Annotated in this window: 60 protein-coding genes, 1 tRNA gene and 1 pseudogene (1 of these 62 only partly in view); 31 read left to right on the forward strand and 31 right to left on the reverse strand. The window is 72.4% G+C overall.

Annotated elements, in window-relative coordinates; all coding sequences use genetic code 11:
* Positions 1-275 (forward strand): annotated as a pseudogene (locus N912_RS64760) (IS481 family transposase); the annotation flags it as partial.
* Between the two features lie 111 nt (positions 276-386).
* Complete coding sequence (locus N912_RS0140990) at positions 387-929, forward strand: DUF4352 domain-containing protein (RefSeq protein WP_245645796.1); 543 nt, start codon at positions 387-389, stop codon at positions 927-929.
* Here N912_RS0140990 and N912_RS0140995 read toward each other — a convergent pair.
* Positions 926-1,690 carry a TetR/AcrR family transcriptional regulator gene (locus N912_RS0140995; protein ID WP_028927004.1) on the reverse strand — a complete coding sequence of 255 codons (765 nt, stop codon included), beginning with the start codon at positions 1,688-1,690 and terminating at the stop codon, positions 926-928. The genes N912_RS0140990 and N912_RS0140995 overlap by 4 nt on opposite strands.
* Positions 1,691-1,769: 79 nt before the next feature.
* On the opposite strand from N912_RS0140995, the gene N912_RS0141000 reads away from it, so the two are divergent.
* Positions 1,770-2,162: a VOC family protein gene (locus tag N912_RS0141000; RefSeq protein ID WP_028927005.1), complete on the forward strand. Its 393-nt coding sequence runs from the start codon at positions 1,770-1,772 to the stop codon at positions 2,160-2,162.
* Here N912_RS0141000 and N912_RS57815 read toward each other — a convergent pair.
* From N912_RS57815 to N912_RS0141030, 6 genes are all read right to left on the reverse strand, one after another.
* Complete coding sequence (locus tag N912_RS57815) at positions 2,159-2,908, reverse strand: ABC transporter ATP-binding protein (protein WP_037069242.1); 750 nt, start codon at positions 2,906-2,908, stop codon at positions 2,159-2,161. The two genes, N912_RS0141000 and N912_RS57815, sit on opposite strands and share 4 nt — an antisense overlap.
* Positions 2,898-3,638, reverse strand: a complete 741-nt coding sequence (locus N912_RS0141010; RefSeq protein ID WP_156994345.1) for an ABC transporter ATP-binding protein — start codon at positions 3,636-3,638, stop codon at positions 2,898-2,900. The genes N912_RS57815 and N912_RS0141010 overlap by 11 nt, the downstream gene beginning before the upstream one ends.
* A gap of 32 nt (positions 3,639-3,670) precedes the next feature.
* Positions 3,671-4,750: an ABC transporter permease subunit gene (locus N912_RS57820; RefSeq protein WP_051581531.1), complete on the reverse strand. Its 1,080-nt coding sequence runs from the start codon at positions 4,748-4,750 to the stop codon at positions 3,671-3,673.
* A gap of 47 nt (positions 4,751-4,797) precedes the next feature.
* Positions 4,798-5,760 carry a branched-chain amino acid ABC transporter permease gene (locus tag N912_RS0141020; protein ID WP_028927007.1) on the reverse strand — a complete coding sequence of 321 codons (963 nt, stop codon included), beginning with the start codon at positions 5,758-5,760 and terminating at the stop codon, positions 4,798-4,800.
* 115 nt (positions 5,761-5,875) lie between these two features.
* Positions 5,876-7,066: a branched-chain amino acid ABC transporter substrate-binding protein gene (locus N912_RS0141025; protein ID WP_245645798.1), complete on the reverse strand. Its 1,191-nt coding sequence runs from the start codon at positions 7,064-7,066 to the stop codon at positions 5,876-5,878.
* A gap of 236 nt (positions 7,067-7,302) precedes the next feature.
* Positions 7,303-7,929 carry an ANTAR domain-containing response regulator gene (locus N912_RS0141030; RefSeq protein ID WP_028927009.1) on the reverse strand — a complete coding sequence of 209 codons (627 nt, stop codon included), beginning with the start codon at positions 7,927-7,929 and terminating at the stop codon, positions 7,303-7,305.
* Positions 7,930-8,033: 104 nt separating this feature from the next.
* On the opposite strand from N912_RS0141030, the gene N912_RS0141035 reads away from it, so the two are divergent.
* The 5 genes from N912_RS0141035 (at position 8,034) to N912_RS0141055 (ending at position 11,841) form a co-directional block, all read left to right on the forward strand.
* Positions 8,034-8,107, forward strand: a tRNA-Leu gene (locus N912_RS0141035).
* A 27-nt stretch (positions 8,108-8,134) separates the two neighbouring features.
* Positions 8,135-8,527: an ester cyclase gene (locus tag N912_RS0141040; RefSeq protein WP_028927010.1), complete on the forward strand. Its 393-nt coding sequence runs from the start codon at positions 8,135-8,137 to the stop codon at positions 8,525-8,527.
* A gap of 18 nt (positions 8,528-8,545) precedes the next feature.
* Positions 8,546-9,532 (forward strand): helix-turn-helix transcriptional regulator, encoded by a 987-nt coding sequence (locus N912_RS0141045; protein WP_028927011.1) that lies wholly within the window; start codon positions 8,546-8,548, stop codon positions 9,530-9,532.
* A gap of 210 nt (positions 9,533-9,742) precedes the next feature.
* Positions 9,743-10,606, forward strand: coding sequence for an ABC transporter substrate-binding protein (locus N912_RS0141050; RefSeq protein ID WP_028927012.1), 864 nt, complete (start codon positions 9,743-9,745; stop codon positions 10,604-10,606).
* Complete coding sequence (locus tag N912_RS0141055; RefSeq protein WP_028927013.1) at positions 10,603-11,841, forward strand: multidrug effflux MFS transporter; 1,239 nt, start codon at positions 10,603-10,605, stop codon at positions 11,839-11,841. The genes N912_RS0141050 and N912_RS0141055 overlap by 4 nt, the downstream gene beginning before the upstream one ends.
* On the opposite strand, the gene N912_RS0141060 is transcribed toward N912_RS0141055, so the two are convergent.
* Genes N912_RS0141060 through N912_RS0141080 form a run of 5 tightly spaced genes read right to left on the reverse strand, consistent with a single transcriptional unit; the run spans position 11,814 to position 15,419 of the window.
* The gene (locus N912_RS0141060) at positions 11,814-12,611 is read right to left on the reverse strand and encodes an SAM-dependent methyltransferase (protein ID WP_028927014.1); all 798 of its coding nucleotides are present in this window, start codon (positions 12,609-12,611) and stop codon (positions 11,814-11,816) included. The genes N912_RS0141055 and N912_RS0141060 overlap by 28 nt on opposite strands.
* A 37-nt stretch (positions 12,612-12,648) precedes the next feature.
* Positions 12,649-13,113 (reverse strand): NUDIX domain-containing protein, encoded by a 465-nt coding sequence (locus tag N912_RS57825; protein ID WP_037069246.1) that lies wholly within the window; start codon positions 13,111-13,113, stop codon positions 12,649-12,651.
* Positions 13,114-13,131: 18 nt separating this feature from the next.
* Positions 13,132-13,731 carry a dihydrofolate reductase family protein gene (locus N912_RS0141070; RefSeq protein WP_028927015.1) on the reverse strand — a complete coding sequence of 200 codons (600 nt, stop codon included), beginning with the start codon at positions 13,729-13,731 and terminating at the stop codon, positions 13,132-13,134.
* A complete protein-coding gene (locus tag N912_RS0141075; protein WP_028927016.1) occupies positions 13,728-14,543 on the reverse strand; it encodes a metalloregulator ArsR/SmtB family transcription factor in 816 nt (271 codons plus the stop codon). Before N912_RS0141075 ends, N912_RS0141070 begins: the two co-directional genes overlap by 4 nt.
* A gap of 45 nt (positions 14,544-14,588) precedes the next feature.
* Positions 14,589-15,419, reverse strand: a complete 831-nt coding sequence (locus tag N912_RS0141080; protein WP_028927017.1) for a helix-turn-helix domain-containing protein — start codon at positions 15,417-15,419, stop codon at positions 14,589-14,591.
* A gap of 104 nt (positions 15,420-15,523) precedes the next feature.
* Here N912_RS0141080 and N912_RS57830 point away from each other — a divergent pair, with 104 nt between their 5' ends.
* Positions 15,524-16,690 carry an MFS transporter gene (locus N912_RS57830; protein WP_051581507.1) on the forward strand — a complete coding sequence of 389 codons (1,167 nt, stop codon included), beginning with the start codon at positions 15,524-15,526 and terminating at the stop codon, positions 16,688-16,690.
* A gap of 2 nt (positions 16,691-16,692) precedes the next feature.
* Here N912_RS57830 and N912_RS64145 read toward each other — a convergent pair whose 3' ends face one another.
* Positions 16,693-16,851: an SHOCT domain-containing protein gene (locus N912_RS64145; RefSeq protein WP_211261577.1), complete on the reverse strand. Its 159-nt coding sequence runs from the start codon at positions 16,849-16,851 to the stop codon at positions 16,693-16,695.
* 72 nt (positions 16,852-16,923) lie between these two features.
* Between N912_RS64145 and N912_RS0141095 the strand changes: the two genes are divergently transcribed.
* The gene (locus N912_RS0141095) at positions 16,924-17,463 is read left to right on the forward strand and encodes an RNA 2'-phosphotransferase (RefSeq protein ID WP_028927018.1); all 540 of its coding nucleotides are present in this window, start codon (positions 16,924-16,926) and stop codon (positions 17,461-17,463) included.
* A 9-nt stretch (positions 17,464-17,472) separates the two neighbouring features.
* Here the strand turns inward: N912_RS0141095 and N912_RS0141100 are convergent, their stop codons facing one another.
* The gene (locus N912_RS0141100; RefSeq protein WP_028927019.1) at positions 17,473-17,670 is read right to left on the reverse strand and encodes a hypothetical protein; all 198 of its coding nucleotides are present in this window, start codon (positions 17,668-17,670) and stop codon (positions 17,473-17,475) included.
* 48 nt (positions 17,671-17,718) lie between these two features.
* Between N912_RS0141100 and N912_RS0141105 the strand changes: the two genes are divergently transcribed.
* Together N912_RS0141105 and N912_RS0141110 are read left to right on the forward strand one after the other, a co-directional pair.
* Positions 17,719-18,192, forward strand: a complete 474-nt coding sequence (locus tag N912_RS0141105; protein WP_037069252.1) for a DinB family protein — start codon at positions 17,719-17,721, stop codon at positions 18,190-18,192.
* A gap of 131 nt (positions 18,193-18,323) precedes the next feature.
* Positions 18,324-20,384, forward strand: a complete 2,061-nt coding sequence (locus N912_RS0141110; protein WP_028927021.1) for a heavy metal translocating P-type ATPase — start codon at positions 18,324-18,326, stop codon at positions 20,382-20,384.
* Here the strand turns inward: N912_RS0141110 and N912_RS0141115 are convergent.
* From N912_RS0141115 to N912_RS57845, 6 genes are all read right to left on the reverse strand, one after another.
* Positions 20,368-21,165 carry an iron-sulfur cluster-binding protein gene (locus N912_RS0141115; protein ID WP_028927022.1) on the reverse strand — a complete coding sequence of 266 codons (798 nt, stop codon included), beginning with the start codon at positions 21,163-21,165 and terminating at the stop codon, positions 20,368-20,370. The genes N912_RS0141110 and N912_RS0141115 overlap by 17 nt on opposite strands.
* Positions 21,162-22,409, reverse strand: coding sequence for a Zn-dependent hydrolase (locus tag N912_RS0141120; RefSeq protein WP_051581508.1), 1,248 nt, complete (start codon positions 22,407-22,409; stop codon positions 21,162-21,164). The genes N912_RS0141115 and N912_RS0141120 overlap by 4 nt, the downstream gene beginning before the upstream one ends.
* Positions 22,406-22,873: a hypothetical protein gene (locus N912_RS0141125; RefSeq protein WP_028927024.1), complete on the reverse strand. Its 468-nt coding sequence runs from the start codon at positions 22,871-22,873 to the stop codon at positions 22,406-22,408. The genes N912_RS0141120 and N912_RS0141125 overlap by 4 nt, the downstream gene beginning before the upstream one ends.
* 14 nt (positions 22,874-22,887) lie before the next feature.
* Positions 22,888-24,144, reverse strand: coding sequence for an MFS transporter (locus N912_RS57835; protein ID WP_037069255.1), 1,257 nt, complete (start codon positions 24,142-24,144; stop codon positions 22,888-22,890).
* Positions 24,145-24,152: 8 nt separating this feature from the next.
* Entirely contained in the window at positions 24,153-25,073 is a 921-nt protein-coding gene (locus N912_RS57840; RefSeq protein WP_245645799.1) for a dihydroorotate dehydrogenase, read from the reverse strand.
* Positions 25,074-25,196: 123 nt separating this feature from the next.
* Complete coding sequence (locus N912_RS57845; protein ID WP_051581510.1) at positions 25,197-26,603, reverse strand: dihydroorotase; 1,407 nt, start codon at positions 26,601-26,603, stop codon at positions 25,197-25,199.
* Positions 26,604-26,694: 91 nt separating this feature from the next.
* Here N912_RS57845 and N912_RS0141145 point away from each other — a divergent pair, with 91 nt between their 5' ends.
* The 7 genes from N912_RS0141145 (at position 26,695) to N912_RS0141175 (ending at position 32,140) form a co-directional block, all read left to right on the forward strand.
* Positions 26,695-27,480, forward strand: coding sequence for an IclR family transcriptional regulator (locus tag N912_RS0141145; protein WP_028927025.1), 786 nt, complete (start codon positions 26,695-26,697; stop codon positions 27,478-27,480).
* Between the two features lie 142 nt (positions 27,481-27,622).
* Positions 27,623-28,342 (forward strand): TetR/AcrR family transcriptional regulator, encoded by a 720-nt coding sequence (locus N912_RS57850; protein ID WP_037069258.1) that lies wholly within the window; start codon positions 27,623-27,625, stop codon positions 28,340-28,342.
* 24 nt (positions 28,343-28,366) lie between these two features.
* Entirely contained in the window at positions 28,367-30,382 is a 2,016-nt protein-coding gene (locus N912_RS57855; protein WP_084211720.1) for an ATP-dependent Clp protease ATP-binding subunit, read from the forward strand.
* Positions 30,383-30,406: 24 nt separating this feature from the next.
* Complete coding sequence (locus tag N912_RS0141160) at positions 30,407-30,688, forward strand: hypothetical protein (RefSeq protein WP_028927026.1); 282 nt, start codon at positions 30,407-30,409, stop codon at positions 30,686-30,688.
* Positions 30,689-30,790: 102 nt separating this feature from the next.
* On the forward strand, positions 30,791-31,066 hold the full coding sequence (locus N912_RS0141165) for a YggT family protein (RefSeq protein ID WP_028927027.1): 276 nt from the start codon (positions 30,791-30,793) through the stop codon (positions 31,064-31,066).
* Positions 31,067-31,101: 35 nt separating this feature from the next.
* The gene (locus tag N912_RS57860; RefSeq protein ID WP_037069261.1) at positions 31,102-31,767 is read left to right on the forward strand and encodes a protein-L-isoaspartate(D-aspartate) O-methyltransferase; all 666 of its coding nucleotides are present in this window, start codon (positions 31,102-31,104) and stop codon (positions 31,765-31,767) included.
* A gap of 7 nt (positions 31,768-31,774) precedes the next feature.
* A complete protein-coding gene (locus tag N912_RS0141175) occupies positions 31,775-32,140 on the forward strand; it encodes an RNA-binding S4 domain-containing protein (protein WP_028927028.1) in 366 nt (121 codons plus the stop codon).
* Here N912_RS0141175 and N912_RS0141180 read toward each other — a convergent pair whose 3' ends face one another.
* The gene (locus N912_RS0141180) at positions 32,141-33,148 is read right to left on the reverse strand and encodes a cytochrome d ubiquinol oxidase subunit II (protein WP_028927029.1); all 1,008 of its coding nucleotides are present in this window, start codon (positions 33,146-33,148) and stop codon (positions 32,141-32,143) included.
* Complete coding sequence (locus N912_RS57865; protein WP_051581512.1) at positions 33,145-34,518, reverse strand: cytochrome ubiquinol oxidase subunit I; 1,374 nt, start codon at positions 34,516-34,518, stop codon at positions 33,145-33,147. The genes N912_RS0141180 and N912_RS57865 overlap by 4 nt, the downstream gene beginning before the upstream one ends.
* 129 nt (positions 34,519-34,647) lie before the next feature.
* On the opposite strand from N912_RS57865, the gene N912_RS0141190 reads away from it, so the two are divergent.
* Genes N912_RS0141190 through N912_RS0141200 form a run of 3 tightly spaced genes read left to right on the forward strand, consistent with a single transcriptional unit; the run spans position 34,648 to position 36,049 of the window.
* Complete coding sequence (locus N912_RS0141190) at positions 34,648-35,475, forward strand: MBL fold metallo-hydrolase (protein WP_028927030.1); 828 nt, start codon at positions 34,648-34,650, stop codon at positions 35,473-35,475.
* A gap of 57 nt (positions 35,476-35,532) precedes the next feature.
* Positions 35,533-35,766: a hypothetical protein gene (locus N912_RS0141195; protein WP_028927031.1), complete on the forward strand. Its 234-nt coding sequence runs from the start codon at positions 35,533-35,535 to the stop codon at positions 35,764-35,766.
* Positions 35,753-36,049 (forward strand): hypothetical protein, encoded by a 297-nt coding sequence (locus tag N912_RS0141200; RefSeq protein ID WP_028927032.1) that lies wholly within the window; start codon positions 35,753-35,755, stop codon positions 36,047-36,049. The genes N912_RS0141195 and N912_RS0141200 overlap by 14 nt, the downstream gene beginning before the upstream one ends.
* A 52-nt stretch (positions 36,050-36,101) precedes the next feature.
* On the opposite strand, the gene N912_RS0141205 is transcribed toward N912_RS0141200, so the two are convergent.
* On the reverse strand, positions 36,102-36,641 hold the full coding sequence (locus tag N912_RS0141205; RefSeq protein ID WP_028927033.1) for a MarR family winged helix-turn-helix transcriptional regulator: 540 nt from the start codon (positions 36,639-36,641) through the stop codon (positions 36,102-36,104).
* 95 nt (positions 36,642-36,736) lie between these two features.
* On the opposite strand from N912_RS0141205, the gene N912_RS0141210 reads away from it, so the two are divergent.
* Genes N912_RS0141210 through fahA form a run of 4 tightly spaced genes read left to right on the forward strand, consistent with a single transcriptional unit; the run spans position 36,737 to position 41,360 of the window.
* Positions 36,737-37,699: an MBL fold metallo-hydrolase gene (locus N912_RS0141210; protein WP_028927034.1), complete on the forward strand. Its 963-nt coding sequence runs from the start codon at positions 36,737-36,739 to the stop codon at positions 37,697-37,699.
* Positions 37,700-37,703: 4 nt separating this feature from the next.
* The gene (locus N912_RS57870) at positions 37,704-39,335 is read left to right on the forward strand and encodes an FAD-dependent monooxygenase (RefSeq protein WP_037069264.1); all 1,632 of its coding nucleotides are present in this window, start codon (positions 37,704-37,706) and stop codon (positions 39,333-39,335) included.
* A complete protein-coding gene (locus N912_RS0141220; protein WP_028927035.1) occupies positions 39,310-40,173 on the forward strand; it encodes a hypothetical protein in 864 nt (287 codons plus the stop codon). Before N912_RS57870 ends, N912_RS0141220 begins: the two co-directional genes overlap by 26 nt.
* Positions 40,170-41,360, forward strand: coding sequence for a fumarylacetoacetase (gene fahA / locus N912_RS0141225; protein WP_028927036.1), 1,191 nt, complete (start codon positions 40,170-40,172; stop codon positions 41,358-41,360). The genes N912_RS0141220 and fahA overlap by 4 nt, the downstream gene beginning before the upstream one ends.
* Here fahA and N912_RS57875 read toward each other — a convergent pair.
* Positions 41,329-41,886 carry a TetR/AcrR family transcriptional regulator gene (locus N912_RS57875; RefSeq protein ID WP_051581514.1) on the reverse strand — a complete coding sequence of 186 codons (558 nt, stop codon included), beginning with the start codon at positions 41,884-41,886 and terminating at the stop codon, positions 41,329-41,331. The genes fahA and N912_RS57875 overlap by 32 nt on opposite strands.
* A gap of 156 nt (positions 41,887-42,042) precedes the next feature.
* Between N912_RS57875 and N912_RS0141235 the strand changes: the two genes are divergently transcribed.
* Positions 42,043-42,981, forward strand: coding sequence for an alpha/beta fold hydrolase (locus N912_RS0141235; RefSeq protein WP_051581533.1), 939 nt, complete (start codon positions 42,043-42,045; stop codon positions 42,979-42,981).
* On the opposite strand, the gene N912_RS0141240 is transcribed toward N912_RS0141235, so the two are convergent.
* Positions 42,962-44,191, reverse strand: coding sequence for a DUF1501 domain-containing protein (locus tag N912_RS0141240; RefSeq protein WP_028927038.1), 1,230 nt, complete (start codon positions 44,189-44,191; stop codon positions 42,962-42,964). The two genes, N912_RS0141235 and N912_RS0141240, sit on opposite strands and share 20 nt — an antisense overlap.
* The gene (locus N912_RS0141245; protein ID WP_245645801.1) at positions 44,191-45,522 is read right to left on the reverse strand and encodes a DUF1800 domain-containing protein; all 1,332 of its coding nucleotides are present in this window, start codon (positions 45,520-45,522) and stop codon (positions 44,191-44,193) included. The genes N912_RS0141240 and N912_RS0141245 overlap by 1 nt, the downstream gene beginning before the upstream one ends.
* A 109-nt stretch (positions 45,523-45,631) precedes the next feature.
* On the opposite strand from N912_RS0141245, the gene N912_RS0141250 reads away from it, so the two are divergent.
* Together N912_RS0141250 and N912_RS0141255 are read left to right on the forward strand one after the other, a co-directional pair.
* On the forward strand, positions 45,632-46,309 hold the full coding sequence (locus N912_RS0141250; RefSeq protein ID WP_425415375.1) for a response regulator transcription factor: 678 nt from the start codon (positions 45,632-45,634) through the stop codon (positions 46,307-46,309).
* A complete protein-coding gene (locus tag N912_RS0141255) occupies positions 46,306-47,682 on the forward strand; it encodes a sensor histidine kinase (RefSeq protein WP_028927041.1) in 1,377 nt (458 codons plus the stop codon). The genes N912_RS0141250 and N912_RS0141255 overlap by 4 nt, the downstream gene beginning before the upstream one ends.
* A 20-nt stretch (positions 47,683-47,702) precedes the next feature.
* Here the strand turns inward: N912_RS0141255 and N912_RS0141260 are convergent, their stop codons facing one another.
* Complete coding sequence (locus N912_RS0141260; protein ID WP_037069273.1) at positions 47,703-48,032, reverse strand: hypothetical protein; 330 nt, start codon at positions 48,030-48,032, stop codon at positions 47,703-47,705.
* Between the two features lie 165 nt (positions 48,033-48,197).
* On the opposite strand from N912_RS0141260, the gene N912_RS0141265 reads away from it, so the two are divergent.
* Positions 48,198-49,457: an NsdA family TPR-like regulatory protein gene (locus tag N912_RS0141265; protein WP_245645803.1), complete on the forward strand. Its 1,260-nt coding sequence runs from the start codon at positions 48,198-48,200 to the stop codon at positions 49,455-49,457.
* Entirely contained in the window at positions 49,454-49,930 is a 477-nt protein-coding gene (locus N912_RS0141270) for a hypothetical protein (RefSeq protein WP_028927044.1), read from the forward strand. Before N912_RS0141265 ends, N912_RS0141270 begins: the two co-directional genes overlap by 4 nt.
* A 4-nt stretch (positions 49,931-49,934) precedes the next feature.
* Here N912_RS0141270 and pip read toward each other — a convergent pair whose 3' ends face one another.
* The 4 genes from pip to N912_RS0141290 form a co-directional block, all read right to left on the reverse strand.
* Complete coding sequence (gene pip, locus N912_RS0141275; RefSeq protein WP_028927045.1) at positions 49,935-50,894, reverse strand: prolyl aminopeptidase; 960 nt, start codon at positions 50,892-50,894, stop codon at positions 49,935-49,937.
* A 6-nt stretch (positions 50,895-50,900) separates the two neighbouring features.
* Positions 50,901-52,289, reverse strand: a complete 1,389-nt coding sequence (locus N912_RS0141280) for a sugar porter family MFS transporter (protein WP_028927046.1) — start codon at positions 52,287-52,289, stop codon at positions 50,901-50,903.
* A gap of 110 nt (positions 52,290-52,399) precedes the next feature.
* On the reverse strand, positions 52,400-53,581 hold the full coding sequence (locus tag N912_RS0141285; protein WP_028927047.1) for a hypothetical protein: 1,182 nt from the start codon (positions 53,579-53,581) through the stop codon (positions 52,400-52,402).
* 5 nt (positions 53,582-53,586) lie between these two features.
* Positions 53,587-54,606, reverse strand: partial view of a glucarate dehydratase family protein gene (locus N912_RS0141290; protein ID WP_028927048.1) — the 3' portion only. The gene runs 237 nt beyond the window's last position; 1,020 of the gene's 1,257 nt are visible here — the last part of the coding sequence; its start codon lies beyond the right edge, outside the window; its stop codon occupies positions 53,587-53,589.

Below are 54,606 nucleotides of genomic sequence, written 5' to 3' on the forward strand. Positions count from 1 at the left end.
AGGCCTGGCAACGCGCCGCCGCCCACGGCGGACCAGCCGACCTGCCCCGCCAAACCGACGCCACCGTCCACGTGCTGACCGTGGTCGCCAACGGCACCGTCGCCCTCGGCAACCACATCCTGTCCATCGGCCGCACCCACGCCGGCACCACCGTCACCCTGCTACGCCATGGTGACCACATCACCGCCTACGCCCCCCAAGGCGAACCCCTGGGCCAACTCATGATCAACCCCACACGCCGCTACCAAGGCACACTCCGCACCCCAGCAGTCTGACCAACAAGATCACAAACAGCGTCACATGTCCCGAGACAAACCCCTGACAGATCAGCTGAGACATGACAGTCGCTATGGCGGCCCTAGCCACTCACGGCTTAGGCTCACGCGGTGCGCCAGGCAGCAGCGTTGCTTGCCATCAGCGGGCTCGCCGCCGTGCTGGTGACCGGTTGTGCGAACCCCTCGCCGCCGGCACCGCCGGCCGCCCCACACTACGCACTCCCCGACCGCCCGGTCCGGCCCAGCGAGAAGCCGCTCACGCTGCCGCCCCGGACCGAGGGCGACACCCAGTTCACCCTGATCGGCCTGACCACGCTGAACTCCATCCTCGGCAGCCACGCCGAGATGGAGCCCAAGGGCCAGTACGTCCGGATCCGGCTGGTCGTGGTCAACACCGGGCGCTCCGGCGTGGACTTCGACACCAAACGCCAGCAGCTCGTGACCGCCGACGGCGTGGCGCACGACGTGGACCCGCAGGCGATGCTGATCAAGCGCCAACCCTCGGAGTTCGACCTCGGCGCGAACGTGCGTGTCGAGTTCGACCTGTACTACGACGTGCCGCGCGAGGCCCGCCCGGTGGCGCTGCGGGTGCACGGCGGCCCCACCCTCACCGACCTGCAGGACCTGGAGTCGACGGACATCCCGGTGGGCTAACGCCGCCGATCGATCAGCGCGCCCAGCCCGTCCAGCACCCTGGCCAGCCCGAACTCGTAGGCGTGCGCCGGCCCGTACGCGGCGCCGTGCGCGGCCCCGGCCGCCGCGCCGACCCTGGCGGAGATCGGGTAGCGCGAAGGGTCGAACACCCGCTCCAGCACCGGCGCCACCCGCTCCCACCACCGCTCGTCGCCGGCCGAGCCCTCCGGGCGCTGTGCCCGCGCATCGGCGGCCGCACGCGCCCACGCCTGCACGAACCCGAGCAGGTAGGTCAACGCCGCGTCCATCTCGACGTCGTCGAGCCCCAGCCCGTCCAGCGCGGCCAGCTCGTGCTCGTACTTCGCGCTCATCCCCGGCCCCAGCGGCGGACGGACCGTGGAGACCTCCGCCGCCCACGGATGCCGCTCGAACAGCGCCCGGTTCTCCTCCGCCACGGCCGTCAACCGCGCCCGCCACGGCTCCCCGGAGGTGTCCGTCCGAGGCATCCGCGCGTACGCCGCGTCCAGCATCAGGTCCAGCAGCTCCGCCTTGCCGGGCACGTAGGTGTACAAGGTCATCGGCGCCACCCCGAGCTCGGTGGCCACCCGCCGCATGGTCACCGCGTCCAGCCCCTCGGCGTCGGCCACCGCCGTGGCCGAGGTGACCACCGCGTCGATGCTCAACCCCTGCCGGGGGCCGCGCCTCGCTGTCCCGGTGTCGAGCCGCCACAGCAGCTCCAGGGTCCGGACCGGGTCGCCGCCGCCGCTGCGTTCGGATGCCACGGGAACTCCTCGCGCCTCTCAACGTTGTACGCTGTACATTGTACGAAGTACGGCGTTCTCACCGCACCGAGGAGGCTACATGCACATCAGCTCAACGGCCGTGTCGCTCAACGTGAAGGACCCGGCGGCGTCCAGCCGGTTCCTGGTCGACCACTTCGGCTTCACCGAGGAGATGGCCGACCACGAGCACGGGTTCGCCTCGCTGTCCCGCGAGGACGTCGGGATGAACGTGGCGTTCCTGCGCATCGGCATGCCGACCCTGCCCGCCGACCAGCGCAACGAACACGCCGCGGGCCTGATCCTGGCCTTCGTCGTGGACGACCTGGAAGGCGAGCTGGCCCGCCTGCAGGCCGAGGGCGTGGCCATCACCATGCCGCTCACCGAGGAGGAGTGGGGCGAGCGCGCCTTCCAGACCCGCGATCCCAACGGCGTGATCGTCCAGCTGCTGGACTGGAAGGCCGCCGCCTCTTAAGGCCGGATCCGTCGATCACCGTCCATCTGCATCTCGGTGTCCAGGTCGCCGCCCAGGTAGGCGGCCTGGACCTCGGGATCGGTGAGCAGCTCGCTGGCCGGCGCCGACTTGACCACCCGACCGGTCTCCAGCACGTACGCCCGGTCGGCCAGCTGCAGCGCCTGCGAGGCGTTCTGCTCCACCAGCAGCACGGTGGTGCCCCGCCGGTTGATCTCCGAGATGATGGTGAAGATCTGCGCGACCAGGATCGGCGCCAGCCCCATCGACGGCTCGTCCAGCAGCAGCACCTTGGGCTGGGCCATCAGCGCCCGCCCGATGGCGAGCATCTGCTGCTCGCCGCCGGACATGGTGCCGCCGGCCTGGGACCTGCGTTCGGCCAGCCGAGGGAACAGCTCGTAGACCTCGACCAGCCCGCTGTCCCGCGCCCCCTTCTTGGCATAGCTGCCCATCAGCAGGTTCTCCTGCACGGACATGCCGGGGAAGATGCCGCGCCCCTCCGGGGCCTGCCCGATGCCGGCGACCACCCGCAGGTGGCCGGGCATCCGGCTGATGTCGTTGCCGTCGAAGTGGATCCGGCCCGACGTCAGCGGCCGCAGCCCGGAGATGGTCTTCAGCGTCGTGGTCTTGCCGGCGCCGTTCGCCCCGATCAGGGCCACGATCTCACCGGCGTCGACCCGCAGGCTGACGCCCTTCAACGCGGCGATCTTGCCGTAGTGCACCTGGATGTCGTTGACCTCAAGAAGCATCGGCCGGCGCCCCCAGGTAGGCCTCGATGACCTTCGCGTTGGCTCGCACCTCACGCGGCAGCCCCTCGGCGATCTTCTGTCCGAAGTCGAGCACCGTGATGTGGTCGCTGAGGTCCATCACCACGCCCATGTCGTGCTCGATGAGCAACACCGTGCGACCGGTGTCGCGGATGCGGCGGATGAGGTCCTGCAACGACCGCTTCTCCGCCGGGTTCATCCCGGCCGCCGGTTCGTCGAGCAACAGCAGCTTGGGTTCGGTCGCCAGCGCACGGGCGATCTCCAGGCGGCGTTGGTCGCCGTACGGCAGGTTCTTCGCCGTCTCCCCGGACCGGGCCGAGATGCCGACGAACTCCAGCAGCTCGGCCGCGACCGCACGGCCCTGCTTCTCCTCCCGGTAGTGCCACGGCAGGCCGAGCGCCGCGCCCACCGCCCCGGTGCGGTGGTGGGCGTCGGCGCCGACCATGACGTTCTCCAGCGCGGACATGTTGGCGAACAGCCGGATGTTCTGGAACGTGCGGGCCACGCCGCTCTTCGCGATGCGGAACCGTTTCATCCGGTCGATGCGCCTGCCCCGGAACCGCACGGCGCCCTCGGTGGGCCGGAACACGCCGGTGACCACGTTGAACACCGTGGTCTTGCCGGCGCCGTTCGGGCCGATCAGCGCCGCGATCTCACCGTCCGCGACCGTCAGGTCCACCTCGCGCAGCGCCGTGACGCCGCCGAAGCGCATGGTCACCTTGTCCAGCTCCAGCGCCGGTTCGGTCACTTGGTCACCTCCGCGGGTGCCGCCGAGGTCGGATCGGCGACCTCGGCCCCCAGTGCGCCGCTGCCGGTGCCGGTATCGGCCATCTCCGCCTTGCGCCGACGCGACGGCAGCAGCCCCTGCGGCCGCAGCGCCATCGTCAGCACCAGCGCCGCCCCGAACACCAGGATGCGGTAGTCCGCGAACCCCCGGAACCGCTCGGGCAACCAGGCGATCAGGAACGCGCCGAGGATGACCCCCGGCAGGTTCCCCGACCCGCCCAGCAGCACCGCCGCCAGGATCGTCGCGGACAGGATGAACGGGAAGTTGGGCGGCGCGATGAAGATCACCTTGCCGGCCCACACCACCCCGGCCAGCCCGCCGATCATGGCCCCGATCGCGAACGCGAGCAGCTTGAACCGGAAGGTCGGCACGCCCATCAGCTCGGCGGCGTCCTCGTCCTCCCGGATCGCCGTCCAGGCCCGCCCCACCCGGCTGCGCTCCAGCCGCAGCGAGAACACGATGGCCAGCACGATCGCGGCCACCACCAGGTAGTAGTACGGCAGCGGGTCGAGCAGGAACTCCTCGCCGAAGATCGGCGGCGGGTGCGGCACCGGGGTCAGGCCCCGCGCGCCGCCGATCTCGTTGGTGTTCACCGCCGTGATCCGCACGATCTCGCCGAAGCCCAGCGTCACGATGGCCAGGTAGTCACCGCGCAGCCGCAGCGTCGGGGCACCGAGGATCACCCCGGACACCGCCGCCAGCCCCATCCCGAGCACCACCGTGGGCCAGAACGTGAAGCCGTGCTTGATGCCCAGGTAGGCCAGCGTGTACGCGCCGATGGCGAAGAACGCGACATAGCCGAGGTCGAGCAGGCCGGCGTGACCGACCACGATGTTCAGCCCGATCGCCAGCAGGATGTACGTCCCGATCGGGTTGAACAGCAGGGACGTCCAGTCGGTGTACGGCGACATCACCGAGCCGATGACCGGGCTGGGCGCCACGATCGCCAGCGCCAGCAACAGCCCGTACACGATCCAGCGCTGCCAGCGCGGCGCGCCCGCCCACCTGTCCCTCACCCCGTCGGCGACCGTGCCCATGACGTGCCGGGCCCGGTCGAGCGGGCCGCCGATGCGTTCCCGGGCGCTCATGCTCGGGCCTGCTGCAGGGACTCGCCGAGGATGCCCGTCGGCCGGAACAGCAACACGACGACCAGGATGACGAACGCGATGACGTCCTTCCACTGGGAGCCGAAGAAGATGGCGCCCCAGTTCTCCACCAGGCCCAGCATCACGCCGCCGACCAGCGCGCCTCGAATGTTGCCGATCCCGCCGAGCACCGCCGCCGTGAACGCCTTGATGCCGAGCACGAAGCCGATGTTGTAGCGGATGTTCTCGAACTCCATCGCGTAGAGCACGCCGGCCACCCCCGCCATCGCGCCACCGAGCAGGAAGGTCAGCCGGACGATCGTGTTGATGTTGACGCCCATCAGCACCGCCGCCTCCGGGTCCTGCGCGGTGGCCCGGATGCCCCGGCCGATCCTGGTCCGCGCGACCAACTGGTCCAACGCCACCATCATCACCACCGCGGCGATGAAGATGACCACGTGGTCGGACTTGACCTCGGCGCCGAAGATGGTGAACACCGTGTCCCTGTCGACCAGCCTCGGCACCGCCGCGTCGATCCGACCCGGCTTGTTGAACACCTCGGGGATGACCACGAGCGCGAACAGCTCCTGCAGGAACAGCGAGGCGCCGATGGCCGAGATCAGTGCGGCCAGCCGCGGCGCGTTTCGCTTGCGCAACGGACGGTAGGCCAACACCTCCAGCAGCATTGCCGCGCCGCCCGACGCGATCATCGCCACCACTATCAGCACCAGCATCATCCCGATCAGGGCGACTCCGGTCTGCGGGCCGGGCAACCCGACCAGGGTGAGCACGAACAACGCGGCGAACGTACCGATCATGAAGATTTCGGAGTGGGCAAAGTTGATCAAGCGGAGGACGCCGTAGACCATTGTGTAGCCGAGGGCGACCAGCGCATAGATCGAACCGACAACGAGGCCCCCAAGGGTGCTGGGGCCGAACTGTTGTATGAAGTCATTGAGCACTGGCGAGTTTGCTTTCGTGCCGGCGCACCTGACGTGCGCAAGTCGGATAGCCCGAAACCGCGCCGGGGAGCGGTCGCCTCAGCGATCCGCTACCCCGGCGCGGCCGGATGACGGGTCAGCTGAGCTTGGCCTGCTTGGCGTTGCCGAGCAGCTCGATCTTCCCGTTCTTGATCTGGTGGATGAAGATGTCGTTACTCGCCACGTTGCCGTTGGGCTGGAACTTCGTCTCCTTGGAGACGCCCTGGAAGCTCACCGTCTTGAGGAACTCGTTGATCGCCTCAGGGGTGGTGGCGCCGGACTGGACCGCCTTGGTGAACGCGGTCGCCGCGTCGTATCCCTCCGTCGAGTAGACGGCGGGGTCGATGCCGAACTTGGCCTTGTAGTCGTCGTAGAACTTCTTCAGCGGACCCTGGGCCGCGGTCGCGCCGGGCACCGCGCACGGGCACCCGATGACCGCGCCCTCGGCCGCCGGCCCGCCGGCGCCGCGCACCAGCCCGACGTCCAGGCCGCCGTCACCGGTGGAGAACACCGCGGTCACGCCGGCGTCGCGGAGCTGCTTGAGCAGCCGGCCGCTGGTCGCGTAGTAGCCGCCGAAGAAGATCACGTCCGGGCTGGCCGCCTTGACCTTCGCCACCGTGGAGGAGACGTCCGAGGCGGTCTGGGCGAACTGGTCGCGGTCGACCGCCACGCCCTTGGCCTTGAGCTGGTTCATCACCGCATCGGCCAGCCCGACCCCGTACTCCTGGTCATCGCTGATCACGAAGGCCTTCTTGGGGCTCTTCGCCGCGACCAGGAAGTCCGCGATGGCCGGACCCTGTGCGGAGTCCGCGGCGACCACGCGGTGGAAGTACTTCCAGCCGTTGTCCGCCAGCGCCGGGTTGGTGGCCGAGGCGGAGATGTGCGGAAGCTTGGCCTGCTCCAGGATCGGGTCCGACGCCTTGGACTCGCCGGAGAAGCCCGGACCGATCAGCCCGACCACCTTGTCCTGTTGGATGGCTTTGGTGATCAACGGCACGGCCTGGTCGGGCGTGCCCTGGCTGTCGTACTCGATCATTTCGATCTTCTTGGGCGGGTTCGTCGCGTTGTATGCGTCGAAGACCATCTTCGCGCCGTTTCGTGGCGGGATGATCAGCCCTGAGTTCTCGCCGGTGAGGTCGCCGAGGAAACCGATCTTCACGGTGTCCCCGCCGCCGGAGGAGCCGGCGCCTCCGCCGCCTCCCCCTCCCCCTCCGCCGCATGCCGAAAGTGCCAACGCACCGGCGGCGAGCAGCGCGGCGGCCGCCATTGCCGTCCGCTTGCGACTCATTCTGGTCCCCTCCTGCAGGTATGCGAGCCGTGTCGAGCGACGGTTCCCCGAACCCGTCTGAAGACACCTCACCCGATCGTGAGCGTGGCGGCAACCTAATGGACCTTGCCCGCCTGCGCCATCCCAGGCGCGGGGCTCTTTACCAGACCGCAACCGTGGAGACGCCGTGCGTCATCGTTCGGCTGCACAGCGCAACCGAATGCACGCGTACGGCCGTCTCCACTCGGCCGCTGGGGTCAGGAGGGAGGGTTGAGTCCGTTGATAACAGCATCGGCGACCGCGCGCATCGTACTCCGGCGGTCCATCGCCGTGCGCTGAATCCAGCGGAAAGCTTCCGGCTCGGACATCCCGTTCTTGCTCATCAACAGGCCCTTGGCCCGGTCGACGACCTTGCGGGTCTCCAGCCGCTCGGTGAGGGTGGCGACCTCGTTCTCCAGCGCCTGCATCTCGGCGAACCGGCTCACCGACAGCTCGATGGCCGGCACCAGCTCGTGCCGGGCGAACGGCTTGACCAGGTACGCCATCGCGCCGGCGTCCCTGGCCTGCTCGATGAGGTCGCGCTGGCTGAACGCGGTGAGCATGACGACCGGGGCGATGCGCTCGCCCACGATCGTGCCGGCGGCGGAGATCCCGTCCACCTTGGGCATCTTGATGTCCATGATCACCAGGCTCGGGCGCAGCTCGCGGGCCAGCTCGACGGCGGCCTCACCGTCGGCGGCCTCCGCGACCACGTCGTATCCCTCCTCGCGCAGCATCTCGGCCAGGTCGAGGCGGATCAACGCCTCGTCCTCGGCGATCAGGACGCGGTGCGTCACGGTGGACGCCTCGCCCTGGGGTTGCCGGGGCGCGGCAGCCTTAGTCACGGCGTTCTCCCTTGTCGCGGGTCGGGGCGGAGTTACCCAGAGTACCGGGCTACCCTGTCGCCATGATGTGATCTCGGTGGCCGAGCGACGTGATGGTCATCCCAGCCCCCGTAGCCCAATCGGCAGAGGCAGCGGACTCAAAATCCGTCCAGTGTGCGTTCGAGTCGCACCGGGGGCACATCGTCGGCCAGGGAACCGGGGAGCCATGGGTGTTGTCGACCTCGAGGGTCGCTACCGCGGGTACCTTGCCTGTCTCAACGAGCGGCGCCTCGACGATCTCCCGGAGTTCGTGCACGACCCCGTGGTGCACAACGACCGGACGCTGAGCGTCGTCGAGTTCCAGGAGCTGCTGCGCCGCGACGCGACCGAGATCCCTGACCTGTACTACGCCGTCGAGCTGTTGGTGGTGCAGGGCGAGCGGGTGGCCTGCCGCATCCGGTTCGACTGCACGCCGACGGCGAGCTTTCGCGGCATCCCGCCCAGCGGTCGGCCGATCTCGTTCGTCGAGCATGTGTTCTACAGCTACCGGGACGGCAGGATCGCGGAGATCTGGTCTCTGATCGACATGGACGCGGTCAGGGAGCAACTGAGCCGCTGACGGCTAGCCTCGGCGGTTGTGACCCGGGTTCATCGGCTTGTCGGCGCGGCGGGTTCGACGGCGTACTACGCGTCGATCGCACAGGCGGACCAGTGCTTAGAGGGCACCGTGCGGCATCGGCTGCGGCCGGAGGTCGGCGACGGCACGATCGAGGTGACGTCGTTGCCGGGCGGGTTCCAGGTCGCGCGGTACGACGTCGCGTTCAGGGGTGGGCACCGGGTTGGGTTCGCGTTTCCTGGCGATCATTTCGAGCTGGAGCACTGTGTCGACGGGCGGCTGAGGGTCAGCGAGGCGAGTACCGGCGACGGCGACCTGCACGCCCGCTCGGTGGCGCTGAGCCCTCGGTGCGCCACGGACGGTGTGGTCGCGCACGGCGACGGCGAGCGGTACCGGGCGGTGTCGATCACCGGGACCTGGAGCGGGGTGGAGTCCTGGCTCGGCGGCCTCGGTGGGGGCGCGCTGTCGGACAACCGGCCGGAGCGTGTCGCGCGCGAGCAGTACCTGGGGCGGTCCGCCGCGTTGCGGCCGGTGGCGGGTCCGCTGGAGGAGATCTTCGTGCACCGACGCGCGTCCCCGGGGCGGCTGCTGTTCATCCAGTCGCGGCTGGTGGCGGCGTTGTCCGCGCTGGTGGACGCGCTCGCGGTGACCGAGCCGGATCCTGGGGGCCGGGTTCTGGATGACCACGAGGTGGCCGCGCTGCGCCGCGTCCCCGACCTGCTCTGGCGGGAGCGCCACGCGCCGCCGACGCTGGCCGAGCTGGCCCGGGCGTCGTCGATGTCGGTCCGCCGTCTCGGCACCGGGTTCCGTGCGCTGTACGGGACGTCGGTGATGGAGTACCACCGGCGTCGCTGCCTGGAGCGGGCCGCGGCACTGCTGGTCGAGACGGACTGGCCGGTGGCGCGGATCGGGCACGAGGTCGGCTACGCCTCGGCCAGCAACTTCGGGTACGCCTTCCGCCGCGACCGGGGTACCAGCCCCGCCCGTTTCCGACGCGCGCACTCGTAGACGAGCACCGCGCTCCACATTCCTGAGCACCTCGCTCGACACCGCTTCACGGCCCTGGCGCCGACCATGTGGCACGTGAATGCCGCGTCCGCCCGCGTCCGTTGGGTGCTCGTCCTCGTCGTGCCTCTGGTGCTCGCCGTGTCTGTCGGCTGTGGCGTGCCACGACCCGCCTCAGTTCGCGCGAGTGACAGTCCGGGACGAACGGTCTCGATGCTGGACGACACCGGCGCGCCCGTTACCCAGACGTTCCACGCGCCGCCCGCCCGGGTCGTGGTGATCGGCCAGAACCTGCTCGAGACGATGATCGACTTCGGCCTCGCCGACCGGATCGTCGGCATCGCCTATCTCGACGGCGAGGAGTCACCGCACGCCGACGTGATCGCCACCCTGCCCAAGCTGGCCAAGGAGCTGCCGTCCGCGGAGGCCGTGCTCGCGCGGCACCCCGATCTGATCCTGTCCATGTCGTTCGCGATGACCTCGCGGAACCTGGGCACCGTCGCCACGTGGAACGCCCTCGGCGTCGGCGTCGTGCTCGCCGACAACTACGCCCCGGGCCGGGACATCGGCTCGTTCTTCGCCGACGTCCGTGCCATCGGCCTCGCCTTCGACATCACCGATCGCACCGAGGCCTACCTCGCTCGGGAGCGGTCGAGCCTGGACCGGACCCGGTCGGTTGCGGCGACGGCCCCGACCCGACCACGGGTGCTGCTCATCTCGAAGGGCGGGACGGTCGCGCTGTACAACTACTATTCGCCGCCGCTCAGCCTCGTCGACGACCTGGTCGGCATCGCCGGCGGGACCTACCTGGAGCCGTTCCGGGAGCTGTACGCGCCGCTCTCGCTCGAATCGATCATCACGATCGCCCCGGACGTCATCGTCCTGACGCAGTGGCGGCAGAGACCCGGGGCCGCCGAGCTCCTCGGCGACGAGCGGCTCCGGCTGGTACCGGCGATCCGGGACGGCCGGGTGCTGACGTTGGACTACCCCACGGCCGTTGGCGGCACGGTGCGGCTGGGTGAGGTGGCGGACGGCCTCGCGCGGTTCCTGCACCCCGAGCTGGCCTTCGACCGATGAGCGTCGGCTCCCCTCGGGCGGCTGGGACGCGGGCGCTCGTCTTCGTGCTCGCCGGGCTCTCGGCGGTGTCGCCGTTCGCCACCGACATGTACGCGCCCGGGTTCCCTGAGATCGCGGCATCGTTCGCCACCTCGGAGGCGACCGTCCAGCTCTCCCTGACGGCCTGCCTGGTCGGGATCGCCGCGGGACAGCTCGTGCTCGGCCCGGTCAGTGATGCGATAGGGCGACGGCGCCTGTTGCTGGCCGGTTCGGCGTTGTTCACGGTGTTCTCGGTGGTGTGCGCGCTCGCTCCGTCCATCGCCGTGTTCGATGTCGCCCGGCTGCTGCAGGGAGTCGCGGGCAGCGCTGGGTTGGTGATCGGGCGAGCGGTCATCGGCGACCGGTTCGCCGGCACCCAGGCGGCTCGCACGCTCGCGACGCTCAGCGTGATCGCGATGACCGCACCGGTGCTGGCTCCGGTCGCGGGCGGGGTTCTCCTCGGTGTGGGCTCGTGGCGGCTGGTGTTCGTGGCGCTGGCGGTAGCCGGGCTGTTGCTGCTGGCCGCTGTCTGGGCGTGGGTTCCCGAGTCGCTGCCCGTGTCGCGGCGCCGCTCCGGTGGGGTGCGGGCCGTGCTCGCCGCGATGGGCGGGCTGCTGCGGCGCCGCGAGCTGGTCGGCTACCTGCTCGTCATGGGCTGCGGCCTGGGCGCCCTGTTCGCCTACATCAGCGGCGCGCCGTTCGTCTTCCAGGGCACGTACGGCCTGTCCCCCACCGGTTACAGCCTCGTCTTCGCCACCAACGCCGTCGGCACCGTGCTGGCCGCCGCGCTGTTCGGCCGGCTGGCGGGGCGCGTGCGGCTCAACTCCCTGCTCGTCACCGGCGTGGCGCTCACGGTGGCCGCCCCGACGACGCTCGTGCTCCTGCTCGCCGCCGGCATCAGCACGCTCGCCACCACCTGGGCCTGCCTGTTCGGCCTGACGCTCGGCTTCGGAATCCTCCTACCCGCCGCGACCACCATCATCCTGGCCGTCGGCCACGACGCCCCCGGAGCCGCCTCCGGCCTGCTCGGTTTCGCCCAGTTCGTACTCAGCGCCACCGCCGCTCCCCTCCCCGCCGCCACGGGCACCACCACCGCCCTGTCAACAGCCGTGACCGTGCTGACGTTCGTACTCCTCTCCGCCGCCGCACTGGTCGCCCTCGCCCGACCGTGGCAAGGCCATGGTGAGCGTCACGGCTTGAGGGCTACGGCTCCGTAGGTGGCGATTGGGTTGATGGTGCCGACCTCTACGGGGTCGGGGCGCCACTCGGTGAGGGTGACCAAGCCTGGGTCGACCAGGTCCAGGCCGTCGAAGAGTTGGCGGACCTGGTCGACGGTGCGCGCGGTGTAGGGCACGCCGCCGGTCTCGGCGTACAGGGCGCAGAGGTCCACGAAGCCTTGGGTCTGGTCGGTGCCGTCGGAGAGGATCAGGGCGCTTCCGGACGGCATGGGGGCCAGGATTCGGGAGACGATGGAGTGGGCCAGGTCGAGGGTGGCCACGTGGCCGAGCACGCCCATGAACAGGACGCCGACGGGGCGGTTGAAGTTCAGGACGTTGCGGGCGTCGGAGAGGATCAGCTCGGGGTCGTGGAGGTCGGCGTCGATGTAGGCGGTGACGCCTTCCGGGGTGGTGTTGGTCAGCAGGGCGCGGGCGTGAGCTAGTACGAGCGGGTCGTTGTCCACGTAGACGATCCGGGAGTCCGGCGCCACGGACTGGGCGACCTCGTGGGTGTTCTGCATGGTGGGCAGGCCGGTCCCTACGTCCAGGAACTGGCGGATGCCGCGTTCGCCGGCCAGGTATCGGACCGCGCGGATGAGGAACTGGCGCGACTGTTTGGCCTCGGTGGCGATGTCCGGATACACCGCGACCGCGGCGTCGCCGGCCTCCCGGTCGACCGGGTAGTTGTCCTTGCCGCCCATCCAGTAGTTCCAGATCCGCGCCGAGTGCGGCACGTCGAACCGGATCTGGTCGTGCGCTGCGTCAACCACGGTGACTAGGTGTAGCACGTTCGGGGCTCGGCCACAGTCAGTGATCTCCGGGCTCGGGGCTTTCGACGTAGACCGCGGAAGGGACGGTGGCGCGGGCGGTGGTCAGGCGTTCGGCGAGGTCGGGGTGGAGCATGCCGAGCGCCTGGTCGGGGCGGGACCACTGCCAGGCGTCCAGCTCGCTCTCGCGGAGGTGGATCCGGGCGGCGAGGGCGGCGGCATCGTGGGTGCCCATGGCGAAGATGAAGGTGAACCGGGCACTGCGGCCGGGGCGCACCGGGGGGTTCCAGCCGAGGGCGTGCAGCGGGCCGGGTTCGAGGTCGAGGCCGAGCTCCTCGCGGACCTCGCGGCGGCAGGCGGCGGCGGGTGACTCGTTCTGTTCGATCAGGCCGCCGGGGAGGTGCCAGCGGTGGTCGCCGGTGGGGCGGACGATCAGCCAGTGTCCGTGCAGGTCAGTGATCAGGCCGCGGGCGGTGGCGGGGTGCGCCGGTGGGGTGCGGGTCACGGACGGTCACGGTACGGGTCAGCGGGCGCGGTCGTAGGTCAGGGCGATCTCGCCGAGCGTGCCGGTCTCCTGGTGGGTGAGCGTCCACCTGGACGCGGGCAGGCCGTCGTCGAACAGGCGCCGGCCTCCCCCGGCGATCTCGGGGCAGACCATGAGGAACAGGCGGTCGAGCAGGTCGGCGGCGAGCAGCGGCTTGATGACGCTGGCGCTGTTGTTGACGAGGATGTCGCCTTCGCCGGTGGCCTTGAGCTCGGTGACGACGTCCACGACGGGGGCATTCAGCACCCGGGTGCGCTCCCAGGGCGGCTCGGTCAGCGTGGTGGAGAGGACCACCTTCTCCACGTCGACCAGCCACTTCGCGTAGCCCCGGTCACGGGGGTCGGCGTTCTCGTCGTCGGCGACCGACGGCCAGAAGCCCATGAAGCCCTCGGCGTTGCGGCGGCCGAGCAGGGCCGTTGTGGCGCCCGTCCAGATACGGGTGAGGTGGTCGCGGGCGACCTCGGTGACCGCGTACGGGACGATCGCGCCCAGGTCGCCGGGCCCGCCGGGGCCGTTGTAGCGCCCGTCGAGGGTCAGGCTCATGCTCGCGGACACGCGGCGGCCGGTGGAGTTGGTCATGGCTGTTTCCTCTCGGGTGGGGTGTCGCCGACGGCGGCGGCGAGGTTGTCGAGGACCTGGCCCCAGCCGGTGCGGATGCCGGCGATGTAGGGGACGGCCTCGGTCGTCGTGTCGGTGATGCTCAGGTGGAGTCGCAGCCGGGTGCCGGCCCCGGTGGCGGCGAGGGTCAGGTCGTAGTGGCCGGTGAACGAGACGGCGCCGGCCGCGTCCAGCACCGACAGGTCGAACACGAGGTGCTCGGGTTCGCGCGCGGTGTGGACGTGCCCCTCGGAGCGGTACCGGCCCTCGGCGTCGCGGTACTCCAGGACGGCGCGACCGCCCGGCTTCGGATCGAGGACGCAGTCGGTGACCGTCAGCGACGGCGGCGCCCACCAGGACGCGAGCAGGCCCGGGTCGACCCAGTGCCGCCAGACGACGTCCGGGGGCGCGGGCAGCAGGCGGTCGAACGAGAACGTGCGCCCGTCCGCCCAGCGGTCCCGGTCGGCGACGGCGGACTCCGCGTCGATGGCGGCGCGGTACCGGGCGATGACGTCTCGCTGGCCCTCGTGCGCCTCGATGGTCCCGAGCAGCTCCCCCAGCCGGCGCGCCAGGGCCGCCAGGGGCGCGGGCTCGACCGCGTAGACGCGGCGTTGGCCCAGCGGGTAGACGGTGACCAGGCCGGCGCGGGCCAGGGTCTGCAGGTGCTTGGTGGCCTGCGGCTGGCGCAGGCCGGTCAGCTCGGCCAGCTCGCCGACGGACCGGGGGCGCTCGGCCAGCAGCTCGACGATGCGCCAGCGTGCGCCGTCCCCCAGCGCCGATGCGATCCGATCCATGACACGAAGTATTCACCGAACTGAATATTCATGTCAAGGAATATCTTAGGAGATGGATCGGAGGCGCGGTCGACGGCGGAGCTGGTCGACGGCGTGGGCGGTGTGGTCGTCCTCGGGGAGGAAGACGATCAGTTGCTGGGCGTCCGAGGCGAGTTCGAGGGTCTCGCGGAGCAGTCGGAGCTCATGCCCGGCCGGGTGGTTCAGCCGCAGGACTTCGCGTCGCGGCACGACGTGGCGGTTCAGGCGGCGGGTGAAGTCCTGGCCGGCGAGCGGCGCCAGTTCGGCGGTGAGCCACTCGGAGTTCTCCACGGACGGCGCGAGCCACAGGTCGAAGACCCGCTCGTCGGCGATGGCGTCCCAGTCGGTGAAGAACGCCCGGGCGCGGGGGTCGGTGAAGACGTAGCGGGTGAGGTTCGGGGGGTCGGCGTCGAGCAGGCCGGTTGCGGCGGTGAGCGCCTCGAAGCCGGTGGTGTGGGCGAGGACGTCGCCGAGGCGGTTGGTCACGATGGCGATGCCCGGTTCCAGCAGGCGCAGCGTGGTCAGGACGGACGCCCGCACCTCTCGGCGCGGTGGTATCGGCTGGAAGTGGGCGGGGCATTGGGCGCCGGTGATCTTGGCGAGGTAGCGGAGGTGGTTGCGTTCGGAGGGGTCGAGGCTGAGTGCGTCGGCGAGGGCGTTGATGACCGCCGGCGAGGGGTGGCGGTCGCGGCCCTGCTCGATGCGGGTCAGGTACTCGACGCTGATGCCGGCGCGCGCGGCGAGGTCCAGCCGGCGCAGGCCCGGTGACCGGCGGCGGTCGCGGTCCGGCAGCCCGAGGGACTCGGGTTGGATGCTGTCGCGCTTGGCCCGGATGAAGTCCCCCAGCGGCTTGCCCATGCCGACGAGCGTATGGCGCCACCCGGTGATCCAGGGTGGCCCTGCGGGGGCCAGCCTGGGCACGGCCTGGCCATCGGCCCGGTGTGGGCTTGATCGTGCTGGGTATGAAGAAGACGCTGCTGGTGTGGGCGTTGCTGGTGGTGGCGGCGAACTTGCGGGCGAGCCTCACCGGCGTCGGGCCATTGCTGGATCAGGTCCAGACCGAGCTGGAGCTGGCTCCGGCGGTGGCGGGGCTGCTGAACACCGTGCCGCTGCTGGCGTTCGCGGTGATCTCACCGATCGTGCCGAAGCTGGCGGCCCGGTGGCGGCCCGAGCGGCTGCTCGGAGGCGCGCTCGTGGTGCTGGCGCTCGGGATCGCGGTCAGGTCGGTGCCCGCCGCGGTCGGGCTGTTCGTCGGGACGGTGCTGATCGGGGCGGGGGTTGCGGTGGGCAACGTGCTGCTGCCGAGCCTGGTCAAGCGCGACTTCCCGACCAGGATGGGGCTACTGACCAGCGCGTACGCCACTGTGATGGGAGGGGTGGCGGCGGTGGCGTCCGGGGTGGCGGTACCGATCAGCCAGGTCGCGCCGGGTGGTTGGCGCACCGCGTGGGGTTGCTGGATCGTGCTCGCGCTGGTGGCCGTCGTGCTGTGGTGGCCACAGGTGCGGTCGGCGAGGCCAGCGCCAGCGCCGTCGCCGGAGGCGGTTCACGGGCACCGGCTGCCCTGGCGGTCGGGGTTGGCGTGGGCGGTCACGGCGTTCATGGGGCTGCAGTCGTTGGGCTTCTACGTGGTGATCACGTGGTTGCCCCAGGTGTTCCAGGACAGCGGGGTGAGCGCGGCCGGAGCGGGCTGGCTGCTGTTCCTGTTCCAGGCCGTCGCGGTGCTGACCGGCCTGGCGGTGCCGGCCGCGCTGCGGTGGGCTCGTGACCAGCGCGCGCCGGCGGCGGTGAGCTCGGCGGTGCTGCTCGCCGGCTACCTCGGGCTGTTGGTGGCGCCGGGATGGGCCGCGCTGTGGAGCGTCGTCCTCGGGCTGGGCGGCGGGGCCTGCCTGGTGCTCGCGCTGGCCTTCCTCGGGCTGCGCGCCTCGGACGCGGACGGGGCGGGCGCGTTGTCGGCGATGGCGCAGTCGATCGGCTACCTGCTGGCCGCGGCGGGGCCGGTGGCGTTCGGCCTGCTGTACACCGTCGGCTCCGGGTGGCAGGCGCCGATCGTCCTGATGTGCGCCGCCTCGGCCGGCCAGGTGGTCGTCGCGATGGTGGCCGGCCGGGGCACGGTGGGGGTGCCGCGGTGAGGTCAGGTCAGCAGGCGGACCTTGGCGGCGACGAACTCGGAGTCGGTCAGCGCGCCGGCGGCGTACAGCTCGCCGAGCTTGGTCAGCTCGTCGACGATGCTGCCGGTGCCCGTGGCGGGCGGAACGGTCGGGCTGGCCGGGATGTTCTCGAACTCATGCATGGCGACGAGCCTTTCCGAAGGGGGAGTTGCCCGGTTCATCGGCGGCTGTGACCGCGCCGTTACGGTGAGGCGGTGGACGAGCGTCGCATGGTGAAGATCTCCAAATATCTCGCCAGGCACCTGCGGCACAGCCCGGGACGCATCGGCCTGAACCTCGACGAGCACGGCTGGGCGCGGGTGGACGACCTCCTCGCGGCGGCCGCGCGCCACGGCTTCCCGTTCACCGCGGACGAGCTGGAGCAAGTGGTCGAGAACAACGACAAGCGGCGCTACGCGTTCGACGACACCGGCGGCCGCATCCGCGCCAGCCAGGGACACTCGGTGGCCGTCGACCTAGAGCTGATCCCGACCGCTCCCCCGCCGGTGCTCTACCACGGCACCGTGGAGCGCTCGTTGTCCGCGATCCGGCGGGAGGGCCTGCGCCGGATGAACCGCCAGGCCGTGCACCTCTCGCCGGACCGGGCCACCGCCGTGCGGGTCGGCGCCCGGCGGGGCCGGCCGGTCGTGCTGGTGGTGGACGCGGCGCGGATGGCGGCGGACGGGCACGAGTTCCGGGTCAGCGCGAACGGGGTGTGGCTGGTCGACGCGGTGCCGGCGGAGTACCTGAGCTGAGCGGCGCGCCTATCGGCGGCCCGAGCGAGGTCGCAGGGTTCGCAGCAGCAGCGTCACGCCAACCACGACCGCGACCAGCCCGATCACCAGCCAGGTCCGCGATCCGGTCATGAAGCTGCCGCCGAGCAGGTTGGCGCCCTGCAGCGTCCAGACCGCGCCGATCAGCACGAGGACGACTCCGAGCGCGACGACGAGCCAGCGGGTCATGCATGAATTGTGCTCCCTCCCGCGCGGCACATCCCTAGGATTTCGTGGATGTCCGACCAGAATCCGCCCCCGCTCGCCTCCGGTGAGCGGGAGACACTGCTCGCACTGCTGCGCTTCCAGCGGGAGTCGCTGGTACGCAAGGTCACCGGGATCGAGGACGCCGCCGCGCGCAAGGCCGCCGTGGACAGCGGCACCAGCCTGATGTGGCTGGTCAAGCACCTGACCGAGGCCGAGGTCGTGTGGATGGTGCAGCGGTTCGCCGGGCGCGATGTCGAGCGCCCCGATGCCACCGTGCGACCGGAGGACACGATGGCCGCCGTCATCGAGGCCTACCGGGCGGCGTGGGCCGAGGTGGACGCGGTGGTCACGAACGCGCCGGACCTGGACGAGCCGAGGCGCGACGGGCGCGAGCCCCGGGTCAACCTGCGCTGGATCGTGGCGCACCTGCTGGAGGAGACGGCACGGCACGCCGGGCACGCCGACATCATCCGCGAGCTGATGGACGGCAAGACCGGCCGCTGAGCGAACCCGCGCGTCAGATACCCCCTCCCCGTATTACACCGATCGGCTGACGTTCCTTGAAATCCGCACGCCCGGTGTTAACGTCCGAGTCGGATACCCCCTAGGGGTACTCCAGGAAGGACGGAGAGATCATGAACCACGATCACGCGCACGGCGCCGGGACGATGGAGGCGGCGCCCGGCGGGGCGCACGGTGATCACATGGGGCACGGGCACGGCGGGGGTCACGGGGATCACGCCGCGATGTTCCGCGACAAGTTCTGGCTGAGCCTGGCGCTCGCGGTGCCGGTGGTGTTCTCCAGCCACATGGTCGCCGAGCTGCTCGGCTACCACGTGCCGGGCTGGGCGGGCTGGGTCGCGCCGGTGCTCGGGACCGTCCTGTACTTCTACGGCGGCTGGCCGTTCCTGTCCGGCGCGGTGAGCGAGCTGCGCGGGCGCCAGCCGGGGATGATGACGCTGGTCGCGCTGGCGATCACGGTGGCGGCGGTGGCCAGCGCGTTGACCACGCTCGGCGTGGGCGGGCTGATGCTGGACTTCTGGTGGGAGCTCGCGCTGCTGGTCGTGATCATGCTGCTCGGGCACTGGCTGGAGATGCGCGCGCTCGGGCAGGCGTCCGGGGCGCTGGCCGCGCTGGCCGAGCTGCTGCCGGACACCGCGGAGCGGGTCTCCCCGGACGGCACGGTCAGCTCGGTCGGGTTGAACGAGCTCGCGGTGGGTGACGTGGTGCTGGTCCGCTCCGGCGGGCGGGTCCCGGCGGACGGCACGATCAGCGACGGCGCGGCCGAGATGGACGAGTCGATGGTCACCGGCGAGTCCCGGCCGGTGCCGCGCGGCGAGGGCGAGCGGGTGGTGGCGGGCACGGTGGCCACCGACTCCGCGATCCGGGTACGGGTGAGCGCCGTCGGCGAGGACACCGCGCTGGCCGGCATCCAGCGGCTGGTCGAGGAGGCGCAGACCTCGCGGTCGCGCACCCAGGCGCTGGCCGACCGGGCGGCCGCCGTGCTGTTCTACTTCGCGGCGGCGGTCGGGGTGGTTACGTTCGCGGTGTGGTCGGTGTTGGGCGACCTGACCTCGGCGGTGGAGCGGACGGTCACCGTGCTGGTCATCGCCTGCCCGCACGCGCTCGGGCTGGCCATCCCGCTGGTGATCGCGATCTCCACGTCGCTGTCGGCGCGCTCGGGCATCCTGGTCAAGGACCGGCTCGCGCTGGAGCGGATGCGGACCGTGGACGCGGTGCTGTTCGACAAGACCGGCACCCTGACCAAGGGCGAGCCGGCCGTCACCGGCACGACCGCGGTCGACGGGGTCGCCGAGGCGGAGGTGCTCGCGCTGGCCGCCGCGGCGGAGTCCGACTCCGAGCACCCGCTGGCGAAGGCCGTCGTCGCGGCCGGCCGCCACGGCACCGCCGAGGTGCCCACGGCCACCGGGTTCCGGTCGCTGACCGGGCGCGGGGTGCGCGCCGAGGTGGACGGCCACGAGGTCGCGGTCGGCGGCCCGGCGCTGCTGCGCGAGCTGGGGTTGGACGTGCCGGCCGAGCTGTCCGACAGCTCGCGCGAGTGGTCGGGCAAGGGCGCCACCGTGCTGTACGTGGTCCGCGACGGGCAAGTGGTCGGGGCGCTGGCGCTGGCCGACGAGATCCGGCCGGAGTCGCGGGAGGCGGTGCGCGAGCTGCACGCGGCCGGCGTCCGGGTCGTGATGATCACCGGGGACGCCCGCGCGGTGGCCGAGGCGGTCGGCGCCGAGCTGGGCGTGGACGAGGTGTTCGCCGAGGTGCTGCCCGCCGACAAGGACGGCAAGGTCGCCGAGCTGCAGGCCCGGGGGCTGCGGGTGGCCATGGTCGGCGACGGGGTGAACGACGCCCCGGCGCTGGCCCGCGCGGACGTGGGCATCGCGATCGGCGCCGGCACGGATGTGGCCATCGAGTCCGCCGGGGTGGTGCTGGCCTCCGACGACCCGCGCGGGGTGCTCGCCGCCCGGCGGCTGTCCGAGGCCAGCTACCGCAAGATGTGGCAGAACCTGGCCTGGGCGACGGGCTACAACCTGCTCTCGGTGCCGCTGGCCGCCGGGGTGCTGGCCGGGGTCGGGTTCGTGCTCCCGGCCGCCGTCGGCGCGGTGGCGATGAGCCTGTCCACGGTGGTCGTGGCGCTCAACGCGCAGCTGCTGCGGCGGGTCCGGCTCACGCCGGCGCGCTGAGCCCGAACACCGGCCCGTCCCTGCACACCAGCGGGGACGGGCCGGTGTCGCCGGGGGCGGCGCAACCGTGGCAGTAGCCGAGCCCGCAGGCCATGTGCGCTTCCAGCGACACCTGCACCGAGGCGCCCCACCGGGCGCCGAGCCCGGCGCACATCCGGGCGAGACGTTCCGAACCGCAGGTCAGGATCTGCTGGGGCGGCCGCCGGTCCAGCTCCGTGCACAGCCTCGCGGCCAGCACGTCCACCCCGCTGGTGCCCTCGGCGTCGGTCACCACCATGGCTCGGCCGAACACGTCCGTACCCAGCACCGCCGCCGCGTTCCGGGCGCTGAGCACCGCCAGAAGCTCGACCGGGTACTCGGCCACGGTGGTCAGCGAGCAGACCCCGATCCCCCGCCCGACCAGCAGCACCCGCCGGGTGCCCTCGTCCAGCACGAACCCCTGGCCGAGCGGGCCGACCACGACCATCCGCTCCCCCGGGACGAACGTGGACAGCGCCCGGGTCCCCTCGCCGACCACGCCGTAGAGCACGTCGATCGTCCCGGCGTCGGCGTCCCGGGTGTAGATGGCCATCGGGCGCGGCAGCAGCGGGCCGGCGGTGTTCTCGCGCGCGGCGGTCAGCATGACGAACTGTCCGGGCCTGGCGGTCGCGGCGATGTCCGGGGCGGACAGCCGCAGGTGCCGGTAGCGGTCGGCGCGGTGGCTGTTGACCAGCACCTCGGCCCGGCACCAGGTCACGCGTGGCCGGTCCGGCGACGACGCGACCAGCGGCGTGATCGTCATCGGAGGGTGGCGTCGAGGCGGAGCAGGCCGGCGGCGAGCACGGCGGTGCCCAGCGCGAGGTCCTCGACGTCTGTCCATTCGGCCGGGTCGTGGCTGATCCCGTCCTTGCTCGGCACGAAGATCATCCCGGTTGGGGTCACGGTGTTCACCTGTTGCGCGTCGTGGCTGGCGCCGCTGGGCAGCACGGCCGGCTCGACGTCCAGCTCCCGGCAGGCCTCGACGAGCACCTCCCGCACCGGGCCGGACAGCGGCACCGGCGGCGTCTCGGCCAGCGGGCGCACGCACAGCCGCACCCCGCGCCGCGCGCAGATCGCCTCGGCGCGCTCGACGATCTCGGCGGCGGCTCGTGCCTGCCGGTCGGCGTCCAGGTCCCGGACGTCCACCCACAGGCTGGCCGCGCCCGCGATCGTGGTGATCGAGCCCGGCGAGACGTCGATCTTGCCGACGGTGGCCCGGGTGCCCTCGCGTTCTGTCAGGGTGGCCACCGCCTCCACGGCCAGCACCACCTCGGCGGCCGCCGTGACCGCGTCGGCCCGCAGGTGCATCGGCGTGCCGCCGCTGTGCGAGGCCCGCCCGGTGACATCAAGGCGCAGCCGGGTGCTGCCGGAGACGGTGTCGACCACGCCGATGCGCCGGTGCGAGGACTCCAGCACGGCGCCCTGCTCGATGTGCAGCTCCACGAACGCCGCCCAGTCCTCGCGCCGCCACCGGGCGCTCGCCACCCGCGCCGGGTCCAGCCCGACTCCGCGCAGAGCCTCGGCCAGCGTGACCCCGGCCGCGTCGCGCTTGTCGTCCAGGTCGTCCGGCCCGGTCAGGCCGGCGGCGATCCGGCTGCCGGTGCACGCCTGGCCGAACCGGGCGCCCTCCTCGGCGGCGAAGACCACGAACCGGATCGGGTGGCGGTGCTCGACGCCGTGCTCGGCGAACAGCCGGGCGGTCTCCAGCGCGGCGGCCACCCCGGCGATGCCGTCGAACCGGCCCGCGTTCGGGACGCTGTCCAGGTGCGAGCCGGTCCCGATGGCGGGCCTGTCGGGGTCGGTGCCCGGCCGCTGCGCGTACGTGTTGCCGGCCGCGTCGACCCACACCGTCGCACCCAGCTCGGCCATCCGCTCGGCGAACACCGCGTGCGCATCGCGCTCCAACGGCGTGTAGGCCAGCCGGGTGACGCCCGGGTCCGTCCTTGACTCGGTGATCCGCGCGAACGTGTCGATCCAGCGTTCCAGGCGAGCGGGGTCCGGGATCACAGGAACTCCGCGGCGCTGTCGGCGTCGACCAGGGCCGTGGCCGGCACGTCCGTCACCGAGGCGAGCGCGTCGGAGCCGAGCACGGCGGCCACCGCGACGGTCCGTCCGCCCCGGGCGGTGACCACCTTGCGCAGCGCGGACAGCCTCGGACCGCTCCAGCGGGTGGCCAGCGGCACCAGGCGGGCGTCCGGGTCGACGTCCCGGTCCAGCGTGATGATCCCCTCCACCTCGGACGCGCGCAGCACGCAGACCCCGAGCCGAAACGCCGCCGCGTGCGCCAGCACCGCCTCGTCGCTGGTGTCCCAGATGGCCAGGGCGTGCGGCTGGACCGCGCGCAACGCGTCGGCCAGCGCCTCGCCGAGCACGTCCACGGCCCGGGGCGAGAGCGCGGTGTTGACGGTCGGCCCGTAGGTGTCCGAGGCGACGCCCACGGTGCGCAGCGCGCCGCTGACGGTGGTAGGCATGATCGTTCTCCCTGTTAGTGGCCGGCCTCGTCGAGCGGCCGCCCCCGCCGGTCCGGGATGAGCAGCATGGCGAGCATGTCCACGATGTAGATCACCGCGAGGAAGCTCAACGCGGTGGCGAAGCCCTGCCAGCCCGCCAGCAGCGCGACCACCAGCGGCGCCAGCCCGCCGACGCCCCGGCCGATGCCGAACAGCACGTTCTGCGCGGTGGCGCGGGCCGCCGTCGGGTAGTTCTCCGCGATGATCGCGCCGTAACCCCCGAGCATGCCGTTGGCGAAGATCCCCATCACCGCGCCGCCGAGCAGCACGGCGATCGGCGAGGTCAGCTGGGCGTAGCCGAACAGCGAGATGCACGCCCCCGCCTGGAAGATCCAGAACGCCCGCCGCCGGCCGATCCGGTCCGCGAGTTGCCCGAACACCAGGATCCCGAAGATCATCCCGGCGATGGTGACCGCCGTCCACGCCGCCGACTTGGTCACGCTCAGCCCGATCTGCTGGGACAGGTACGTGGGCAGCCAGGTCATGATCCCGTAGTAGCCGAAGTTCTGGATCGAGCAGATGATCACGATTCCGAGGCCGGTGCGGCGGTCGTTGAGCAGCAGCGCGTACGGGTTGCGCCGCTTCTTCCCCCGCTCGGACGCCGCCGCCTCCCGGTGCTTGACGAAGGCGTCGGGCTCGCGCAGCCGGGCCCGGAAGATCGCCGCCACGAACGCCGGGAAGATCCCCACCACGAACAGCCCGCGCCAGCCCCACAGCGTGATCACCGGCGCCGAGATGACCGCCGCCAGCAGCACCCCGAGCTGGAATCCGACGCCCACCACCGAGGTGGCCCGCGCCCGCTTGAGCGCGGGGAACGCCTCGGCGGCCAGCGCCATGCCGATGCCGAACTCCCCGCCGATGCCCGCGCCCGCGATGAACCGGAAGATCGCCATCTCGACGAACCCGCGCGACAGCGCCGTCAGCGCGGTGAACACCGCGAACAGCACGATCGAGTACGTCAGCACCCGCACCCGGCCGTACCTGTCCGCGAGCGCCCCGAAGACCATCGCGCCGGCGACCGTGCCCACCAGCGTGATGGTGGCCAGCGCGCCGCCCTCGGTGGTGGACAGCCCCAGGCTCACGATGATCGCCGGCAGGGCGAACCCGAGGATCTGCAGGTCGAAGCCGTCCATCGCGTAGCCCAGGGTGGCCGCGAAGACCGCCTTGCGCCCGTACGGGGTGACCTTGCCGGTCTCGTCGGTCGAGTCGGCGCGCGTCTCGGTCTCGTCCATGTTCGCCCCTAGTGCCGCGGGAAGGTGAGGGTGCCGATCAGGTCGGTCAGGCGTGTGACGCCGAGCCGGCGCGCGATCGCGGGCAGCTCGTCGACGATCTCGGCCATCGCGAACGGCCGGGCGAAGGTGGCGGTGCCGACCTGCACCGCGCTGGCCCCGGCGACCAGGAACTCCGCCACGTCGTCCGCGCGCGCGACGCCGCCGCAGCCGATGACGGGGATGTCCACGGCCCGGGCGGCCTGCCAGACCATCCGCAGCACCATCGGCTTGACCGCCGGCCCGGACAGCCCGCCCACGCCGTTGCCCAGCCTCGGCGCCCGGGTGTCCGGGTCCGCCGCGAGGCTCGGGAAGCTGTTGCACACGGTGACCGCCGCCGCGCCCGCGTCCGCCGCCGCCCGCGCCGAGGCGTCGATCGCGGCCAGGTCCGGGGCGAGCTTGACCAGCACCGGGGTGTCCGCCCTGGCCACCACGCCGGCCACCACCCGCCGCACCGCGCCGGCGTCCGCGCCGATCGGCACCCCGCCGCGCTCCAGGTTCGGGCAGGAGACGTTCACCTCGAGCGCGTCGTGCCCGGCGCCGGCCAGCTCCTCGGTGACCGTCCAGTACTCCGCCTCGGACAGCCCGCCCACGCTCACCACCACCGGAGCCCCCAGCCGCCGGTAGGCCCGCAGCCCGTCCGCCACGAACGCCGCCGCGCCCCGGCTCGGGATGCCGACGCTGTTGAGCATGCCGTACGCGCCCTCGGTGACCCGGTGCGCCGGGTTCCCGGGCCGTGGCCGGGCGAACACCGTCTTCGTGACCACCGCCCCCAGCCGGTGGGTGGGCAGCAGGCCGGCCAGCTCCGGCCCGAAGCAGCCGGACGCGGGCATCACCGGGTTCGCCAGCGTGAGCCCGCCGATCCGCACCGAGAGGTCCGCGCGCTCGCTCACCCCCGCGACACCCATACTGGAAACCTCTTTCCACTCCAGCGAAGTGACGAGAGTGCACCGTGTCCCGCGTCACTGTCAAGAGCCCCCGTGAGTGGTTAGGGCCGCTATGACGGCCCTAACCACTCACGGGTTGCGGTCAGCGGTGTGCGCGGCCGCGACGAAGCGGCCGCGGCGGGTGCCCACGGGCTCGCGGTCGCGGACGGCGACCTCGCCGCGCAGGATGGTGGCCACCGGCGCGCCGCGCAGCTCGAACCCGTGCCACGGGCTCACCGGCTGCTTGGCGATCAGCTCCTCGTTGCGGACCGTGCGCCGCGCCTCCGGGTCGATGACCACCAGGTCGGCGTCGCTGCCGGGGCGGATGACGCCCTTGCGTGGGTAGAGGCCGTAGAGCTTGGCGGTCTCGGTCGCGGTCACCTCGGCGAGCCGGGTCGCGGTGGTCTTGCCCCTCAGCAGCGCGTCCACCAGCACCGGGCCGAAGGTCTCACAGCCCACCGCGCCGGCGGGCTGGGTCTCGAAGCCGCGCGCCTTCTCCTCCACGGTGTGCGGCGCGTGGTCCGAGCCGGCGGACACGATCAGCCCCTCGTTCAGCCCGGACCACAGGGCGTCCTGGTCTGCCTGCGCACGCACCGGCGGGTACACCTTCATCACCGGCCCGACCCGGCCGTAGTCCTGGTCGGTCAGGGTCAGGTACTGCGGGCAGGTCTCCGCGCTGACCGCGACCCCGCGCCGGCGAGCCCACCGCACCACGTCCAACCCGGCGGAAGAGGCCAGGTGCACGACGTGGAACCGGCAGCCGGTGGCCTTCGCGAACTCGGTGGCGATCGCGATCGTGGTGGCCTCGGCGGCGGCCGGGCGGGCGTCGAGCAGGTCCTGGTAGCTCTCGATCGGGTGGCCCAGCCGCTCCTGGCTGGTGGCCAGCACGTCCTTGTCCTCGCAGTGCGCGGCGAGCAGCCCGCCGTGCCGCGCGACCTCGGCGAACAGGTTCAGCACCTGGCCGTTCGGGGGCGGCATCAGGACGTTCTCGGGCGGTTCGTCGCCGAGGTTGTAGACCAGCGCGCGGGTCTCCCGGTGCAGCGCGTACCCCCAGAACAGCTTGACCGCGACCGCGCCGGCGGCGAACAGCGGGCCGATCTGGTCCAGGTTCGCATCCCCCAGCGCCAGCCCCCACAGGCCGAAGTCCGTCCACGCCGACCGCTCGTGCTGTTCCCGGCGCTGCGAGAACACCTCGACCGAGTCGACCGGCGGCACCGCGTTCGGCATCTCCAGCACGGTGGTCGTCCCGCCGGTCAGCGCGCCCCTGGTGGAATGCTCGAAGTCCTCCTTGTGACTCAGGCCCGGGTCGCGGGAGTGCACGTGCGGGTCGATGAACCCCGGGAAGACCAGCTTGCCGGACGCGTCGTAGCGCTCGTCGGCGTCGACCTTGGTCCCAGCGTCCAGCACGCCGCGGATGACCCCGTCCTCGCAGAGCAGGTCGCCGTGCAGCATGCCGGCCGGCGTGACCAGCTGGCCGTTCGTGACGTGCAGCCTCATACGGTTCCTCCTCGAACCCGGGACGCGTCGGACGCTAGGATGGAAACAGCTTTCCACTCTGGTGGCAAGGCGAGCGGAGAGGAGCCGAAGGATGGGCACGGCCAAGCCGATCGAGGTGGTGGGCCGCGCCCTGGACGTGCTCAACGCGGTCGCCTCGGCGCGCTCCGGGCGCAGCCTGCAGGAGCTGCACGACCAGCTGGACATCCCGGTCGGCAGCCTGCACCGCATCCTGGGCACCCTGGACCAGGCCGACTACCTGCGCCGCTCCCCGGTGACCAAGCGCTACTTCGTGGGCCGCGCCGCCCGCGCGCTGGCCGGCGGCACCGCGACGGCGGGCGCCCGGCTGGTGCAGCCCCCGCCGGCCCTGGTCGAGGCGGCCGCCCGCACCCGCGAGACGGCGTTCCTGACCGAGCTGGTCGGCGACGTCCCGATCTGCGTGTCCATCGTGGAGGCCGAGCACCCGCTGCGGCTGTTCGTCCGGATCGGCCAGGAGATGCCGCTGCACGCGGCCGCGTCCAGCCGGGCCATCCTCGCCCACCTGGACGAGGCGGCCGCGCGCACCCTGCTGGCCGGCTCCGTGCCGCTGACCGGCTACACCGAGGGCACCCCGCGCGAGGTCGAGGACGTGATGCGGGTGCTCAAGGAGGTACGGGCGCAGGGCTACGCGGTGTGCGACAACGAGCTGGACCCGAACGTCTGGGCGGTGTCCGCGCCGATCCGCGACGGCGACGACCGGGTCACCTCCAGCGTCACCGTCACCGCGCCCGAGTCACGGGTCGCCGACCCCGCGACCAGGCAGCTCGCCACCCGCGCGGTGTTGGACGCCGCGCACGCGCTGTCCGCCGAGCTGGGCGCTCCCTCACTTCCCAACGCCTAGGTCGTATTTGACCTGGCCAGGACCCGTGAGTGGCTAGGGCCGTCATAGCGACCCTAGCCACTCACGGGTGTGAGCGACGTCCTCGAACATTCGTCTGTCCCTGGAACGCTGTACTACGCTGCCCGGGGCACGACGAGGAGGTGTGACGCCCATCGCGATCGCGAAGGACCCCGAGCTGCGCAACGTCTGGCTGCGCCCGACCCGCGCCGGCCGCGACGGCCCGCCGCTGACCAGGGCGCGGATCGCGGCCGAGGCGGTGTCGCTGCTTGACGAGGAGGGCGCCGAGCGGCTGACCATGCGCCGGCTGGCCGAGCGGCTCGGGGCCGGCACCACCACGCTGTACTGGCACGTCGACACCAAGGACGACGTCATCGACCTGGCCATCGACGAGATGTTCGGCCAGTCCCCACCCCCGGCCAGCCATACCGACGACTGGCGCGCCGACCTCACCACTGTCCTGACCGGCTGGCGCACCGCGCTGCTGCGCCACCCGTGGGCGCCCGCCATGCTCGCGCACCGACCGCTGATCGGCCCGAGCTCGCTGACCTGGATGGAGTTCCTGCAGGCCACGCTGGTCCGCGCCGGCTTCACCGGGCCGAGCCTGTTCGCCGCGACCTGGGCGCTGTACAACCACGTGCTGGGCTCCACCGCGTCCCAGACCGGCCTGCAGCTGACCGACGCCGAGCGCCGCGCCGGCCAGGAGAACCTCCGCGCGCACCGCGACAGCTACCCCACCCTGGCCGAACACGGCTTCATGCTCGACGACGACTGGACGGGCGCGTTCGAAACCGGCCTCGGCTACCTCCTGGACGGCCTCGAAGCCCGGCTCCGAAAACCGCCCGGATCAGGCACTATGGAGTAGCGGACGCACGCGAGGAGGCCTGGTATGCCTGACAGGCCGTTCGATTCGGGGTTCAACCCGTTGGAAGAGCTGGTCAAGACCCTCGTCGGGGGCCTGGAGCAGTCGTTCGGGGGCGAACCGCGACCGCCGGGGGCGTCCACCCCCCGGCTGAACAGGCACGGCCGCGACCTGACCGAGGCCGCCAGGGCCGGCCGGCTGGACCCGGTGATCGGCCGCGACGCCGAGGTGGACCAGGTGCTGGAGGTGCTGTCCCGGCGGACCAAGAACAACCCGGTGCTGGTCGGCGACCCCGGGGTGGGCAAGACGGCGATCGTGGAGGGCATCGCGGCCCGGATCGCCGGCGGGAACGTGCCGGCGGCGCTGGCCGACCGGCGCATCGTCGCGCTGGACCTGCCGGGCATGGTGGCCGGCACCAAGTACCGGGGCGAGTTCGAGGAGCGGCTCACCGCGGTCATCGACGAGGTGGTCGCCGCCGACCGCACGGTGGTGCTGTTCCTCGACGAGCTGCACACGGTGGTCGGGGCCGGCGCGGCGGAGGGCGGCGCGATGGACGCCGGGAGCATGCTCAAGCCGGCGCTGGCCAGGGGCGGGCTGCAGCTCATCGGCGCCACTACGGTCGAGGAGTACCGCCGCCACATCGAGCGGGACGCGGCCCTGGAGCGCCGGTTCCAGCCGATCGTGGTCACCGAGTCCAGCGTGGCCGACACCGTGGAGATCCTGCGCGGGCTGCGCGAGCACTACCAGGAGCACCACCGGGTGCGGATCACCGACGAGGCGACCGAGGCGGCCGCCCGGCTCTCCGACCGCTACCTCACCGACAGGTTCCTGCCGGACAAGGCGATCGACCTGATGGACAGGGCCAGCGCGCGGGTCAGCCTGCGCGCCCAGGCGCCCGACGACCACACCCGCGAGCTGGCCGAACGGGTGGAGCAGCTGCGCCGGGCCAAGGACGTCGCGGTGGACGCCGAGGACTACGAGCGCGCCGAGGCGCTCAGCGGCGAGCTGGACCGGGCCATCGTGGCGCTCGACGCCGCCCGGGCCGGGCCCGCGCAACCGCCCACCGTGGACGCCCCGGACATCGCCGACGTGGTCGCGCGCTCCACCGGCATCCCGGTGGCCCGGCTCACCGAGGTGGACAGGCACCGGCTGCTGAACCTGGAGGACGTGCTGCGCGAGCGGGTCATCGGCCAGGACGAGGCGGTCGAGGCGGTGGCCGACGCGGTGCGCGCCGGGCGGGCCGGGCTGACGCACCCGGGGCGGCCGACCGGCTCGTTCCTGTTCCTCGGCCCGACCGGGGTGGGCAAGACCGAGCTGGCGCGCGCGCTGGCCGGGGCGCTGTTCGGCACCCCGGACCGGATGATCCGGTTCGACATGAGCGAGTTCCAGGACCGGCACACGGTGTCCCGCCTGGTCGGCGCGCCGCCCGGCTACGTCGGCCACGACGAGCCCGGCCAGCTCACCGAGGCGGTCCGGCGCACCCCGTACGCGGTCGTGCTGCTCGACGAGATCGAGAAGGCGCACCCGGACGTCACCGGCATGCTGCTGCAGGTGCTCGACGCCGGCCGGCTCACCGACGCCAGGGGGCGCTCGGCGAACTTCGCCAACACGGTCGTCATCATGACCAGCAACGTCGGCGCCGAGGCGCTGCTGAGGGCGGAGTCGGTGGACGACGTGCGGGAGTCGCTGCTGGCCAGCGTGCGCACCCGGTTCCGGCCGGAGTTCCTGAACCGGATCGACGAGGTCGTGCTGTTCCGGGGGCTGGGCCGCCGCGAGCTGCGGGCGATCACCGAGCTGCTGCTGGGCGAGACCAGGGAGCGGCTGGGCGCCCAGGGCGTCGGGCTGCGCCTGGACACCTCGGCGGTGGACTGGCTGGTCGACAGGGGCCACCGGCCGGAGTTCGGGGCCCGCCCGCTGCGCCGCGCCATCGGCCGCGAGCTGGACCGCCGGCTGTCCCGGATGCTGCTCGGCGGCGAGCTGCGCGCCGGCCAGGAGGTGCGCGCCACCGCCGTCGACGAGCGCCTCGAGCTGGAGGTCAACTGACCTAGCTAGGAAGGGGTGGGCGCCATGACGTCACCCAGGAAACGCAGCCGCGAGGAGTACGAACGCGGCCTGCCCGACTACCACGACCCGACGGCGGGCGTCGGCGGCGCGGCACCGACGCTGAGCCCGCTCACCCTGCGCGCGGTGATCGCCGGGATCATGATCCTGATCACCGGCGGCGCGGGCGGCTGGATGTTCGCCCACGGCTACGCCGGGTTCGGCATCGCGTTCGTGGTGCTCGGGCTGGTCTCGGTGGGCGACCTGCTCTGGGTGCTGCACCGCAAGCACCGGGGCGAACCCGGCTGAACCGATCGAGAGGCTGAAAGTCGGCTGAGAATGCGGCGGGCGTGACACTTCTGACCCGCCGGCCACGTTGTCCCCGTGAGAACTACCTCCAAGGAGTCGGCCATGAGCCTCATCGGAAGCCTGATCGGGATCGTCCTGACCGTGTTCGTGGTCCTGATGATCGTCCGGATGGTGCTGGACTGGACGGGCCTGCTCAGCGGCGGCTCCGGGTGGATGCTCCGGGCGCGCGCGCTGACCCACGCCGGGACCGAGCCGGTGATCGCTCCGGTGCGGCGGGTGCTGCGGCCGGTGCGGGCCGGCGGCGTGTCGATCGACCTGGCGTTCACGGTGGTGTTCGTGGCCGCGCTGATCCTGCGCTCGATCGCGTTCAGCTTGTAGCGGCGGGGTACGTCCGGCGGGAGGAGGGACGACCGATGCCCGACGAGACCATGACGAAACAACGTGACCGGATGGTCCGCCGCCAGCTGGAGCCCCGGGGGATCACCGACCAGCTCGTGCTGGCGGCCATGCGGGAGACCCCGAGGGAGACGTTCGTCCCCCGCGACCTGCGCAACCGCGCGTACTCCGACGAGGCGCTGCCCATCGGGATGGGCCAGACGATCTCCCAGCCGTACATCGTGGCGGCGATCCTGCAGGCGCTCGGGCTGCGCGGGCACGAACGGGTGCTGGAGGTCGGCACCGGATCCGGGTACTCGGCGGCGCTGCTGTCCCGCCTGGCCGCGCACGTGGTCAGCGTGGAGCGGCTGGAGCCCCTGGTCCGGCGCGCACGGCGGTGCCTGGACACGGCGGGCGCGGACAACGTCGAGGTGATCCACGGCGACGGCGGCCGGGGCTGGCCGGCGCAGGCGCCGTACGACGCGATCGCCGTGCACGCCCTCGCGCCCGAGCTCCCGCAGGCCCTGGTCGACCAGCTCGCACCCGGCGGCCGGCTGGTCGTCCCGCTGCGCGGCTACGTGGGCGGCGTGCTGACGCTGTTCACCCGCACCGAGTCCGGCGGCCTGGAGCACCGGGCGCTGGACGCCGTCGCGTTCGTGCCCCTGATCAGCGGTGCGAGCCCGGCGGACGAGCGAACGCCATAATCGTGGGATGGAGTCCACCCGGATCGACCGCTGGCTGTGGGCGGTACGGCTGACCAAGACCCGCCCGGACGCGGCGGCGGCCTGCCGAGGCGGACACGTGCGGGTCAACGACCAGCCGGCCAAGCCGGCCACCCCGGTGACGCCCGGCGACCAGGTCCGGGCCCGGATCAACCACACCACCCGGACCGTCGAGGTCGTGCGGGTGATCCAGAAGCGGGTCGGCCCGGCCGCGGCCGCCGCCTGCTTCATCGACCACACCCCGCCGCCACCGCCGACGCCGGTGCTCCCGGTGGCCCGCCGCGAGCGCGGCGCCGGCCGTCCGACCAAACGCGAGCGCCGCGTCCTGGACGCGTTCCGCTCCGGCCGGCTCTAACTAACGGTCACCGCCGGTCGGCGCCCGTTGAAACAGCGTGTACAGGTACACCAGCGACGGCACCAGCACGACCGCCCCGACCAGCAGCCCCACCAGCACCGCCAGCAGGCTCGTCCGACCGGCCGCCGCCGCGTCGATGGTCAGCGCGGGCGGCAGCACGTACGGGTACTGGGCCACCGCCCAGCCGGCCAGGATCGCCGCAACCGCCACCGCCGAAACCACCCTGACCAGCGCGAACCGCCGGCGCACCAACAGCCAGATGGCCGCGATCCCGGCCAGCACGGACAGCGCGACCACCGGCAGCGCGCGCCCGGTCAGCCCGGCGAACAGCAGCGGGGCGTCGGCGTGCAGCACGGCCAGCCCGCCCAGCCCGACCGCCCCGGTGACCGCGGCGGTGCCGAGCGCTCGCACCCGGAACTTCTCCGCCAGGTCCGGCTGCGCGTGCCGGCGCGCGTCCGCGCACAGGTACACCGCCGCCAGGTACCCGCACACCAGCACCGCGAGCACCCCGCCGAGCACCGACGTCGGGTTCACCCAGCTCGTGACCACGTCACCCGCCGCGATCCCCGGCGGCACCCGCCCGGACGCCACCCCGCCGACCACCGACCCGAGAAAGTACGGCGTGACCAGCGAGGACAACGCGAACGATCCCCCCAGGAACCGGCGCAGCCCCAACGTCGTGACGCTCTTACGAAACGCGAACGCCGCGCCCCGAGCGATCATGCCGAACGCGGCCAGCGTCAGCGGCAGGTACAGCGTGGACGCCACCGAGGCGAATGCCACCGGGAACGCCGTCCACAGCACCACCAGCACGAAGATCAGCCAGACGTGGTTGGCCTCCCAGACCGGGCCGATGGAGTGCTCGATCAGCGCCCGCTGCCGCCCGCCCCGCCGGGTGCCGCCGGCCAGCAGGTCCCAGATGCCGGCGCCGAAGTCCGCGCCGCCGAACAGCCCGTAGGCGATCAGCCCGACGAACATCAGGCCCAGCACCGCCTCCGCGAGCGTCACAGCGGCGCCCCCTGCTCGCTCGGCTCCTGCGGCGCGGGCGTGTCATGGCTGCGGGCCAGCCGGCGCAGCACCCACACGGTGAGCACCGTCAACACCACGTAGATCGCCAACACCGCGTAGAACCCGGCGAACAGCCCCGGCGCCGGGCTCACCGCGTCGGCGGTCCGCATGATCCGGTAGACGATGAACGGCTGCCGCCCGACCTCGGTCACGATCCAGCCGGCCTCCATCGCGACCACCGCCGCGACCCCCGACACCGCCACCGCGCGCAGGAACCACACGGTCTCCGGCGCCTGCCGTCGCCGCCACCACGACCACCCCAGCCACAGCGCGAGCAGCAGCAGCGCCATGCCGATGCCCACCATCAGGTCGTAGGCCAGGTGCACCACGTTGACCGGCGGCCGCAGCTCCGGCGCGACCGCCTCCAGCCCGCTGACGTGCCCGTTCGGGTCATGGGTGACCAGCAGCGAGAGCCCCCACGGGATCTCCAGCGCATAGCGCAGCTCGTCGTTGCGGTAGATGCCGCCCAGCGACAGCGGCACCGCCGTCCCGCCGTGGAACAGCCCCTCCATCGCGGCCAGCTTCACCGGCTGGTTGCGCGCCACCGTGGTGGCGATCCAGTCGCCCACCCCGACCTGGATGGGCGCCGCGATCGCCGCCGCCGCCAACGGGATGAGCAGCCCACAGCGGTGGTAGCGGTAGCCGTTCGCCATCCGCCGCCGCATCAGCGCCACCGCGTACACCGAGGCCACCAAACACCCGGTGACCAGGTACGCGGCCAGGTACATGTGCACGAACTGCGGCCAGGTGGACGGCCCGAACAGCGCGCGCACCGGGTCGGCGGCGCTCACCCGGCCCTGTGCGTCCAGCTCGAACCCGGTCGGGTTGTTCATCCACGCGTTGGCGGCCAGCACGAAGAACCCGCCCGCCGCCCCGGCGATGATCACCGGCACCGCGCTGAGCAGGTGCACCTTCGGCGGCAGCCGGTCCCAGCCGAACAGGTAGACGCCCACGAAGATCGCCTCGACGAAGAACGCGAACCCCTCCAGCACGAACGGGAAGCCGAACACCTCCCCGAACCGCGCCATCAGCCCCGGCCACAGGATGCCCATCTCGAACGAGAGCAGCGTGCCGGACACCGCCCCGGCCGCGAACAGCACGCCCATCGCCTTGGCCCAGGTGTGCGCCAGCTCGCGCAGGTCGGGGTCGTCGTTCCGGTACGCCCGCCACTCGGCGACCGCCACCAGCACCGGGAACGCGATCCCGAAGCAGGCGAACACGATGTGCCAGCCCAGCGACAGCGCCATCTGCATCCGCGCCGGGAACAGGTTCTGCTCGGCGCCGGCGAGCAAGGGTCCGAGCTGGTCCACCGCTACCTCCGGGTCGGTGTTCCCGCATGATGGAAGCGGTACCCGGCACCTCGCCACCAGCCCCCTCACCCCTACCGGTGACACCCAAGTGTTGACCTCAAGCCTTGTTCAGGTGTCAGGCTCGCGGGCATGCCGACCTGGATCTGCGACGGATGCGGCATCGAGCATCCGGACTCCCCACAACCCCCGCCCGCCGACGGCTGCGTGCTCACCTCCGAGGAGGTCGCCATCGAGGAGCGCGGCGACCTGCCGCCGCACGGGAAGTGGACGACGCTCGAACGACTCGCCGCGCAGCCGCACGTGACCGAGCACGTCGACCACGGCCGGGGCGTGCACAGCCTGCGCCGCGCGCCGAAGTTCGCGATCGGCCACCGCTCGTACCTGGTCCAGACCGGGCACGGCAACCTGCTCTGGGACTCCCCCGCCTACCTCGACGACGACATCCTCGCCACCGTCCGCGACCTCGGCGGGGTGGCCGCGATCGCGGTCAGCCATCCGCACATGTTCGGCGCGCAGCTCAGCTGGAGCCGCGAGTTCGGCGACGTGCCGGTGTTCGTCAACGCCGACGACCAGGAGTGGCTGCCGCGCCCCGACCCGGCGATCGTGCTCTGGCGCGGTACCGCGCGGCCGCTCCCCGACATCGAGCTGCTGCAGCTCGGCGGGCACATGAAGGGCAGCTCGGTGGCCCGCACCGCCGACGGCACCCTGCTCACCGGCGACACCATCAGCGGCGCGCTCGCACCCGGCTGGGTGTCGTTCCAGCGCAGCTTCCCCAAGCACGTCCCGCTCTCGCCGGCGGTGGTGCGGCGCATCGTCGACGCCCTCGAACCCTACGAGTACGACAGGCTCTACACCCTGGGCGGCGACGAGATCGACAGCGACGCCAAGCGCGTGGTGCGCCGCTCGGCCGAGAGCCACATCCGCTGGGCCAGCGGCGAGTTCGACCACCTCACATAGGTGATCTCTCACCGAGGGTGGCGGGCGATCGGTAGTGCGATTGGTACGGTGCCCGGTATGGCTACTCGTAAGGTCACGGTCTCGCTCGATGCCACGGCGCTGATGCTGGCCGAGCGCGCCGCGTCGCGTGAAGGGCTGTCGATGTCGGCCTGGATCTCCCGCGCGGCCCGCCGCGAGGCCGTCCGCACGGGCGTCGGCCCCGGATCCACCGCCGACAGCGAGCTGGCCGAGGCACGGGCCGACGAGGTCGAGGCCGGCGAGGCGGAGAGGCAGCTGCGTGCTGCGGGGTGAGGTCTGGTCCTACGTGCCGCAGGCCTCGCCCCGCCGCCAGACCGTGGTGATCGTGTCCTCGGACGGCGTCAACCAGTCTCCCCGGCCCTGGCTGCTCGGCGCACCGATCAGCGCCGACGACCCCCAGGACATCCTCGCCATCGGCCTCGACGGACTCGGCTGGGTCTCCGCCGGGAACCTGACCCGCCTCTACCGAGGCTGGTTCGACCAGCGCGTCGGCCAGCTCGACCAACCCACCCGCGACCGGCTGGACTCCGCGCTGCGCGCCGCGCTGGACCTGTGACCTGAACCCGTGAGTGGCTAGGGGCGCCATAGCACCCCTAGCCACTCACGGGTCAGAACCGACGCTTGGCGTCGGCCGCGACCGGGCCGGTCATGAGCTTGTCCAGCAGGGTGAGCAGGGTGGCGCGTTCGGCGTCGCTGAGCCCGCTCATCCAGGCCTGCTCGCGCAGGTTGTGCGCCTCGTAGGCGCTGGTGATCGCGTCGTGGCCGGCCTCGGTCAGCTCGACGGTCACCGCTCGGCGGTCGTGGTCGGCCTGGCGGCGGGTGGCCAGGCCGTCCCGTTCCAGGGTGTTGACCAGCGCGGACACCGCGGCGCGGCTCATCCCGGAGAGCTCGGCGATGCGCTTGGCCTCCCCAGGGCCGGCCAGCCAGAGCACGAACAGCACCCGGAACCCGCTCCAGCTCCAGCCGCGCGGGCGGTGCACGGTGGACTCCCAGTCGTAGATCAACGCGCTGGTCAGGCGGTGCAGGGTGAGGCCGAGGCGCATGGCCACCGGGTCGACGGCCGGGAGCTCGGCGGTCGTCTTCTTGATCGCGTAGTCGACGAACGAGAGGTAGCCGAGCTCCCCGACGTCGTTCGGCTCTCCGGTCATCCGCCCAGGTTAATAGGGGCTTCCCCTGCGGGCGTGACGACGGTTACGCTAGCCCCGTCCAGATAATCAAAGCTTTGATTAAATCGAGGTCCAGCATGGCAACCAAACCGTTCGCGTCCGCGGCGGACCTGGACGAGAAGGAACAGACCCTCGAGGTGCTGGCCGACGGCGTCTACGCGCTCACCGCGGAGGGCGACCCGAACATCGGGGCCATCGAGGGCGAGGACTTCCTGGTCTGCTTCGAGGCCCTGGCCACCCCGGTGGTCGCCGAGCAGTGGCTGGCGAAGCTGCGCCAGCACACCGACAAGCCGATCCGCTACCTGGTGCTCTCGCACTACCACGCGGTGCGGGTGCTGGGGGCCTCCGCGTTCGGCGCCGACATCATCGTGGCCCACGAGAACACCCGCGCGCTGGTCGCCGAGCGTGGCAAGGAGGACTGGGACAGCGAGTTCGGCCGGATGCCCCGGCTGGCCAAGGGCGCGGACTCGGTGCCCGGCCTGACCTGGCCCACGCTGACCTTCTCCGACCGGCTGACCATCGACCTGGGCGGCGAGCGGGGCGACCTGGAGCTGCGCTACTGCGGCCGGGGGCACACCGAGGGCGACATCGTGGCCTGGCTGCCCCGCCAGAAGATCCTCTACGCCGGTGACCTGGTGGAGGCCGAGGCCGCGCTCTACACCGGCGACGCGTTCCACCGCGACTGGTCGACGACCACCCTGGACCGGGTCAAGGCGATCGGCGCCGAGGTGCTGATCGGCGGCCGGGGCGGGGTCAGCCACGGGCGCGAGGCGGTGGACGCCGCGGTCGAGCAGACCCGCCACTTCCTGACGGTCATGCTGCGCGAGGTGGGCGCGGTTCGCGACGCGGGCGGCACGTTGAAGGAGGCGTTCGAGCGGACGCACGCGGCGCTATTCGAGCGGTACGGCAGGTGGCCGATCTTCGAGCACTGCCTGCCGTTCGACGTGTCCCGGGTGTGGGACGAGCTGTCCGGCATCGAACGGCCGGTGATCTGGACGGCACAGCGGGACCGCGAGGTCTGGGACCAGCTCCAGGACTAGGACGGTGACCACGAACCGAGAAGGGGTGGCGGTACTCGGCAACGGCCCGGTCGGGCAGACCACCGCGCTGCTGCTGGCCCGCTGGGGCGTCCCGGTGCTGCTGCTGGACGGGCGGCCGGAGCGCGACCAGGTCGGGTCGAAGTCGATCTGCCAGCAGCGCGACGTGCTGGACGTGTGGCACGCCATCGGCGTGGGCGCGCGGATCGCCGAGGAGGGCGTCACCTGGACCACCGCCCGCACCTTCTACCGCGACCGGGAGCTGTTCGCCGACGCCCTCGGCGAGACGTCGGCGTCCGCGCTGCCACCGTTCGTGAACATCTCGCAGGCCCGCACCGAGCAGGTGCTGGACGAACGGATCGCCGCCGAGCCGCTGATCGACGCGCGGTGGGGCCACCGGGTCACCGGCCTCGCCCAGTCCGACTCCGGTGTCACGGTCACGTGCTCGACGCCGACCGGTGCGGTTGAAACGTTTCACAAGGCGTACGCGGTGGCCTGCGCCGGAGCGCGCGCCGAGGACCTCCGGGGCATGCTCGGGGTCTCCTTCGACGGCCATTCGTTCGACGACAGGTTCCTGATCTGCGACATCCGCGCCGAGCTGCCGGGGTGGGCGCGGGAGCGGCGGTTCTACTTCGACCCGGAGTGGAACCCCGGCCGCCAGGTGCTCATCCACCCGTGCCCGGACTCGACGTTCCGGATCGACTGGCAGGTGCCCGGCGACTACGACCTGGCCGCCGAGGAGGCCGGCGGGGCGCTGGACCGGCGGATCCGGGCGATCATCGGCGACACCCCGTACGAGGTGGTGTGGAAGTCGGTGTACCGGTTTCAGTCCCGGATCGCCAGCCGGATGCGGGTGGGCCGGGTGCTGCTGGCCGGGGACTGCGCGCACGTGGTCGCCCCGTTCGGCGCGCGCGGGCTGAACTCCGGGGTCGGCGACGCGGAGAACGCGGCGTGGAAGCTGGCGTTCGCGCTGCGCGGCTGGGGTGGAGAGGAGCTGCTGGAGAGCTACCACCACGAACGTCACGCCGCCGCCGAGGAGAACCTGGCGGTCACCACGGCGACGATGGACTTCCTGGTGCCGCAGGACGACGAGCAGCACCGCAGGCGGTTGTCGGTGCTGGCCGGGGCGGAGGCCGACCCTTCGCTGCGGGCGCAGGTCAACTCCGGGCGGCTGGCCGAGCCGTTCTGGTACGTCGGCTCGCCGCTGACCACGCCGGATCCGTCCCGGCCGTTCGCCGGTCGCCCGCCGAGGGGTGCGGTGCCGCCGGCCGCCCCGGGGGTGCTGGTGCCCGACGTAGGCGTGGGCGGCGGCGCGCGGTTCCGGGAGCTGGCCCGCGACGGGTTCCTGCTGCTGGCCGCGCCCGAGGCCGACCTGGACCGGGCGCGGGCGGTGGCGGCACGAACGACCGGGGCGCCGGCGCGGGTGCTCGCGCTGGCCGACATCGATGCGACCGGCCAACTCGCCGAGGCCCTGGCCGCCCGCCCCGGAGAGGTGTGGGTGATCCGCCCGGACGCCTACGTGGCCTCGGTACTCCCCCACCCCACCCCGGCCGAACTGACGCGCGCCCTGCGCAAGGCACTGGGCGAGCCACTACCAGAGGAGGTCGTCGACGATGGATCACTCCCCGCCGGCCGTTGAGACGCCGCTGCTTGCCGGCCTGGTCGACGACGCCGCGCTGTTCCCGCCGGGGAACGCACCGCCCGAGCGGGCCGTCCCGGCGCACCGCTCGCACCTGACCAGCTGGTACGCCGCGATGGTCGGCCCGTTCGTGGCCCCGGCCGCCCGCCTCGCCGAGCTGCTCCCGCTCCTGAGCGGCGCGCAGGCCCTGAGCGTGACGTTCCCGGAGGGACCGGCCGGCCTGGCCGAGGTGGTACGGACGGTGGCCTCCGCGCCCGGCGCCCACCTGGCCTCGGTCGAGGTCGCGGTCCCGGCTGACGTCGGCGCCTCGGAGCTGGTGGCGGCCCTGGACGAACACCTGCCCGACGACGTGCTCGGATACGTCGAGATCCCCCGCAACGGCCGAGGCCCCGCCGTGCTGGACGCGCTGGCCGGCGGCCGGTACCGGGCCAAGTTCCGCACCGGCGGCCTGGTCCCCGCCGCGCATCCCGACGAGCGCGAGCTGGCCGGCTCGATCCTGGCCGCGGTCGGGCGCAAGCTGCCGTTCAAGTGCACCGCCGGCCTGCACCACGCCGTGCGGCACACCGACGGCGAGCTCGAACAGCACGGGTTCCTCAACGTCCTGCTCGCCACCGACGCGGCGCTGCGCGGCGCCGGCCCGGACGAGCTGGCCGCCACCCTGGCCGACCGGTCCGGCGCGTCGGTAGCTGGCAAGATCGGGGCGATGCCAGCCGACCGGACCGCCGCCGCCCGCGCCGCGTTCGGCTCGTTCGGCACCTGCGACATCGCCGACCCGCTGGCCGACCTGGTCGCACTGGGCATCGTGCGACCCCCCGCGACCGAGGAGAACACCACATGACCTGGTTGGACGTTGCGCCGGACTCGCCCTTCGGGGTCGCGAACCTGCCCTACGGCGTGTTCTCCGTGGGCGACGCGGCGCCGAGGGTGGGCGTGCGCATCGGCGACCGGGTGCTGGACCTGGCCACCGCCCTGAACGACCGGGTGTTCGCCGCCCCCGCGCTCAACCCGTTCATGGCGCAGGGGCCGGCCGCCTGGGCCTCGACCCGGGACCGGATCACCGAGCTGCTGGTGGACGAGCGGCACCGAGGCGTCGTGGAGCCCGCGCTCACCCCGCTCGCGGACGCGCGGCTGCACCTGCCGTTCGAGGTCGGCGACTACGTCGACTTCTACGCCAGCGAACACCACGCCAGCAACGTCGGGCGGATGTTCCGGCCCAACTCCGACCCGCTCACCCCGAACTGGAAGCACCTGCCGATCGGCTACCACGGCCGCTCCGGCACCATCCTGCCGTCGGGCACCCCGATCACCCGGCCGAACGGCCAGCGCAAGGCCCCCGACGACGCGGCGCCCACGTTCGGCCCGTCGCGGCGGCTGGACATCGAGGCCGAGGTCGGGTTCGTGGTCGGCGCCGGCTCGCCGCTGGGCTCCCCGGTGCCCGTCGGCGAGTTCGCCCAGCACGTGTTCGGCGTGTGCCTGGTCAACGACTGGTCCTCGCGCGACCTGCAGGCCTGGGAGTACGTCCCGCTCGGGCCGTTCCTGGGCAAGTCCTTCGGCACCTCGGTCTCGCCGTGGATCGTGCCGCTGGCCGCGCTGGAGCACGCCCGCGTCGCCCCGCCGCCGCGCGACCCCGAGCCGCTGCCCTACCTGGCCGACGACGGCGACTGGGGCCTCGACCTGGCCATCGAGGTGCGGCTCAACGGCCACCTGGTGTCGCGGCCGCCGTTCCGCGAGATGTACTGGACGCCGGCGCAGATGCTCGCGCACATGACCGTCAACGGCGCCTCCACCCGCACCGGTGACCTCTACGCCTCCGGCACCGTCAGCGGCCCCGAGCCCGACCAGCGCGGCTCGCTGATCGAGCTGAGCTGGGGCGGCAAGGAACCGTTCGCGCTCCCCGACGGCACCACCCGCGGCTTCCTCGAGGACGGCGACGAGGTGGCCATCTCCGCCACCGCCCCCGGCCCGAACGGCGCCCGCATCGGCTTCGGCGAGGTCACCGGCCGCATCGAGCCCGCCGCCGGCTGAGCGCGTCGGCCACCGTCGTGCCGGCGATCCGGGCCACCGCGCGCAGGTCGGCCATCGGCGTGCCGGCCCGGCTGAGCACGGCCAGGGAGTGGTTGACGGCGACCACGTAGCCGGCGAGATCGTCCAGCTCGCGGTCGTCGAGCCCGGATGCGGCCAGCGCCGCCCGCACCCGCCGGCGCTGGGTGTCCAGCAGCGCGCGGACCCGGTCGCGGCTGTCGGCGTCGAGGACGGGCGCCTGGGCGGCCGACTGGACCATCAGGCAACCGTCGGGTACGGCCGGGTCGGCGATGCGGTCCAGGATGACGTCGAAGAAGGCCTCCACGGCGGCGGCCGGGTCGTCGGGACGGCTCCGCAGCGCGCTGTCGTACCGGGCGCCGTAGATCGCGGCGTACCTGTCGAGGCTGGCGCGGAACAGCGCGTCCTTGCTGCCGAACGTCCCGTACAGCGACCCCCGGCCGAGCCCGGTCGCCTCGGCGAGCAGCTCCAGCGACGCCTCGGTGTAGCCGCGCTGCCAGAACACCCGCATCGCCCGGTCCAGCGCGGCATCGACATCGAACTGCTTGCGCCCTGACGTGGCGCACCTCCCGGTCGTCGGCCCTGGGGACCGACCCTACCAGCTTGTTTGACCGATCAGTCCAAGAATGTTGGATCGATCGGTCAAACATGAGCTACCGTGGTCGCCGTGACCACATCCGACACGCTCCCGACCGGTCCCGGCTCGGTCTCGGGGGCGCCCGCCCTGCCTTCCGGCTTCACCGACACCTTCACCAGCCGGTACGTACACACCGGGCGGTTGCGCCTGCACGCCGTCACCGGCGGGCACGGACGCCCGCTGCTGCTGGTGGCCGGCTGGCCGCAGACCTGGTACGCGTGGCGGCTGCTGATGCCGGCGCTGGCAGGGGACCACTTCGTCGTCGCGGTCGACCCGCGCGGCGTCGGGCTGTCCGACAAGCCCCGGGACGGCTACGACACCGGAACGCTCGCCCGCGACCTGGTGGAGCTGATGGCGGCGCTCGGGCACGAGAGGTTCGCCATGGTCGGCCACGACATCGGGATGTGGACCGGCTACGCGCTGGCGGCCGACCATCCCGACCGGCTCGACCGGCTGGCCGTCGCCGAGGCCGCCATCCCGGGGCTGTCCCCGTCACCGCCCATGATCACGGGCGGAGACGTCAACCGGCGGCTCTGGCACTTCGCCTTCAACCAGCTCGACGAGGTCAACGAACAACTGGTCAGGGGCCGCGAGCGCATCTTCTTCGGCCACCAGTTCGCGTCCAAGGCGGCGCGCCCGCTGGCCGAGCACGCCGTCGAGGTCTACCTGCACGCCCTCACGGCCGACCCCGAGGCGCTGCGCTCCAGCTTCGAGTTCTACCGCGCGCTGGCGGCGACGATCGAGCAGAACGTTCAACGCAAGACCCGACGGCTGACGCTGCCCGTGCTGGCCATCGCGGGGGAACGAAGCTCAGCGGGCCTGGTCGGCGAGACCATGCGGCTGGCCGCCGACGCCGTGGACAGCGTGATCCTTCCCGACTGCGGCCACTACCCCGCCGAAGAGGCCCCGGACGCCATGCTGGCGGCGCTGACCGCGTTCCTCGGCGGGGTTACGCCGCGCGGGTGCTGAGGAGGCCGTCGAGCTTGCCGGGGTGCTCGCCGAGGACCCGCTGGGGGTCGGTGCCGAGCACGTCCGCGAGCAGCCTCGCGTACACGTCGCGGAAGTCCACCGACGGTTTCAGGTCGCCGTTGTCCAGGTCGGTCAGGCTGGGCTGGGCGCCGTGGAAGCCGGGGCGCACGCCGGGGCCGATCACGAACACCGGCGCGGCGGTGCCGTGGTCGGTGCCCTGGCTGGCGTTGGCGCGAACCCGCCGGCCGAACTCGGAGTAGACCAGCACCACCGCCTGCCGGCCCCTGGCGGTGCCGCCGAGCCTGCGCACGAACCCGCTAACCGCACCGTCCAGCTCGGTGAGCAGCCGCTGTTGGGTGCCGCGCTCGTCGGCGTGGGTGTCGAACCCGCCGAGCGAGGCGGAGTACACCCTGGTCGGCACGCCGGCCTCGATCAGCCCGGCCACGGTGTCGAGCTGGCCGGCCAGGCCTTTGCCGCCCTTGCGCTTGCCATCCGCGGCGGGCGCCGGGCGATCGCCGCCGCCGAGCACCTTGGCCGCGGCCTGCAGGTCGGTGACGGACCGCGCGGCGCGGGCCTGCCAGCGCCCCTCGCCGGGCTGCGCGGCGCCGAGCGCGGCGAAGGCCTCGCCGATCCGCCCGCCAGGCAGCTTCAGCCCGCCCGGTGGCAGCGCGGCGGCCGAGGTCCGCTCGCCGGCCAGCATGGGCGGCAGCACCGGCTCGGCGGACACCGCCCGCAGCGGGTCCGCGCCGGAGGCGTCCAGCCAGCGGCCCAGCCAGCCGGTGGGCGAGGACGTCCACGGGGACGCGGTCTGCCAGATCGCCATCGAGCGGAAGTGGCTGTGGTCCGGGCTGGGATAGCCGACGCCGCGCACGATGGCCAGCGAGTCGTTGTCCCACAGGTCCTTGAGCCCGCGCATGCCCGGGTTGAGCCCGAGCCCCTCCCCCAGGTCGAGCACCTCGTGCGGCTGGTACGCCAGGTGCGGGCGGGCCGACTGGTAGGCCGGGTCGGCGGCGGGCACGACCGTGTTCAGCCCGTCGTTGCCGCCGTACAGGGTGATCACGACCAGCACCCCGGCGGCGGGGTCGAGCGGGTCGTGCTGGGCGGCGTGCAGCAGCGTGGACCAGTCCACCTGGGTGGCGCCGGCGGCCATCGCGGCGGCCGCTCCGACCCCGGACCAGGCCAGGAAGCGGCGTCTCGTCAACGGTTCCATCAGGCGCTCACCACGTACTCGGGGGCGCAGGCGGCCACCGCCACCAGCGCCGTCGGGTCGTCGACCAGGCCGGCCAGCGCGTTCTCGGTCCGGCGCGACCAGCCGTCCACGCCGAGCAGCTCGCCGGCCGCCGCCACCCGGTTGGGCGGGCTCGCGGCGGTCACCGGACCAAGCTCCCCATGCCCGGTGACCGCCTGAGCCACCCGCAGCCGGGACAGCCCGGCCGAGGTGGTCAGCCAGGCGCCGTTCGCCGGCCAGCCACCCACGCTCGGCGGCGCGAACGGCACCTGGCCCATCCCCCGTAGCCCGGTCACGATCGCCTGCGCCTGCTTCGGGTCGAGCCGCCCCGGCCGCACCCGCAGCGCGCGCAGCAGCCCGGCCAGCCACTCGACCGGCTGCTTGACCAGCTCGGAGTCCCGGTCGCGGAACGCCGGCTCGGCCACCATGGCCCGCAGCAGGGCGCGCACGTCCCGGTTCGGGCCGTAGGCCGCGAGCAGGCGCTCGTGCGCGTCCGGCGGCGGCGGGTCTGCCGACACCAGCCGGTACCACAGCCGGTCCACCAGGAACGCCGCCGACTGTGGCCGGCCCAGCACGAGGTTCACGAATCCCGGCGCGTCGAAGTCACCGCTGCTGCCCAGGATCGTCTTGCTGGCGTTGTCGTGACGGCGGGGCATCAGCCGGGCGGCCGTGTCGGCGGGCTGGACCACCCAACCGGTCAGCGCGCGGGCCGCCTCCCGCACGTCCGGCTCGTCGTAGTGCCCGACGCCGAGCGCGAACAGCTCCATGAACTCCCTGGCCAGGTTCTCGTTCGGCGAGCCAACCCGGTTGTTGTTGCCGTCCAGCCAGCGCAGCATCGCCGGGTCGACGATCATGGCCTGGGCCAGGTCGGTGAACCCGGCCATGGCGAGCCGGCGCTGGGTCTGGTTCTGCTCCAGCATCTGCGCCGGGCTGTGCACTTTCTGAGCGCCGGTCGCGAAGTGCCCGTGCCAGAACCAGGTCATCCGCTCGGTGGCCGGCGCCTCGGCGGCCACCATCCGGTCCAGCCACCACAGCACCAGGGTGTTCTGCTGTGCTTGTAGTGCGGCGTTGTACCGCTTGACGGTGTCCGGGTCGGCGCCCTTCTTCTTGGTCGGCCGGGGCGGCGGCGGGGCCAGCGCGGGCGGTGGAGTCTCCCGCACCCCACCGTCGCGGGCCACCGCCGCCGGGTCGAGCAGCCCGTCACGCACCGCGTCGAACCCCGGCCCCGACCGCCACCCCACCGGCGGCCCGAACCCGAGCCTGTCGTACAGCCGGCGCACCGCCACCGGCTCGGTCACCATCGCTGGGCTCACCCGACCCAGTCTCGGCGGCCGTCGTCAGCGCCGGATCAGCCGAATGTTCGGATCCGGTAAATGAGGGTTGTGCGCGCTCGGCGGCGGCGCAGGGTTGACAATGCGGCACGTGCACGAACCCAAGCCGCTGGTGCTGATCGCCGAGGACGACGCGGCGATCGCCACCCTGGTCCGGCTCTACCTGGAGCGCGAGGGCTACCGCGTGGAGGTCTACACCGACGGCGAGGAGACCCTGGCCGCCGTGGCGAGGCTGCGGCCGACCGCGCTGGTGCTGGACATCGGGCTGCCCACCCTGGACGGGCTGCGGGTCTGCCAGCGGATGCGGGCCGAGCGGGACTGGACCCCGGTGCTGTTCATCACCGCCAGGGACGACGAGGTGGACCGGATCCTGGGGCTGGAGCTGGGCGGCGACGACTACCTCACCAAGCCGTTCTCGCCGCGCGAGCTGATGGCCCGGCTCAGGGCGGTGCTGCGCCGGGGTGACCCCGAGCGGGCCGGCGCCGAGCTGGTGGCCGGCTCGATCCGGCTGGACCCGAACCGGCGCCAGGTCTGGGCCGGCCAGCGCGCCGTTGAGCTGACCGCCACCGAGTTCGACCTGCTGGCGCACCTGATGCGCCGGCCCGGCTGGGTGTTCGAGCGCGGCGCCCTGCTGGCCGACGTGTGGGGCTACCCGGACGTGTCCAGCCGCACGGTGGACGTGCACATCGCCCAGCTGCGGTCCAAGCTCGGCGCGGCCAGCCCGATCCGCACCGTGCGCGGGGTCGGCTACGCCGTGGACGACACGTGACGGCGCCGTCGGGTCGCGGTGCCCCGCTGGCGCGGCGGATCAGCCTGGTCACGGCCGGCGCGGTGCTCATCACCGTGGCGGTGACCGCGCTGGTCTCGGTCGGGCTGGTGCGGACCGCCGCCCGCTCGGACGCCCAGCAGGCGCTCAACCGGCAGGCCGACGTGGTGGCGGCGCTGCTGAACACCAGCGGCGGGCGGGGCGTCCAGGACCAGCCGATCGACGTGCTGCGCACCCAGAGCACTCCCGTCGCGCTGCTCACGCCCGGCGGGTCGCTGCGCGGCGACCCGCTGGCCCGCAACGCGATCGCGCCCCGGCTGACCGAGCTGGCCGCCGGCCGGGCGGTGTCGTTCCGGACGAACGTGGCCGGCCGCGAGGTGCTCGTGGCGGCCCGCCCGCTGCCCGACCGCCAGGGCGTGGTGCTCGCCCGCACCACCGCCACCGCCACCGCGCTGGCCCAGGACCTGCTGCTCCGCCAGCTGCTGGCGCTGCTCGCCGGGCTGGTCGTGGCGCTGGCCGGCGGCCTGCTGCTGGCCCGCCGGCTGGCCGCGCCGCTGCGCAGGGCGGCCGCCGCGGCGGACCGGCTGGCCAGCGGCGAGCGCAACATCGAGGTCCGCCCGGAAGGACCCGCCGAGGTGGCCCGGCTGGCGCACTCGCTCAACACGCTGACCGCCGCGCTGCATACCAGCGAGGCCCGCCAGCGCGAGTTCCTGCTCTCGGTCTCCCACGAGCTGCGCACCCCGCTGACCGCCGTCAAGGGCTTCGCCGAGGCGCTGGCCGACCGGGTGGTCACCGGCGACGCCGCCGCCGAGGCCGGCCGCACCGTCCTCGCCGAGTCCACCCGGCTGGAGCGCCTGGTCAACGACCTGCTCGACCTGGCCCGCTCCGGCACCGCCGACTTCCCCATCGACATCGTCCCCGTCGACCTCACCGCGCTGCTGACCGAGGCCGCCCAGGTGTGGTCCGCGCGCTGCGCCGAGTCCGACGTCACGCTGCGCACCGAGCTGCCCGACGGCCCGTGCTCGGTGTCGACCGATCCCGCCCGGCTGCGCCAGATCGTCGACGGCCTGATGGAGAACGCGCTGCGCGTCACCCCCGCCGGCGCCCCCATCGTGCTCGCCCTGTACGCCGAACCCGACCTGCTGGTCGAGGTCCGCGACGGCGGCCCCGGCCTCACCCCCGAGGACCGCGAGGTGGCTTTCCAACGGTTCGCCCTCTACCAGCGCTACCGAGGCGTCCGCCAGGTCGGCACCGGCCTGGGGCTCGCACTCGTACACACCCTGGCCACCCGCATCGGCGCCACCGCCACCGCCCACACCGCCCCCGAAGGCGGCGCCTGCTTCCGCATCAGCCTTCCAGCCGCCCAGGAGTCATAATCGGAGCGGCCGAGAAATGGTCAGCTATCCGCTCGTCTTCGCCGCAGAGACGGGTGCGTGATCCATCCGTTCGCCGCGACCTGCCGATCGTCGGACAGGTGCGGGACCTCCTGACGATTACCGTTGACGAACAGCGACTCGGGATGCCGCTCTCCGGGTGAGTCCAACACGAATCGGGTCACCGCTCCCGCCAACACACCGGGGTCGGTGCTCAGCTCCTGCGCGTACTCGTCCGCCTTGTTCTTCACGGTCCAGACGACCTCCGTCGCGCATATCTCGTTCGGGCGCACCGCGTGCACCGCATACACCCGTGTCATGACGGAGTCGGGAACAACACTCAGAATTGTCATGATCGACACAGTGCTCGCTGATACCGGGCCGCGGGAGCGAGCCACACGAGGACGTCGAGGGGAGAGTTCCAGCAGTTTCTGGCGGCCGCTGAACGACCAGCAGACGCGGCCACGCATAGATGTGGTGTCTCTATACTCCGGCCGATCAGATCCAGGGAGCCAGTCGTGTCAGAACCGAACGAGATGCTGCGCGCAGCGCGGGAACGCGTCGAGTCGCCTTCTTCACCTGGCGAGCCGATGACACGGCAGGAACTGGCAGAAGCGATCAACGCCTACGTCTACCGAGCCAGCGGCGGCAAGCAGGTGACCGCCGTCGACTTCAACCACGTCGGTAAGTGGGAGCGCGGCACGATTCGTTGGCCGGCGGCTCGCTACCGGGCCGCCCTGCGTGCAATCCTGGACGTCGCAACAGACCGTGACCTGGGGTTTGCGCGACCGGCGCGCGGGAAGCCGGGAGATGTGGATCGCAAGAAGTTCCTGAAGACAGCGCTCGGCACCTCGGCCGGGGCGGTCTTGGCACGCTTTGCGCTGGTCGGAAGCGGGGACTCCGGCGACCTGCTCCGCGCGGTGTCCGGGCCGACGGCGGACTACCGGCGCATGGAGCAGGAGGTCTCTTCAGACCGTCTCGCGCCCGCCGTGGACGCCCATCTCTCACTTGCGACCGCCGTGGTCGGCAACCAACTCCGCACCTCCAGCGGACACGCCGTGCTGGCCGAGATCGCGGGCCTCTCGGCGTGGCTTGCCGCCGACCGAGGCGACGGTGCCACGGCACGACGCCGATATGCCGACGCGATACGACACGCCGGACGCGCCCACCATCCATTGCTCACCTCGTACATGACCGCCTCGCTGGGGCACTTCGCGGTGGAATCCGGAGATCCGCGACAGGGTATGACGCTGCTCGATCGCGCGGCGGCCCAGCTTGATCCGTCCGCACCGTCCACCGCCCGCGCCTGGCTTGCCTCACTCCATGCCGTCGCATACGCCACGCTGGGCAATCGTCAGGCCACCTACGCGGCACTGCGCACCGCCGAGAATGCGACCAGCCGTCCACATGGTGAGCCCGTATGGCCTTGGGTGTTCAGCTTCGACCGGGATAAGGCTGCTCGCTATCAGGCCGAGGCGCTCGCCGGTCTCGGTGATTTCCGCGCCGCCGCAGCGGCATTCGAAGCGGTTTCCCCGTCGGGCGGGCCAAAGCCTCGTGCCTTGGCTCAGGTCAAACGAGCAAGGGCGCTGGCCGCCATCGGAGACGTCGAACGTAGTTGTGCGCTGGCTCTGGAGGCGCTGCGGGTGGGGCTCGACTACAGCAGCGAGCGAGTCACCTCACGAGTGCGTGCCTTCCGTGCGAGCCTGCCCGTCCGGACCCGTGCGGCCGGTGCCCTGGACGACGCGTTGGCCGCCCTCTACGACGATCGGACCCCATGAACGTCGCGATCACCGGACACCGTGAGCTGCCGAGTGCGACCGCCGAGCTGGTCGATTCCGCTATCCGGGAACGACTGAGCTTGCGGGCGGGCGGTGAGCTGGTCGGGCTGTCCTGCCTTGCGGACGGAGCGGACGCGATCTTCGCCCGGGCAGTGTTGGACGCCGGGGGCGCGCTGGTCGCGGTGGTTCCGGCCACGAGGTACCGCGACGGGCTGCCGGCGAGCCATCACCCCATGTACGACGCCTTGATCGGCAGCGCCGCCGAGGTGGTGCGGCTGGACCACGAGGAGTCCACCTCGCAGGCTCACATGGACGCGAGCGTGTACATGCTCGGCCGCGCGCACGAGCTGATCGCCGTGTGGGACGGCAAGCCCGCGCGCGGGTACGGCGGCACCGCCGATGTGGTGCGCGCCGCGAGGGAGCGTGGGGTTCCGGTCACGGTGGTCTGGCCGGCGGGCGCGGAGCGGGACTAGCGGGTCAGCGGCGGGCGAGCGTGTCGAGCGCGGTCAGCAGGTGGTCGCGCATGGTGTCGCTGCCGGTGTGGCCGGAGTCGGACACGGTGATCAGCTGGGCGTCGGGCCAGGCGCGAGCCAGCTCCCACGCGGTGTGCAGCGGCCCGCCGAGGTCGAGCCGGCCGTGGATGAGCACGCCGGGGATGCCGGCCAACCGCCCGGCCTCCCGCAGCAGCACGCCCTCCTCCAGCCAGACGCCGTGCGAGAAGTAGTGCGTACAGATGCGAACCAGGGCAAGCACGGCATCGGGCGGGCGGGAGCTGTACGCGTTCGGCCTGCCGTTCGTCTCCAGCGAGATGACCGCGTCCTCCCACGCGCACCAGGCGTTCGCGGTGGCCACCCGGACCGAGGGGTCCGGGTGCTCCATCAGCCGCGCATAGGCCGCGACCAGGTCACCATCCCGCTCGGACGAAGGCAGGTACGCGCGGAACCGCTCCCACTCCGCCGGGAAGAACCGCCCCACGCCCCGGTACAACCAGTCGATCTCCGAGCGCCGGGTCGTGGTCACCCCGGTGATCACGATCTCGGACACCCGGTGCGGGTAGCGCTCGGCGTAGGCCAGGATCAGCGTGGACCCCCACGAGCCGCCGAAGAGCAGCCACCGCTCGATCCCGAGGTGCTCGCGCAGCCGCTCCATGTCGCGCAGCAGGTGCTCGGTGGTGTTCACGCTCATGTCGGTGGCCGGGTCGCCGGCGTGCGGGACGCTGCGCCCGCAGCCGCGCTGGTCGAACAGCACGGCCCGGTAGCGCCGGGGGTCGAACGCCCGGCGCATGCCGTCCGAACAGCCGGAACCCGGGCCGCCGTGCACCACCAGCGCCGGCTTGCCGCCCGGGTTCCCACACTGCTCCCAGTACACGTGGTTGCCGTCGCCGACGTCGAGCATGCCGTGCTGGTACGGCTCGATCGGGGGGTACGGCTGGGGCATCGCTTCCTAAGCGTTCGAGGTCGGGCTCAGCCGGCCGCGCAGGTCCAGCTCGATCTGCTCCAGGGTACGACCCTTGGTCTCGGGGACCAGCCATTTCGTGAGCGCGAAGAGCACCACGTTGATCCCCGCGAAGACGAACATCGAGCCGCCGATGCCCAGCGCGCCCGGGTCGGACATGAGCGGGAACACCGCGCTCACGATGCCCGTCGCGGCCCACAGCACGACGCTGGCCACGCCCATGCCGGCGGCCCGCACCTTCAGCGGGAACACCTCCGACATCATCACCCACACCACGGCGCCCCAGCCCAGCTCGTAGCCGACCAGGTAGAAGACCATCATGACCAGCATCAGGATGCCCCGGGTGGCGGTGTCGTGCACGCTCAGCACGATCCAGCCGGCCGCCACCAGGGTGATCACCATGATGACGTTGCCGATCAGCAGCAGCGGCTTGCGGCCCCACCTGTCGACGACGAACACCACCCACGCGGTGAACAGGAACTTGGTCACGCCGAGCAGCACGCCGGACAGCAGCGCGGCCTGGGTGGCGAACCCGAGCGCGATCAGCATGGTCGGGAAGTAAGCGTTGACCGCGTTGACCCCGCTGAACTGCTGCCCGATGGCCAGCAGCAGCGCGACGAACAGCATCGGCCGCACCCACGGCGCGAGCAGGTCGCGCAGCCGCGCCTTCCGCTCGGTGTCCAGCCGGATGACCTCGCGGATGGTGGCCATCTCACCGTCCAGGTCGGCGCCGCCGCCATGCGCGCTGGCCAGCACCGCGCGGGCCTCCTCCTCCCGCCCGTTCTTGACCAGCCACCGGGGCGTCTCCGGCAGCACGACCAGCCCGACCAGCAGCACCAGCGCCGGGATCAGCGCGCCGGCGAACATGGCACGCCAGTTCGCGGACGGTCCGAGCCAGTAGCTGACCAGGAACGCGATCAGGATGCCGAGCACGATGAAGATCTGGTTCAGCGACCCCATCGCGCCGCGCAGCCGGGCCGGGGCCAGCTCGGACAGGTAGGTCGGCACGGTGGACGAGGACAGCCCGACCCCCAGGCCGATGATCAGCCTGGACAGCACCAGCAGGGCGAACGTCGGCGCGAACGACGCCGCCAGCGTTCCGATGATCACGATCACGGCCGCCACCATGATCGTGCGCCGCCGGCCCAGCCGCTCGTTCGTCCTGGTGGAGAACATCGCACCGACGATGGCGCCGACCGAGAGAATGGCCGTGATCACGCCCTTGTCCAGGCTGCTCAGGTCCCAGGCCTTGCCGATGAACGGCAGGATGCCGGAGATGATGCCCAGGTCATAGCCGAACAGAATGCCGCCGAGCGCACCGAAGAAGTACAGGGTGGTCCGGTTGATGTGCCGCCACGCTGGCGCCGCCTGCGTCATTGCCGAGTCGCCTCTTCTCGTGTTCTAGGCCGGCCGGTGAATCACACTCACATGCCCCATACGGGTAGACAAGACAGATACAGGTAACAATTCAGGTTTCTGATTGGTGTTCACGTATGTGACGCCGCCGGTAGGTACCTGGCCGCCGTGGCGGCGGCGCGCATGTCCGCCCACCGCGCCGGTCCGGCCAGGCCGAGGTGGTACAGGTGCAGCTCGTCCGCCCCCGCTTTGCCCAGCTCGGTGACGTACCCGGCGATGTCCGGCACCGGGTTCGCGGCCACCGCGGTGATGTACGCCCCGACCCGGACCGCGCCCGGCAGCCGCTCGCGGGCGGCGCCGACCGCGTCGACGGTGGCCGCACCGGCCTGCCAGCAGGGCAGCACGACCGCGTCCACGTCACCGGCGGCGGCCGGGGTGAGCCCGGGCAGCGCGCCGGTCACCCACGGGTCCACCGCGCCGTGCAGCACCACCCGCGCCCCGGAACCGGCGACGGCGGCCAGCACCGCCCCGCGCAGCTCGTCGGTGGCGGCCTGCCGGGTGGCCAGCAGCAGACCGGCCAGCTCCTCTTCGAGGGGGTCCTCGGTCATGCCCGAGTCGCCGTGCACGATCAGGCTGCGCACCGCGCGCCGCAGCTCGTCGGTGATCCGCTCGGGCTCCGCGCCGGCCTCGGTCCAGCGCCCCGCGCACGCCGCGCAGCAGCACACCGACAGCAGCCGGGCGGCGGCCGGGCTCCACACCGCGTCGGTCTTCTCGTGGTGGCACTGGTGGACCGCGCCGAGCTGCCCGCACGCCTCCAGGACCAGCGAGGACAGCTCCAGCCCGTCCACCGCCTCCTCGGCCAGCGTGGCCGCGAACTGCCTGACCTCGGCCGAGGACGGGCACAGCGCCCACGGGTAGGGCTCGTCGAAGCAGTTGCGCACGCACACGTCCGGGTTCGCCTCGCCCAGCCGCGAGTTGTGCGTGAGCACCACCCAGCCGGCCGCGTCCATTCCGGCCTCGCGCAGCGCGCGCACCGCGTCCCCGCCCGGGTCGTCGCGACCCGTCCAGTCCGGGGTGCCCGGGCGCAGCCGGGTTTGGTCGAGCGAGCCCCAGGCCCAGTCGCGCACCGGGCGGTACAGCGCGGCGTGCCTGGCCAGCACCGAGGTGCGGTTCGGCGACCAGGGGGTGGCCGCCCGGGTGGTGTGGTACGACAGCGCCACGGCCACCTCGTCGACGCCGATCTCGGCGGCCCGGTCCAGGAAGCCGGGCGCGTCCAGGACGTCCCAGGGGTAGGCGTAGCCGGTGACGGGCACGGTGGTCACCACCTCGCGGTGTTCGGTTCGAAGTCCTGTACGAACCGGCGCATGTAGTTCACGTCGTCCCTCCTGGTCAGCCCGCAGCGCAGGTAGTCCTCGTGGGCGCGGCCGAGCGCGTCCGGGTCCAGCTCGACGCCCAGGCCCGGGCGGTCGGGCACCCGCACCGCGCCGTTCACGAAGTCCAACGCGCCGGGGACGATGACGTCGCTGTCCTTCCACGGCCAGTGCGTGTCGCAGGCGTAGCTCAGGTGCGGGGTCGCGGCGGCCACCTGCACCATCGCGGCCAGGCTGATGCCCAGGTGGCTGTTGGAGTGCATGGACAGCCCGACGCCGAACGCCCGGCAGGTGGTGGACAGCGCCTGGGTGTCCCTCAACCCGCCCCAGAAGTGGTGGTCGGAGAGCACCACGCCGACCGCCCGCGCCCGGAACGCCGGCTCGATGTCGGCGAACGACACCACGCACATGTTCGTGGCCAGCGGCATCGCGGCGCGCTCGGCGACCCTGGCCATGCCCTCGATGCCCGGGGTCGGGTCCTCCAGGTACTCCAGCACGCCGTCCAGCCGGCGCGCCACGTCGATCGCGGTGTCCGGCTTCCAGGCCGCGTTCGGGTCGAGCCGCAGCGGGTGGCCGGGGAAGGCGTCGGCCAGCGCCCGGATGCCCTCGATCTCCTGCTCCGGTGCCAGCACGCCGCCCTTGAGCTTGATCGATCTGAAGCCGTACCGGTTGATCATCCGTCGGGCCTGCTCGACCAGCGCGTCCGGGGTGAGCGCCTCGCCCCACTCGTCGGGGTCCGCGTCCGGGTGCCCGGCGTACTTGTAGAACAGGTACGCGGAGAACTCCACCTCGTCGCGGGCCTTACCACCGAGCAGGTCCGCGACCGGCCGGCCCAGCACGTGGCCCTGCGCGTCCAGCGCCGCCACCTCGAACAGCGAGTACACGCTGGCCAGCGTCTTGCCGATGGACGCCCCGCCGATCAGCCCGTGCCGGTCGGCGACCACCGTGTCCCCCAGCGCCCTGCTCAC

It is taken from the genome of Actinospineispora acaciae DSM 45401, assembly GCF_000620785.1.
GTDB lineage: Bacteria > Actinomycetota > Actinomycetes > Mycobacteriales > Pseudonocardiaceae > Pseudonocardia > Pseudonocardia acaciae.

What these genes read in the sequence shown, in the direction of transcription:
- N912_RS57845 (WP_051581510.1), bottom strand. Translation starts at nt 26,603, where the DNA reads ATGAGGCTGCACGTCACGAACGGCCAGCTGGTCACGCCGGCCGGCATG.
- pip (WP_028927045.1), bottom strand. Translation starts at nt 50,894, where the DNA reads ATGCCCCAGCCGTACCCCCCGATCGAGCCGTACCAGCACGGCATGCTC.
- N912_RS0141165 (WP_028927027.1), top strand. Translation starts at nt 30,791, where the DNA reads ATGAGCCTCATCGGAAGCCTGATCGGGATCGTCCTGACCGTGTTCGTG.
- N912_RS0141220 (WP_028927035.1), top strand. Translation starts at nt 39,310, where the DNA reads ATGGATCACTCCCCGCCGGCCGTTGAGACGCCGCTGCTTGCCGGCCTG.
- N912_RS0141080 (WP_028927017.1), bottom strand. Translation starts at nt 15,419, where the DNA reads ATGGGCAAGCCGCTGGGGGACTTCATCCGGGCCAAGCGCGACAGCATC.
- N912_RS57855 (WP_084211720.1), top strand. Translation starts at nt 28,367, where the DNA reads ATGCCTGACAGGCCGTTCGATTCGGGGTTCAACCCGTTGGAAGAGCTG.
- N912_RS64145 (WP_211261577.1), bottom strand. Translation starts at nt 16,851, where the DNA reads ATGCATGAGTTCGAGAACATCCCGGCCAGCCCGACCGTTCCGCCCGCC.
- N912_RS0141100 (WP_028927019.1), bottom strand. Translation starts at nt 17,670, where the DNA reads ATGACCCGCTGGCTCGTCGTCGCGCTCGGAGTCGTCCTCGTGCTGATC.
- N912_RS0141115 (WP_028927022.1), bottom strand. Translation starts at nt 21,165, where the DNA reads ATGACGATCACGCCGCTGGTCGCGTCGTCGCCGGACCGGCCACGCGTG.
- N912_RS0141010 (WP_156994345.1), bottom strand. Translation starts at nt 3,638, where the DNA reads ATGCGCTTCGGCGGCGTCACGGCGCTGCGCGAGGTGGACCTGACGGTC.
- N912_RS57820 (WP_051581531.1), bottom strand. Translation starts at nt 4,750, where the DNA reads ATGGGCACGGTCGCCGACGGGGTGAGGGACAGGTGGGCGGGCGCGCCG.
- N912_RS0141175 (WP_028927028.1), top strand. Translation starts at nt 31,775, where the DNA reads ATGGAGTCCACCCGGATCGACCGCTGGCTGTGGGCGGTACGGCTGACC.
- N912_RS0141195 (WP_028927031.1), top strand. Translation starts at nt 35,533, where the DNA reads ATGGCTACTCGTAAGGTCACGGTCTCGCTCGATGCCACGGCGCTGATG.
- N912_RS0141025 (WP_245645798.1), bottom strand. Translation starts at nt 7,066, where the DNA reads ATGAGTCGCAAGCGGACGGCAATGGCGGCCGCCGCGCTGCTCGCCGCC.
- N912_RS0141145 (WP_028927025.1), top strand. Translation starts at nt 26,695, where the DNA reads ATGGGCACGGCCAAGCCGATCGAGGTGGTGGGCCGCGCCCTGGACGTG.
- fahA (WP_028927036.1), top strand. Translation starts at nt 40,170, where the DNA reads ATGACCTGGTTGGACGTTGCGCCGGACTCGCCCTTCGGGGTCGCGAAC.
- N912_RS0141105 (WP_037069252.1), top strand. Translation starts at nt 17,719, where the DNA reads ATGTCCGACCAGAATCCGCCCCCGCTCGCCTCCGGTGAGCGGGAGACA.
- N912_RS0141075 (WP_028927016.1), bottom strand. Translation starts at nt 14,543, where the DNA reads ATGGATCGGATCGCATCGGCGCTGGGGGACGGCGCACGCTGGCGCATC.
- N912_RS0141210 (WP_028927034.1), top strand. Translation starts at nt 36,737, where the DNA reads ATGGCAACCAAACCGTTCGCGTCCGCGGCGGACCTGGACGAGAAGGAA.
- N912_RS0141055 (WP_028927013.1), top strand. Translation starts at nt 10,603, where the DNA reads ATGAGCGTCGGCTCCCCTCGGGCGGCTGGGACGCGGGCGCTCGTCTTC.
- N912_RS0141260 (WP_037069273.1), bottom strand. Translation starts at nt 48,032, where the DNA reads ATGACAATTCTGAGTGTTGTTCCCGACTCCGTCATGACACGGGTGTAT.
- N912_RS0141270 (WP_028927044.1), top strand. Translation starts at nt 49,454, where the DNA reads ATGAACGTCGCGATCACCGGACACCGTGAGCTGCCGAGTGCGACCGCC.
- N912_RS0141070 (WP_028927015.1), bottom strand. Translation starts at nt 13,731, where the DNA reads ATGACCAACTCCACCGGCCGCCGCGTGTCCGCGAGCATGAGCCTGACC.
- N912_RS57835 (WP_037069255.1), bottom strand. Translation starts at nt 24,144, where the DNA reads ATGGACGAGACCGAGACGCGCGCCGACTCGACCGACGAGACCGGCAAG.
- N912_RS0141160 (WP_028927026.1), top strand. Translation starts at nt 30,407, where the DNA reads ATGACGTCACCCAGGAAACGCAGCCGCGAGGAGTACGAACGCGGCCTG.
- N912_RS0141040 (WP_028927010.1), top strand. Translation starts at nt 8,135, where the DNA reads ATGGGTGTTGTCGACCTCGAGGGTCGCTACCGCGGGTACCTTGCCTGT.
- N912_RS0141205 (WP_028927033.1), bottom strand. Translation starts at nt 36,641, where the DNA reads ATGACCGGAGAGCCGAACGACGTCGGGGAGCTCGGCTACCTCTCGTTC.
- N912_RS0141125 (WP_028927024.1), bottom strand. Translation starts at nt 22,873, where the DNA reads ATGCCTACCACCGTCAGCGGCGCGCTGCGCACCGTGGGCGTCGCCTCG.
- N912_RS0141240 (WP_028927038.1), bottom strand. Translation starts at nt 44,191, where the DNA reads ATGGAACCGTTGACGAGACGCCGCTTCCTGGCCTGGTCCGGGGTCGGA.
- N912_RS0141190 (WP_028927030.1), top strand. Translation starts at nt 34,648, where the DNA reads ATGCCGACCTGGATCTGCGACGGATGCGGCATCGAGCATCCGGACTCC.
- N912_RS0141110 (WP_028927021.1), top strand. Translation starts at nt 18,324, where the DNA reads ATGAACCACGATCACGCGCACGGCGCCGGGACGATGGAGGCGGCGCCC.
- N912_RS0141050 (WP_028927012.1), top strand. Translation starts at nt 9,743, where the DNA reads ATGCTGGACGACACCGGCGCGCCCGTTACCCAGACGTTCCACGCGCCG.
- N912_RS57830 (WP_051581507.1), top strand. Translation starts at nt 15,524, where the DNA reads ATGAAGAAGACGCTGCTGGTGTGGGCGTTGCTGGTGGTGGCGGCGAAC.
- N912_RS57860 (WP_037069261.1), top strand. Translation starts at nt 31,102, where the DNA reads ATGCCCGACGAGACCATGACGAAACAACGTGACCGGATGGTCCGCCGC.
- N912_RS0141000 (WP_028927005.1), top strand. Translation starts at nt 1,770, where the DNA reads ATGCACATCAGCTCAACGGCCGTGTCGCTCAACGTGAAGGACCCGGCG.
- N912_RS57815 (WP_037069242.1), bottom strand. Translation starts at nt 2,908, where the DNA reads ATGCTTCTTGAGGTCAACGACATCCAGGTGCACTACGGCAAGATCGCC.
- N912_RS57875 (WP_051581514.1), bottom strand. Translation starts at nt 41,886, where the DNA reads ATGCGGGTGTTCTGGCAGCGCGGCTACACCGAGGCGTCGCTGGAGCTG.
- N912_RS0141280 (WP_028927046.1), bottom strand. Translation starts at nt 52,289, where the DNA reads ATGACGCAGGCGGCGCCAGCGTGGCGGCACATCAACCGGACCACCCTG.